At 63.5% G+C, this 54,984-nt stretch carries 57 protein-coding genes (1 of these 57 only partly in view); 22 read left to right on the top strand and 35 right to left on the bottom strand.

Features of this window, described 5'->3' with window-relative positions; translation table 11 throughout:
• Together CIT26_RS36400 and CIT26_RS02960 are read left to right on the top strand one after the other, a co-directional pair.
• The coding region (locus CIT26_RS36400) for a transposase family protein (RefSeq protein WP_483423507.1) at positions 1 to 450 on the top strand (450 nt) is incomplete at its 5' end.
• 142 nt (positions 451 to 592) lie between these two features.
• Positions 593 to 1,867 (top strand): DNA recombination protein RmuC, encoded by a 1,275-nt coding sequence (locus CIT26_RS02960; RefSeq protein WP_095491300.1) that lies wholly within the window; start codon positions 593 to 595, stop codon positions 1,865 to 1,867.
• Between the two features lie 4 nt (positions 1,868 to 1,871).
• Here CIT26_RS02960 and CIT26_RS02965 read toward each other — a convergent pair whose 3' ends face one another.
• A complete protein-coding gene (locus CIT26_RS02965; protein WP_095491174.1) occupies positions 1,872 to 2,276 on the bottom strand; it encodes a GFA family protein in 405 nt (134 codons plus the stop codon).
• Positions 2,277 to 2,375: 99 nt separating this feature from the next.
• A complete protein-coding gene (locus CIT26_RS02970; protein ID WP_095491175.1) occupies positions 2,376 to 3,206 on the bottom strand; it encodes a transglutaminase-like domain-containing protein in 831 nt (276 codons plus the stop codon).
• Between CIT26_RS02970 and CIT26_RS36405 the strand changes: the two genes are divergently transcribed.
• The 3 genes from CIT26_RS36405 to sugE all read left to right on the top strand — a co-directional run bounded on the left by CIT26_RS36405 (position 3,136) and on the right by sugE (position 4,050).
• The gene (locus CIT26_RS36405) at positions 3,136 to 3,438 is read left to right on the top strand and encodes a hypothetical protein (protein WP_167391261.1); all 303 of its coding nucleotides are present in this window, start codon (positions 3,136 to 3,138) and stop codon (positions 3,436 to 3,438) included. The two genes, CIT26_RS02970 and CIT26_RS36405, sit on opposite strands and share 71 nt — an antisense overlap.
• Positions 3,420 to 3,545, top strand: a complete 126-nt coding sequence (locus CIT26_RS38180; RefSeq protein WP_023801558.1) for a hypothetical protein — start codon at positions 3,420 to 3,422, stop codon at positions 3,543 to 3,545. The genes CIT26_RS36405 and CIT26_RS38180 overlap by 19 nt, the downstream gene beginning before the upstream one ends.
• A gap of 190 nt (positions 3,546 to 3,735) precedes the next feature.
• Positions 3,736 to 4,050 (top strand): quaternary ammonium compound efflux SMR transporter SugE, encoded by a 315-nt coding sequence (gene sugE / locus CIT26_RS02980; protein WP_095491176.1) that lies wholly within the window; start codon positions 3,736 to 3,738, stop codon positions 4,048 to 4,050.
• Between the two features lie 87 nt (positions 4,051 to 4,137).
• Here sugE and CIT26_RS02985 read toward each other — a convergent pair whose 3' ends face one another.
• Positions 4,138 to 4,566 (bottom strand): DUF6481 family protein, encoded by a 429-nt coding sequence (locus CIT26_RS02985; protein WP_095491177.1) that lies wholly within the window; start codon positions 4,564 to 4,566, stop codon positions 4,138 to 4,140.
• A gap of 231 nt (positions 4,567 to 4,797) precedes the next feature.
• Here CIT26_RS02985 and CIT26_RS02990 point away from each other — a divergent pair, with 231 nt between their 5' ends.
• The 4 genes from CIT26_RS02990 to CIT26_RS03005 all read left to right on the top strand — a co-directional run bounded on the left by CIT26_RS02990 (position 4,798) and on the right by CIT26_RS03005 (position 9,108).
• Positions 4,798 to 5,859, top strand: coding sequence for an LLM class flavin-dependent oxidoreductase (locus tag CIT26_RS02990; protein WP_095491301.1), 1,062 nt, complete (start codon positions 4,798 to 4,800; stop codon positions 5,857 to 5,859).
• A gap of 181 nt (positions 5,860 to 6,040) precedes the next feature.
• On the top strand, positions 6,041 to 7,234 hold the full coding sequence (locus CIT26_RS02995; RefSeq protein WP_095491178.1) for an AI-2E family transporter: 1,194 nt from the start codon (positions 6,041 to 6,043) through the stop codon (positions 7,232 to 7,234).
• Between the two features lie 38 nt (positions 7,235 to 7,272).
• A complete protein-coding gene (locus CIT26_RS03000) occupies positions 7,273 to 8,100 on the top strand; it encodes an arylamine N-acetyltransferase family protein (RefSeq protein ID WP_095491302.1) in 828 nt (275 codons plus the stop codon).
• A 6-nt stretch (positions 8,101 to 8,106) separates the two neighbouring features.
• Positions 8,107 to 9,108 carry an LLM class flavin-dependent oxidoreductase gene (locus tag CIT26_RS03005; RefSeq protein WP_095491179.1) on the top strand — a complete coding sequence of 334 codons (1,002 nt, stop codon included), beginning with the start codon at positions 8,107 to 8,109 and terminating at the stop codon, positions 9,106 to 9,108.
• 27 nt (positions 9,109 to 9,135) lie between these two features.
• Here CIT26_RS03005 and CIT26_RS03010 read toward each other — a convergent pair whose 3' ends face one another.
• Positions 9,136 to 10,167, bottom strand: a complete 1,032-nt coding sequence (locus CIT26_RS03010; RefSeq protein ID WP_095491180.1) for a LacI family DNA-binding transcriptional regulator — start codon at positions 10,165 to 10,167, stop codon at positions 9,136 to 9,138.
• A gap of 219 nt (positions 10,168 to 10,386) precedes the next feature.
• On the opposite strand from CIT26_RS03010, the gene CIT26_RS03015 reads away from it, so the two are divergent.
• From CIT26_RS03015 to CIT26_RS03025, 3 genes are read left to right on the top strand one after another with little or no spacing between them, the layout of a single operon-like run.
• Complete coding sequence (locus CIT26_RS03015) at positions 10,387 to 11,973, top strand: sugar ABC transporter ATP-binding protein (protein ID WP_095491303.1); 1,587 nt, start codon at positions 10,387 to 10,389, stop codon at positions 11,971 to 11,973.
• Positions 11,970 to 13,298, top strand: a complete 1,329-nt coding sequence (locus tag CIT26_RS03020) for an ABC transporter permease (protein WP_095491181.1) — start codon at positions 11,970 to 11,972, stop codon at positions 13,296 to 13,298. The genes CIT26_RS03015 and CIT26_RS03020 overlap by 4 nt, the downstream gene beginning before the upstream one ends.
• Complete coding sequence (locus CIT26_RS03025; RefSeq protein ID WP_095491182.1) at positions 13,295 to 14,263, top strand: substrate-binding domain-containing protein; 969 nt, start codon at positions 13,295 to 13,297, stop codon at positions 14,261 to 14,263. The genes CIT26_RS03020 and CIT26_RS03025 overlap by 4 nt, the downstream gene beginning before the upstream one ends.
• Positions 14,264 to 14,355: 92 nt before the next feature.
• Here CIT26_RS03025 and CIT26_RS03030 read toward each other — a convergent pair whose 3' ends face one another.
• From CIT26_RS03030 to CIT26_RS03055, 6 genes are read right to left on the bottom strand one after another with little or no spacing between them, the layout of a single operon-like run.
• A complete protein-coding gene (locus CIT26_RS03030) occupies positions 14,356 to 14,817 on the bottom strand; it encodes a MarR family winged helix-turn-helix transcriptional regulator (protein ID WP_095491183.1) in 462 nt (153 codons plus the stop codon).
• Positions 14,814 to 15,398 (bottom strand): amino acid synthesis family protein, encoded by a 585-nt coding sequence (locus tag CIT26_RS03035; protein ID WP_095491184.1) that lies wholly within the window; start codon positions 15,396 to 15,398, stop codon positions 14,814 to 14,816. Before CIT26_RS03035 ends, CIT26_RS03030 begins: the two co-directional genes overlap by 4 nt.
• Positions 15,391 to 16,272 (bottom strand): UPF0280 family protein, encoded by an 882-nt coding sequence (locus CIT26_RS03040; RefSeq protein ID WP_095491185.1) that lies wholly within the window; start codon positions 16,270 to 16,272, stop codon positions 15,391 to 15,393. Before CIT26_RS03040 ends, CIT26_RS03035 begins: the two co-directional genes overlap by 8 nt.
• Positions 16,272 to 17,813 (bottom strand): 6-hydroxynicotinate reductase, encoded by a 1,542-nt coding sequence (locus CIT26_RS03045; RefSeq protein ID WP_095491186.1) that lies wholly within the window; start codon positions 17,811 to 17,813, stop codon positions 16,272 to 16,274. The genes CIT26_RS03040 and CIT26_RS03045 overlap by 1 nt, the downstream gene beginning before the upstream one ends.
• Positions 17,810 to 20,752 carry a molybdopterin-dependent oxidoreductase gene (locus CIT26_RS03050; RefSeq protein WP_095491304.1) on the bottom strand — a complete coding sequence of 981 codons (2,943 nt, stop codon included), beginning with the start codon at positions 20,750 to 20,752 and terminating at the stop codon, positions 17,810 to 17,812. Before CIT26_RS03050 ends, CIT26_RS03045 begins: the two co-directional genes overlap by 4 nt.
• A 38-nt stretch (positions 20,753 to 20,790) precedes the next feature.
• Positions 20,791 to 21,654 (bottom strand): FAD binding domain-containing protein, encoded by an 864-nt coding sequence (locus tag CIT26_RS03055; protein ID WP_095491187.1) that lies wholly within the window; start codon positions 21,652 to 21,654, stop codon positions 20,791 to 20,793.
• A 327-nt stretch (positions 21,655 to 21,981) separates the two neighbouring features.
• Here CIT26_RS03055 and pncA point away from each other — a divergent pair, with 327 nt between their 5' ends.
• Positions 21,982 to 22,581, top strand: a complete 600-nt coding sequence (gene pncA / locus CIT26_RS03060; RefSeq protein WP_095491188.1) for a bifunctional nicotinamidase/pyrazinamidase — start codon at positions 21,982 to 21,984, stop codon at positions 22,579 to 22,581.
• Between the two features lie 41 nt (positions 22,582 to 22,622).
• Positions 22,623 to 24,053 (top strand): sodium:proton antiporter, encoded by a 1,431-nt coding sequence (locus tag CIT26_RS03065; RefSeq protein WP_095491189.1) that lies wholly within the window; start codon positions 22,623 to 22,625, stop codon positions 24,051 to 24,053.
• Here CIT26_RS03065 and CIT26_RS03070 read toward each other — a convergent pair whose 3' ends face one another.
• The 8 genes from CIT26_RS03070 to gcvA (CIT26_RS03110) form a co-directional block, all read right to left on the bottom strand.
• Positions 24,054 to 24,773, bottom strand: a complete 720-nt coding sequence (locus CIT26_RS03070) for an ABC transporter ATP-binding protein (protein WP_095491190.1) — start codon at positions 24,771 to 24,773, stop codon at positions 24,054 to 24,056.
• Positions 24,770 to 25,495 carry an ABC transporter ATP-binding protein gene (locus CIT26_RS03075; RefSeq protein WP_095491305.1) on the bottom strand — a complete coding sequence of 242 codons (726 nt, stop codon included), beginning with the start codon at positions 25,493 to 25,495 and terminating at the stop codon, positions 24,770 to 24,772. The genes CIT26_RS03070 and CIT26_RS03075 overlap by 4 nt, the downstream gene beginning before the upstream one ends.
• Positions 25,492 to 26,454 (bottom strand): branched-chain amino acid ABC transporter permease, encoded by a 963-nt coding sequence (locus tag CIT26_RS03080; RefSeq protein WP_095491191.1) that lies wholly within the window; start codon positions 26,452 to 26,454, stop codon positions 25,492 to 25,494. Before CIT26_RS03080 ends, CIT26_RS03075 begins: the two co-directional genes overlap by 4 nt.
• A complete protein-coding gene (locus tag CIT26_RS03085; protein ID WP_095491192.1) occupies positions 26,451 to 27,332 on the bottom strand; it encodes a branched-chain amino acid ABC transporter permease in 882 nt (293 codons plus the stop codon). Before CIT26_RS03085 ends, CIT26_RS03080 begins: the two co-directional genes overlap by 4 nt.
• 107 nt (positions 27,333 to 27,439) lie before the next feature.
• Positions 27,440 to 28,744 carry an ABC transporter substrate-binding protein gene (locus CIT26_RS03090; protein WP_095491193.1) on the bottom strand — a complete coding sequence of 435 codons (1,305 nt, stop codon included), beginning with the start codon at positions 28,742 to 28,744 and terminating at the stop codon, positions 27,440 to 27,442.
• A gap of 166 nt (positions 28,745 to 28,910) precedes the next feature.
• The gene (locus tag CIT26_RS03095; RefSeq protein WP_095491194.1) at positions 28,911 to 30,368 is read right to left on the bottom strand and encodes a hypothetical protein; all 1,458 of its coding nucleotides are present in this window, start codon (positions 30,366 to 30,368) and stop codon (positions 28,911 to 28,913) included.
• Between the two features lie 192 nt (positions 30,369 to 30,560).
• Positions 30,561 to 31,865: a nicotinate phosphoribosyltransferase gene (gene pncB, locus CIT26_RS03105; RefSeq protein ID WP_095491195.1), complete on the bottom strand. Its 1,305-nt coding sequence runs from the start codon at positions 31,863 to 31,865 to the stop codon at positions 30,561 to 30,563.
• A gap of 138 nt (positions 31,866 to 32,003) precedes the next feature.
• Complete coding sequence (gene gcvA / locus CIT26_RS03110; protein ID WP_095491196.1) at positions 32,004 to 32,978, bottom strand: transcriptional regulator GcvA; 975 nt, start codon at positions 32,976 to 32,978, stop codon at positions 32,004 to 32,006.
• A gap of 234 nt (positions 32,979 to 33,212) precedes the next feature.
• Between gcvA (CIT26_RS03110) and speB the strand changes: the two genes are divergently transcribed.
• The 5 genes from speB (at position 33,213) to CIT26_RS03135 (ending at position 37,047) form a co-directional block, all read left to right on the top strand.
• Positions 33,213 to 34,274 (top strand): agmatinase, encoded by a 1,062-nt coding sequence (gene speB, locus CIT26_RS03115; protein WP_095491197.1) that lies wholly within the window; start codon positions 33,213 to 33,215, stop codon positions 34,272 to 34,274.
• A gap of 77 nt (positions 34,275 to 34,351) precedes the next feature.
• Complete coding sequence (locus CIT26_RS03120; RefSeq protein WP_095491198.1) at positions 34,352 to 35,155, top strand: transporter substrate-binding domain-containing protein; 804 nt, start codon at positions 34,352 to 34,354, stop codon at positions 35,153 to 35,155.
• Positions 35,156 to 35,176: 21 nt separating this feature from the next.
• A complete protein-coding gene (locus CIT26_RS03125; RefSeq protein WP_095491199.1) occupies positions 35,177 to 35,845 on the top strand; it encodes an amino acid ABC transporter permease in 669 nt (222 codons plus the stop codon).
• Positions 35,842 to 36,489, top strand: coding sequence for an amino acid ABC transporter permease (locus tag CIT26_RS03130; RefSeq protein WP_095491200.1), 648 nt, complete (start codon positions 35,842 to 35,844; stop codon positions 36,487 to 36,489). The genes CIT26_RS03125 and CIT26_RS03130 overlap by 4 nt, the downstream gene beginning before the upstream one ends.
• 192 nt (positions 36,490 to 36,681) lie before the next feature.
• Positions 36,682 to 37,047, top strand: a complete 366-nt coding sequence (locus CIT26_RS03135) for a hypothetical protein (RefSeq protein WP_095491306.1) — start codon at positions 36,682 to 36,684, stop codon at positions 37,045 to 37,047.
• Between the two features lie 40 nt (positions 37,048 to 37,087).
• On the opposite strand, the gene CIT26_RS03140 is transcribed toward CIT26_RS03135, so the two are convergent.
• Positions 37,088 to 38,491 (bottom strand): MATE family efflux transporter, encoded by a 1,404-nt coding sequence (locus CIT26_RS03140; RefSeq protein WP_095491201.1) that lies wholly within the window; start codon positions 38,489 to 38,491, stop codon positions 37,088 to 37,090.
• 300 nt (positions 38,492 to 38,791) lie between these two features.
• Here CIT26_RS03140 and CIT26_RS03145 point away from each other — a divergent pair, with 300 nt between their 5' ends.
• Positions 38,792 to 39,370 carry a histidine phosphatase family protein gene (locus CIT26_RS03145; RefSeq protein WP_095491307.1) on the top strand — a complete coding sequence of 193 codons (579 nt, stop codon included), beginning with the start codon at positions 38,792 to 38,794 and terminating at the stop codon, positions 39,368 to 39,370.
• Positions 39,371 to 39,389: 19 nt separating this feature from the next.
• Here the strand turns inward: CIT26_RS03145 and CIT26_RS03150 are convergent, their stop codons facing one another.
• The 9 genes from CIT26_RS03150 to gcvA (CIT26_RS03190) form a co-directional block, all read right to left on the bottom strand.
• The gene (locus tag CIT26_RS03150) at positions 39,390 to 40,976 is read right to left on the bottom strand and encodes an FGGY-family carbohydrate kinase (RefSeq protein ID WP_095491202.1); all 1,587 of its coding nucleotides are present in this window, start codon (positions 40,974 to 40,976) and stop codon (positions 39,390 to 39,392) included.
• On the bottom strand, positions 40,973 to 41,656 hold the full coding sequence (locus CIT26_RS03155; RefSeq protein WP_095491203.1) for an HAD-IA family hydrolase: 684 nt from the start codon (positions 41,654 to 41,656) through the stop codon (positions 40,973 to 40,975). The genes CIT26_RS03150 and CIT26_RS03155 overlap by 4 nt, the downstream gene beginning before the upstream one ends.
• Positions 41,657 to 43,135, bottom strand: a complete 1,479-nt coding sequence (locus CIT26_RS03160) for a mannitol dehydrogenase family protein (protein ID WP_095491204.1) — start codon at positions 43,133 to 43,135, stop codon at positions 41,657 to 41,659.
• A 70-nt stretch (positions 43,136 to 43,205) separates the two neighbouring features.
• Complete coding sequence (locus CIT26_RS03165) at positions 43,206 to 43,976, bottom strand: L-iditol 2-dehydrogenase (RefSeq protein WP_095491205.1); 771 nt, start codon at positions 43,974 to 43,976, stop codon at positions 43,206 to 43,208.
• A complete protein-coding gene (locus CIT26_RS03170; RefSeq protein WP_095491206.1) occupies positions 43,973 to 44,977 on the bottom strand; it encodes an ABC transporter ATP-binding protein in 1,005 nt (334 codons plus the stop codon). Before CIT26_RS03170 ends, CIT26_RS03165 begins: the two co-directional genes overlap by 4 nt.
• A 51-nt stretch (positions 44,978 to 45,028) precedes the next feature.
• Positions 45,029 to 45,853 (bottom strand): carbohydrate ABC transporter permease, encoded by an 825-nt coding sequence (locus CIT26_RS03175; protein ID WP_023801521.1) that lies wholly within the window; start codon positions 45,851 to 45,853, stop codon positions 45,029 to 45,031.
• Positions 45,854 to 45,864: 11 nt separating this feature from the next.
• Entirely contained in the window at positions 45,865 to 46,737 is an 873-nt protein-coding gene (locus tag CIT26_RS03180; RefSeq protein WP_095491207.1) for a carbohydrate ABC transporter permease, read from the bottom strand.
• Between the two features lie 136 nt (positions 46,738 to 46,873).
• A complete protein-coding gene (locus CIT26_RS03185; RefSeq protein WP_095491208.1) occupies positions 46,874 to 48,184 on the bottom strand; it encodes an ABC transporter substrate-binding protein in 1,311 nt (436 codons plus the stop codon).
• A gap of 223 nt (positions 48,185 to 48,407) precedes the next feature.
• Complete coding sequence (gene gcvA, locus CIT26_RS03190; protein WP_095491209.1) at positions 48,408 to 49,316, bottom strand: transcriptional regulator GcvA; 909 nt, start codon at positions 49,314 to 49,316, stop codon at positions 48,408 to 48,410.
• 111 nt (positions 49,317 to 49,427) lie between these two features.
• On the opposite strand from gcvA (CIT26_RS03190), the gene CIT26_RS03195 reads away from it, so the two are divergent.
• Positions 49,428 to 49,613 (top strand): hypothetical protein, encoded by a 186-nt coding sequence (locus CIT26_RS03195; protein ID WP_095491210.1) that lies wholly within the window; start codon positions 49,428 to 49,430, stop codon positions 49,611 to 49,613.
• A 21-nt stretch (positions 49,614 to 49,634) separates the two neighbouring features.
• Here the strand turns inward: CIT26_RS03195 and CIT26_RS03200 are convergent, their stop codons facing one another.
• Positions 49,635 to 50,591 carry a sugar-binding transcriptional regulator gene (locus CIT26_RS03200; RefSeq protein WP_095491211.1) on the bottom strand — a complete coding sequence of 319 codons (957 nt, stop codon included), beginning with the start codon at positions 50,589 to 50,591 and terminating at the stop codon, positions 49,635 to 49,637.
• Between the two features lie 244 nt (positions 50,592 to 50,835).
• On the opposite strand from CIT26_RS03200, the gene CIT26_RS03205 reads away from it, so the two are divergent.
• Positions 50,836 to 51,468, top strand: coding sequence for an HAD family hydrolase (locus CIT26_RS03205; protein ID WP_095491212.1), 633 nt, complete (start codon positions 50,836 to 50,838; stop codon positions 51,466 to 51,468).
• A 3-nt stretch (positions 51,469 to 51,471) separates the two neighbouring features.
• Here the strand turns inward: CIT26_RS03205 and CIT26_RS03210 are convergent, their stop codons facing one another.
• The 6 genes from CIT26_RS03210 to CIT26_RS03235 form a co-directional block, all read right to left on the bottom strand.
• Positions 51,472 to 52,239: a class II aldolase and adducin N-terminal domain-containing protein gene (locus CIT26_RS03210; RefSeq protein WP_095491308.1), complete on the bottom strand. Its 768-nt coding sequence runs from the start codon at positions 52,237 to 52,239 to the stop codon at positions 51,472 to 51,474.
• Between the two features lie 84 nt (positions 52,240 to 52,323).
• Complete coding sequence (gene ureG / locus CIT26_RS03215) at positions 52,324 to 52,965, bottom strand: urease accessory protein UreG (RefSeq protein WP_095491213.1); 642 nt, start codon at positions 52,963 to 52,965, stop codon at positions 52,324 to 52,326.
• Entirely contained in the window at positions 52,962 to 53,402 is a 441-nt protein-coding gene (locus CIT26_RS03220; RefSeq protein ID WP_095491214.1) for a DUF3995 domain-containing protein, read from the bottom strand. The genes ureG and CIT26_RS03220 overlap by 4 nt, the downstream gene beginning before the upstream one ends.
• Positions 53,399 to 54,070, bottom strand: coding sequence for an urease accessory protein UreF (locus tag CIT26_RS03225; RefSeq protein WP_167391262.1), 672 nt, complete (start codon positions 54,068 to 54,070; stop codon positions 53,399 to 53,401). Before CIT26_RS03225 ends, CIT26_RS03220 begins: the two co-directional genes overlap by 4 nt.
• Positions 54,063 to 54,641: an urease accessory protein UreE gene (locus CIT26_RS03230; RefSeq protein ID WP_095491216.1), complete on the bottom strand. Its 579-nt coding sequence runs from the start codon at positions 54,639 to 54,641 to the stop codon at positions 54,063 to 54,065. Before CIT26_RS03230 ends, CIT26_RS03225 begins: the two co-directional genes overlap by 8 nt.
• Positions 54,642 to 54,697: 56 nt before the next feature.
• A protein-coding gene (locus tag CIT26_RS03235; protein ID WP_095491217.1) for a hypothetical protein crosses the window boundary here: on the bottom strand, positions 54,698 to 54,984 show its 3' portion. The gene runs 307 nt beyond the window's last position; the window shows 287 of its 594 coding nt (coding positions 308–594); its start codon lies off the right edge, out of view; its stop codon occupies positions 54,698 to 54,700.

Raw genomic sequence — 54,984 nt, forward strand, 5'->3', positions numbered from 1 at the left:
TCGCCCGAAGCCAGGGGCCGCTCCGAGCGGATGTTCTCCACTTTGCAGGATCGGCTGCCTAAGGAACTGGCGCTGGCCGGCATTGCTGATATCCAGGCCGCCAACCGCTTCATCGCACAGACCTATCTGCCGGCTCACAATACCCGCTTCGCCAGGCCGGCCGCGGTCGAAGACAGCGCCTTTGTCGCCGCCGACCCGCAACAATTGGCTCAGATCCTGTGCATCGAGGAGGAGCGCGTCGTTGCCCGCGACAACACGATCGCCTTCGCGCGGCTGCGATTGCAGCTGCCGCAGAGCCCGATCCGACATCACTTCGTCAAAGCCACGGTCAAGATCAGGCACTACCCAGATGGCACGCTCGCGGTCTTCCATGGCCCCCGCCGCATTGCTCGATACATGCCTGACGGCGCCGCAATCCAAGAGACCTGCCGCACAGGGCAGGCCGCGTGAACCGCTTCGACGCAAAACTGAAGCGGACAAATGATGTGCTACCAAAACCGGACAACTTGAAAAGCTACCGACACCGGGGCATTTGCAGCGCCGTTCACGTTTTGATCTGTGCCGTCAGGCCGAATCATCTATGCTGCCCAATATGAATGACCTGACCACCATCCTGTCCGAACCAATCGCCCGGCTCGGCGCCACCACGATCACGCTCGGTCACGCACTGGCATTCGGCGCGATCCTGTTTCTGGGCCTGTTCGTGGCGCTCGTCGTCGCGCTCTGGCGCTCGGCCAAGGCGCGTGCGGTGGCTGCCGCCGAAGCCGCCGACCACGCCCGTGACGCGGAGGCGCGGATGGCCGGCATTTTGCAAAGCCAGGCCGAGATGCAGGGCCGCATGGGCGCCATCGCCGAAGTGTTCGGGGCGCGGCAGGCCGAACTCACACAATCGATCGGTCAACGCCTCGACGCGATGACCGGCCGTCTCGGCCAGACCATGACCGAGCAGACGAAATCGACGCATGAGAGCCTCGCCAGACTGCAGGAGCGGCTGGCGGTCATCGATACGGCGCAGGGCAACATCCAGTCACTCGCCGGCCAGGTCGTTCAGCTTCAGGCGATCCTCTCCAACAAGCAGACGCGCGGCGCCTTCGGCCAGTCGCGCATGGAGGCGATCGTCGCCGACGGCCTGCCGCACGGTGCCTACGAATTCCAGGCGACCTTGTCGAATGGCAGCCGGCCCGACTGCCTGGTGAAGATGCCGAATGGCGCGCCCGCACTTGCCATCGACGCCAAGTTTCCGCTGGAAGCCTGGAACGCCATCCGTGCCGCCGAAGGCGTCGATTTGCAGAAGGTCGCAGCACAAGCGTTTCGGCGCGACATCGAGGTGCACGTCCGCGATATTTCAGAAAAATACCTGATCCAGGGCGAGACGCAGGACACCGCCTTCATGTTCGTGCCGTCGGAATCGGTGTTCGCGGAGATCCACGAGAATTTCGAGGGGGTTGTCCACAAGGCGCACCGTGCCCGAATCGTCATCGTCTCGCCGTCGCTGCTGATGCTGTCGATCCAGGTCATCCAGGCGATCCTCAAGGACGCCCGCATGCGCGAGCAGGCGCATCTGATCCAGGGCGAAGTCATCCGGCTGATGGAGGATGTCTCGCGCCTCGACGAGCGGGTGCGCAAGCTGCAGAGCCATTTCAGCCAGTCGGCCAAGGATATCGACGATATCCTCGTCTCGACGTCGAAGGTGACCAAGCGCGGCCAGAAGATCGAGGCGCTGGAGTTCGGCGCGCAGCCGACGGAAGGCGACGCCGGATCGGCCGAGACGACACATGGGGCCGGCGCGAAGGCCGAAGCGGGTGCGCGCGTCGCCGACTCCAAGACCGGTCAGCTGAGACTAAGGGTCGTCGAAGGCGACGAGTGAGAGGCTATTGCTCCTCGACGGTCGTCATGCCTTCGAACTCCGGCAGCCAGTGCAGCGCCGAGCGGTGCCAGATCTGTTTTCTCGGGATCAGTTGTTCGCGCTGCCGCGCCGTGCCGACCCTGATACCGTAGACTTTCGGCCCCTCGCCGACCGACGTGGCATAGAGATGCGAACCGCACTCGCCGCAAAAAGCCTGGGCGCGCCTGGCGCCGCTCGCGGCGGTCTTGATGTAGATCTTCGGCGTGCCCTTGGTGATCCGGTAGTGATCCTCCGGCGCCGGCACGGTCACCCGAAACGCCGTTCCGGTCAGCTGCTGACAATCGATGCAGTGACAAATACTGGTCTTGTCCGGATCGACCTGCGCCTCGTAAGTGATGGCGCCGCAATGGCACCCGCCGTCGATTTTCATCTTCGTTCCTCCCTTCAGCCGCGCCTCGACGCGTTCGAGCTTAACGGCGCAGCCGCCGCAGTTCCACAGGCATTCACAACGCGCGAAGCACCCGGCAGTTCAAGGCTGCTGCGTCGACGCCTGTTCGATGACCTCTTCCGTCCAGACCTTGAAGCCGGCCAGCGTGCCCGGTCCGAAAATATGGGTCAGCGGCACATCGGCCGCGTCGCGGCCGGAAGCGATCAGGATGCGGCCGATGCGCGGCGCATTGTTGCGCGGATCGAAGGCATGCCAGCGGCCGCCGAGATAGACCTCCATCCAGGCGGCGAAATCCATGTCCGACCACGGTTTCGGCAGGCCGATGTCGCTGATGTAGCCGGTGCAGTAGCGCGTCGGGATGTTCAAGGCGCGACAGAAGGCGACAGCGAGATGGGCGAAGTCGCGACAGACGCCGCTTTGCTCACGATAGGCCTCTGCCGCCGTGCGCGTCGGCCGCGCATTGCCGTAATTGAAAATAATGTGGTTGTGGACGAAATCGCAGACCGCCTGCACGCGTGGAATGCCGAGCGGTGTGTGGCCGAACAGCCGCCACGCCTCGCTCGCCAGCACGTCGCTCTCGCAATAGCGGCTGGGCAGCAGGAACAGCAGCGTGTCGGACGGCAACTCGCGCACCTCGTGCTGCCACGCCACCAGATCGCCGATCTCGAAGCTTCCGGGATCGCGGATCACCGCGTCCGTGCCGAAGGTAAAGCGCCCGGGCGGGGCGACAAGACGGTTGCACCAATTGCCGAAACTGTCGCGGTAGCTCTCGATCGGCACCGGTGGGTTCGAGGTCAGGAAATCCGGCCGATCGAGATCGGACGCGCGGGAATAGTGGACGTTGAGCATCGCGATCAACGGCGTTTCCTGCGGAAAATCGAAGCTCATCTCGCAGCCGATATGGATTCGCATTGTCGTCCTGACCGGCCTGCCGGATCATCACCCGGCGAAGGCACGGGCTGTTGCTGCAGTGCAAAAAAGATCATCGCACGGACCAGCGCGGTTTACGAGCGAATTAGAAACGGTTGACGGCCGCCGGCTGACGCAGGCGCGCCAGATTATGCCTCTTGCGGTCGGACGTTTCTCTTGGTTCATTTCGCTTGCCACAATCGGAGGAAACGAATCATGGCTAAAGGTGCGATGAAGGCGGGCAAAGAAGCCCGCAAGCCGAAGAAGGACGCAAAGAAACCCGCCGCTGCCCCGACCCTGAAAGCGCCGCCCGTCAAGGCGACCAAACTCAAGGACAAGTAAAGCCTCGGCGTTTCGGCGCAAGGTCATGACCGGCGGCATTTCAGGACCAATCGACATCCAGCGATTGGTCCTGAAATGCCGTCGGCGCTGCTGTTGATTGGGCACCCGAAATTTCTAAATCAATGCAGCGAAGACGACTTCGCGCTTTCCAAAAAGACCGGGACGACCCGCAATCCAATGGAGCGTTCCGATGTCGTGGATTCTTCTCTTCTTCGCTGGCCTGTTCGAGATCGGCTGGGCGATCGGCCTCAAATACACTGATGGCTTTTCGAAGCCGCTGCCGACTGTCCTGACGGTTGTCTCGATGGTCGTCAGTCTCGCCTTGCTCGGATTGGCACTGGAGACGCTGCCGGTCGGCACGGCCTATGCTGTGTGGACCGGCATCGGCACCGTCGGCACGGCGCTGCTTGGCATCTGGCTGCTCGGCGAGCCTGCGACCGCGATAAGGCTGGCCTGCATCGCGCTCATCGTCTGCGGCATCATGGGATTGAAACTCGCGGCCTAGTTTTGCAGCAAGGCCGCAGCACAAACGCCTTCAGGGCCGCTGCAAGGCGGCCCTGAATTTGATTGGTGAAATCGCGCTGTAAGAGCGCTAGCGAGCGGAAAAGCCCGGAGGCGTCCTGCCGGTGCGCTGCTTGCGCGCCGCATAGCGCGCGTCGCGCTTGGCCTTGCGCTCGGCCTCGTCGGCAAGCAAACGAGCGATGCGCTCGTTCTCTTCGGCTTCCCGGATCTTCGCTTCCGCCTGCGCCGCTTCTTCCGCAGCAATCCGCGCTGCTTCGGCAGCAGCTTCGCGCTCGGCCTTTTCGGCCGCTTCGCGCGCCAGCTTTTCCTGCTTCAGCTTGGCCTTTTCGGCCTCGCGTATCGCACGAGCTTCGAGGATTGCCTTGCGTTCGGCCTGTCGTGCCAGCACCGCTGGATCGTCTGCTGCCGGCTTTGCCTTGAAGCGCTCGAGAAGCGCCTTCTTTGCCTCGTTCGCGGCATTGCGCCGCTCGAAAACGTCTTTTTCCCTATAGATAGCCAAGTCCACTTCCCTGGAGTCAATTTGCGAGGCTTACATACGCGTGAAAACCCAGAGTTCAAGCGCCAAAACGGTATGCCAGCCATGAAATTCTGAGCTGTTGCAGCCGGGAGACGCCTTTTCGGCTGAATTCGGCTGAAACGGACATGCACTGTTCACCATCCGGCCCTCTGGCGGCGCGGCGGACTGGTCGCTACCTGTAGCGCGAAAAACAAAACGCCAGGATGACAGATGATGGAACTCGGTCTCTACACCTTCGCCGACGTCAGCCCGGAGCCGGGTCCCGGTGCCATCGGTGCGCATGAGCGGCTGCGCAACCTGATCGAGGAGATCGAGCTGGCCGACCAGGTCGGCCTCGACGTGTTTGGACTGGGCGAGCATCACCGTCCCGATTATGCGGCTTCAGCGCCGGTCGTGGCCCTGGCCGCAGCGGCCGAACGCACCAGGCGTATAAAGCTGACCAGCGCGGTCACCGTGCTTTCCTCCGACGATCCGGTTCGCGTCTTCCAGCAGTTCGCGACGCTCGACCTTCTATCCAGCGGCCGGGCCGAGATCATGGCTGGACGCGGCTCGTTCATCGAATCCTTTCCGCTGTTCGGCTACAATCTCGAAGACTATGACGAGCTCTTTGCCGAAAAGCTCGACCTGCTGCTTGCCATTCGCGATCATGTCAAGGTGACTTGGTCGGGCAGACTGCGCGCTCCGATCAACGATCGCGGCGTCTACCCCCGCCCGTTCCAGGATAGATTGCCGATCTGGATCGCGATTGGCGGCACGCCGCAGTCCGCCGCGCGGGCCGGCGCACTCGGCCTGCCGCTGGCGCTGGCTATCATCGGCGGCGAGCCGGCGCGGTTCGCGCCGCTGTTCGACATCTACAGGGAGGCGGCCAAACGGGCGGGCAACGATCCGGCTGATCTCGCCACCAGCCTCAATGTCCACGGGTTCATCGCCGAGACCACCGACCAGGCGGCTGACGATTTTTATGGGCCGCAGGCCGAGGTGATGAACCGCATCGGCCGCGAGCGCGGCTGGGGCCCGACGTCGAGAGCACATTTCGACCAGTCGCGCGGCCCGAACGGCGCGCTGTTCGTCGGCAATCCAGAACAGGTGGCCGAAAAGATCGTTGCCCAGCACAGGATATTCGGCAACGACCGCTTCCTGCTGCAAATGGCGATCGGCACCATGGCGCACGCCAAGGTCATGAAGGCGATCGAACTCTACGGCACCAAGGTGGCGCCAATCGTGCGCAAGGAAACGGCGAAGGCCATTCCCGCCGTGGCTGCGCCAGCCGCCTGATTCGCCGGCAAGATCGTATTAGGGCCAAGGCCGTCAACGCCGGCTGATGCGTAGATTCAAAAGTGTTAGAGCGTACTTTGTGCGTCCAAGTGGACGCACGTCGCTCTAACGGAACTTTGAAGCCGCAAAGGCGTTTCCGCCAACAGCGTACACCAATCGCAGTGTGCCGCCGAGGGCCAGAATGGAAGCCGAACCCGCCGCTTCGGGCGCCGCAGAGAGCCCGGATCCGCGCGTCGAGGCGCGTGCGGACATGCACCTGATGCGTTCGCTGCTCGTCGGCATCTTCATCCTTATGGCGATCTACGCGCTCTCCTTCGCCCGTGCCTTCTTCATGCCGGTCATCCTGGCTTTCCTGCTGGCGCTGACGCTGACGCCGATCGTCCGCTTCCTGCGCAAACACGGCATGCCCGATGTGATATCGGCGACACTGCTGGTGATGCTGTCGGTCAGCATCCTTGCCGTGGCCGGCTATCTGCTCAGCGGCCCGGTCATCGACCTCATCAATAACACCTCGGTGATTGGCCAGCAGCTGACCGAACGTCTCGCGCAACTGCGGCGTCCTTTCGAAAGGATCATGGAGATTTCGCGGCAGATAGAGGGACTGACGCAGACCTCCCAAGGGCCGGGCGTCCAGAGGGTAGCCATGGCGCAATCCGGCCTTCTCCCACAAGCCGCCAGCAATTTGCTGTCGGCGGGCACCAGCCTCATCATCGTCTTCGTCCTGTCGCTGTTCCTGCTCGCCTCCGGCACGATGTTCTATGAGAAGATCGTCGAATCCTTCCCCAGTCTCAGCGAAAAGAAGCGGGCACTGCGCGTCGTCTATGACGTCGAACGTGAAATCTCGCACTACCTGCTTACCGTCGCCGTCATCAATACATGCCTGGGCGTGGTCATCGGACTCGGCCTCTGGGCACTCGGCATGCCCAACCCGCAGGTCTGGGGCGCAGCAGCGGCTCTGCTCAATTTCCTGCCCTATATCGGGGCGCTGATTACGATCACGCTTGTTACGATCATCGCGCTGATCAGCTTCGACAGCATCTCCTACGCGCTGCTGGCGCCGGCCTTCGTGCTGTTGTGCGATACCGTCGAAGGCCAATTTGTGACGCCGACGGTGGTCGGCCGGCGCCTAGAGATCAACGCCGTGGCGATCCTCATCGCCATTGCCTTCTGGTCCTGGCTGTGGGGTTTCGTCGGCGCGCTGATGGCGGTGCCGCTGCTGGTCGTCATCAAGGTGTTCTGCGATCATTTCGGCGGCCTCAGCCACGTCGGCAATTTCCTGGCGGCGCAGCATGCGGCGGTTGAAGAAGAACTCATCGAGGAGATGGACAGCGCTGCAGCGCAAACCGGCGCGCGGCGTTTGCGGCGCCCGGATTGAATGCCTATATCGAGCCGGTCAAAGCCGGGCTCCCTTCCATGACCGAGATCTCCTTCGACATCGACGCCTATTTCGCCCGCATCGGATACACCGGCTTGAGGGACACTTCGCTGGAAACGCTGAAGTCGCTCCACCTCTTACACCCGCAGGCAATCCCGTTCGAAAATCTCGATCCGTTTCTAGGCCACCCGGTTCGTCTCGATCTCGCCTCGCTGCAGGAAAAGATCGTCGCTCGGGGTCGCGGCGGCTATTGCTTCGAGCACAATCTCATTTTCATGCATGTGCTGAAGGAGCTTGGCTTCGCCGTCAGCGGCCTTGCTGCACGCGTTCTTTGGGGCCAGCCCGATGATGCCATAACCGCACGGAGCCATATGTTGGTGCGCGTCGAACTCGACGGCCGAACCTATATCGCCGATGTCGGCTTCGGCGGGCTGACGCTGACAGCGCCGCTCCTGCTTCGACCGGGTCTTGAGCAAAAGACCCCACACGAGACATTCCGCATGGTTGCGACAGGCGATCATTTTCGGCTGCAGGCCAATGTCGGCGGCGACTGGCGGACAATTTACCGCTTCGACATGCAGCAGAACTATGAGGTCGACTATTCGGTCAGCAACCATTTCCTGTCGACCCACCCAACCTCGCACTTCCTTTCCTCCGTAATCGCGGCACGAGCCTTGCCGGGCCGCCGTTATGCGCTCCGCAACAACCGGCTGTCGACGCATCATCTCGGCGGCCGTACCGAGCAGATCGAGATAGGGACAGCCGCCGAACTCGCCGACGTGCTGGAAGGCCCGCTCGAAATCGCCATTCCCGACCGTGCAGCCTTCGAGGCCATAGCGCGACAGAAGAAAATCCTGGAGGCCTAAGACGCCATGACCGCTCTTTCCGTTCTCGACCTGTCGCCAATCGTCGAAGGCAGCAACGCTTCGCAATCACTCGCCAATTCGCTCGATCTCGCCCGCCATGCCGAGCGGCTGGGATACAAGCGCTACTGGCTGGCCGAGCATCACAATATGCCGGGCATCGCCAGCGCCGCCACCTCCGTCGTCATTGCCCATGTCGCCGGCGGCACCAGGACGATACGCGTCGGCGCCGGCGGCATCATGCTGCCCAACCATTCGCCGCTGGTCATCGCCGAGCAGTTCGGCACGCTGGCGGCATTGCATCCCGGCCGCATCGACCTCGGCCTCGGCCGGGCGCCGGGCACCGACATGGGCACGGCGCGCGCGCTGCGCCGCAACCTCGAGGCCGGCGCCGACAGTTTCCCGCAGGATGTCGTCGAACTGATGGGCTATTTCCAGCCGGCCGGAGACAGTCAGCGTATCCGCGCCGTGCCCGGCGAGGGCGAGCAGGTGCCGATCTGGATTTTGGGCTCAAGCCTCTATGGCGCACAGCTCGCAGCCATGCTCGGCCTGCCCTACGCCTTCGCCTCGCATTTCGCACCGGCCGAACTTGACCACGCGCTGGAAGTCTACCGCTCGCGCTTCCAGCCGTCGAAACAGCTCGACAAGCCCTATATCATGCTCGGCCTCAACGTCTTCGCTGCACCCTCCGACGCCGAGGCGCGGCTGTTGTTCACTTCGCTGCAGCAGGCCTTCGTCAATCTGCGCACCGGCCGGCCCGGCCGACTGCCGCCGCCGGTCGAAGGGTACGAGCGCGACCTCGACCCGATGGCCAAAACCATGCTTGGCCAGGCGCTGTCCTGCGCCGTCGTCGGCGCCCCGGAAACGGTCGGGCAAGGCATCGAGGCGTTCGTGCAGCGCACCGGCGCCGACGAGCTGATGGTCACCGCGCAGATTTTCGACCACGCAGCGCGGGTGCGGTCGTTCGAGATCCTGGCCGACGTCAACAAATCGCTGTCGGAAGCGGCCTGACATTCTTTCCGAGATTGCGAAGGCGCCTTAAGCGCTGACGCTTTGTGCGATCGCGCCCAAGGGCGCCCCAAGTGGCCGGCATGAATTGCGGATCATCAGGCGTCCCTTGAGCGCCAGCTTGCGCGGCGGCGCGTCCCTGTTTCCGGCGAGCCGGTCGAGCAGCAGATTGGCCGCCTGCTCGCCGATCGCCTTGACCGGTTGTGCGACCGTGGTCAGTTGCGGCTGGAACACGTCCGACCATGGAAAATCGTCGAAGCAGGCGACCGAAATATCCTCGGGGCAGGACAGTCCGATATCGCGGATCGCCTTCATGGTGCCGATCACCATCGGGTTGTTGGCCGAGAAGATCGCGCTCGGGCGGTCGTGCAGCGAAAGCAGCTGCATCGTCGCGTTGTAGCCGTCGACTTCATGGAAATTGCCGAAGCGGACGAGCTCATTCTCAACCGGCAGACCGGCGGCCTGGAGTGCCTCGCGATACCCTGTCATGCGGTCATGCATGGGCGAGATGTCGAACGAGCCGGAGATGTAGCCGATCCGCCGGTGGCCGAGATCGATCAGATAGCTGATGGCGTCGAACACTGCGCGCTGGTTGTCGAGAACGACGGTGTCGGTATCGACGCCTTCGCAAACGCGGTCGAGCAGCACCACCGGCACCTTGGCGTCGTCGACAATTCTCTTCAGGATCGCGCCGTCGCCAACGCGCGCGACGATCAGCCCGTCGACCATCCGGTCGAGCAGCAGCCTGATCTGGTCATCCTGCGTGTTCAGATCCTCGTCCGTGCAGCACAGCATAACCGCATAGCCGGCGCGGTCGAATGCCTGCTGGATAACCGAAACGACATCGGTGAAGAACGGATTGGTGATGTGGGGAACGGTAAGCCCGATGGTGCGGGTCGTACCCATCTTCAGGCTGCGGGCAATCGCGTTGCGCTTATAGCCGATGTCGCGGATCGCCTGTTCGATGCGCTGGCTGAGCTCGGGACTGACGGTCGCGGTGCCGTTGATCAGCGCCGAGACGGTGGCGACCGAAACACGCGCCGCTTCAGCCACGTGCAGCATGGTCGGGGCCGTGGACTTTCGCTGCTTTTTTCGCCCTGACGCCATCATTTTCGAAACGTTTCACCGCCCTCTGGCTGCAATACCTACGGAATCTCGCAGATTTGCGCAAGAATTGAAATGCATCAATCCCGCCTCATCAGATACCGGCTTGACATGATCGAAACGTTTAGATTAGCGTTTGGGACATTCGACGACGACGGAAGGGAGGCCGTTCTTGTCATGGAGCCTGGCAATTCCAGCACGTCCGGAGATGTTGCGGCTGACGCCGGCCCGGCCGTCGTTCTGAACGCCGAGCACATCTCCAAGACCTTCGGCGGCATCGCCGCACTTGTCGATGTCGGCTTCGACCTGCGGCGCGGCGAGGTTCATGCGCTGATGGGGGAAAACGGCGCCGGCAAGTCGACGCTGATGAAAATCCTCTCCGGCATCTATACGAATTACGACGGAACGGTGAACGTCGATGCCCATCCGGTCCGTTTCGCCGGGGTCCGCGACGCCGAGCATGCCGGCATCGCCATCATCCACCAGGAGCTCAATCTCGTCCCCGAGCTCAGCGTTGCGGATAATATCTTTCTGGGGCGCGAGAAGCTGATCGCCGGACTTATCGTCGACCGCAAGGCAAGCAGCCATGCCGCCGGCGCCCTGCTGCAGAGGCTCGGCATCGAGCTCAACCCGGAAGCGCGGGTCGGCAGCTTGCGCGTCGGCGAGCAGCAGCTGGTCGAGATCGCCAAGGCACTGTCGATGTCGGCGCGCATCCTGATCATGGACGAGCCTACTTCCGCGCTTTCGCCGGCCGAATGCCAAAGGCTGTTTCGGATCATCCGCCAACTCGCCGACAACGGGGTGGCGATCGTCTACATCTCGCACCGCATCGACGAGGTCATGCATCTGGCCGGCCGGGTCACCGTGTTTCGCGATGGACGCCACGTGCTGACCGAGGCGATGGCAAAGCTCGACGAAAACACCATCATTTCGGCGATGGTCGGGCGAAACCTGCTTGCCTCTTCCCAGGAAGAGCGTGGCGCCAGCGGCAAGGTCGTCCTCTCCGTAAGCGGCCTATCGCTGTCGAAACCAGACCGGCACGGCTGGCGCACCGCGCTCGACGGCGTCGGCTTCGATCTTGCCGCCGGGGAAATTCTGGGGATAGGCGGGCTGCTCGGCTCGGGACGCACCGAAATCCTGGAGACCATCTTCGGTTCCAGCGGCGGCCGTGCCGGCGGCGAAATCCGGCTCGACGGCGAGCCGGTGGAAATCCGTTCGCCGCGTGACGCCCGCCGGCTCGGCATCGCTCTGGTGACCGAGGACCGCAAGACGCAAGGCCTGCATCTTCAGGCCTCGATTACCGACAATGTCGCGCTGCCGCTGGTCGGCGCGCTGGCGCGGTTCGGGCTTCGCTCGCGGGCCGCCGAGCAAGGCCTGGCGCGGCACGCGGTCAAGGCGCTCGGCATTCGCTGCGGGACCATCGAGCAGCCGGCCGGCACACTGTCCGGCGGCAACCAGCAGAAGGTCGTCATCGGCAAATGGCTGGCGACGCGGCCGCGGGTGCTGTTGCTGGACGAGCCGACACGCGGCATCGATGTCGGCGCCAAGCGGGAGATCTACGATCTCATTTTCAAGCTGGCGCGAGACGGCCTCGCCATCGCCGTCATCAGCTCGGAATTGCCGGAACTGCTGCACCTTTCCGATCGCATCCTGGTCATGGCCGATGGTCGCCAGACAGGGATCCTCTCGCGCGCGCAAGCCAGTGAGGAGGCCATCATGCGGCTCGCGGCGCCGCGTCGGACCGTATCGAGACCTGCCGCATGAGCATCTTGAACATCCTGTCCCGAACGAAGCTTTATTGGGGCCTGATCGCCATCTTCCTGATCGGCGTGCTGGGCTCGCCGATCAGCTCCAAGGGCAACAACATCTTCCTGTCCTACGGCAATCTGCTCGATGTCCTGCGCCAGGTGTCGACCACCGGCCTGATCGCCACCGGCATGACAGCGGTGATCATCACCGGCGGCATCGATCTTTCCGTCGGCTCGCTGATGGCGATCTGCACCGTGGTCTGCGCCATGCTGCTGACGGTTCCGGGCGTCACGCCGGCGGTGGTGCTGGGGGTGCCGACGGTTGCGGTAGTCGCCCTTTGCCTCGGCATTCTGGTCACCCGCTTCATCTTCCTGAACATCGAAAAATCCCGCGCCGGCCCGCAGGCCACCCACGCCATCAGGCTGGATAGCGTTCGTGGGCTGGTCACGCCCGGCATTGTCGGGGTGATCCTCTGCAGTCTCGTGCTGTGGTACCTGCTGCCGCAGGTAGGCTCAAAATTCGGCGTGGTCGGCGTATTGCTGGTGGCGCCTTGCGTCGGCCTGCTGTTCGGCGCACTCAACGGCTTCATCATCGTTGCCGGGCGGCTGCAGCCTTTCATCGTCACGCTGGCGATGATGGTGACGGCGCTCGGCATCGCCCGGCTGACTGCCGGCCAGAACAATGCGGTGCTGCCGGTCTACACCGGGTCGAACGCCACCGCCGATTTCGAGATGCTGCGTTCGCTGGTGTTCGGCGTGGTCCCGATGCCGGGCCTGTTCTTCCTCGGAGCGATCCTGATCTACGGCGCGGTGCTGCGCTTCACCCCGTTCGGCCGCTACGTCTATGCAATCGGCGGCAATGAAGAGGCGGCACGGCTGTCCGGCATCGCCGCCGGCCGCGTCAAGATCGCCACCTACGCCATGTCCGGGCTGCTGGCCGGCGTGGCGGCGGTGCTCTATGTCGCGCAATACAGGCAAGGCAAGCCGGATGCCGGCGCCGGGCTGGAGCTCGATGCCATCGCCGCCGTGGTCATCGGCGGCACCAGCCTGATGGGCGGACGCGGCAGCCTCATCGGCACATTCTGCGGCGTGCTGATCTTCGGACTGCTCTCGAACATCCTGCAATTGCACAACATCAATTCGAACCTTCAGCTCGTACTGAAGGGGATGATCATCATCGGCACCGTGCTCGTCCAGGAGCGCAATGCCGTTGATCTTCTCTTCTATCTGCGCCTGGCATTTGCGCCTCTCTGGGGCGGGCAGGCGCACAAGGAAACGACCGCAGCAAAGCGGCCGTCAAAAGAGACCCCGTCTCTAAATCTTGGAGGAAACAAGAAATGAAACGACGTGAATTGCTGAAGCTCGCCGCTGTCACCGCGGCACTGCTGACCACGACCGCGCTTTTGGCCAGCGGCAACGCCTACGCGCAGGACAAGAAGTGGAAGATCGGCTTCTCGCAGGTGACGACCATCGAGCCCTGGCGCGCCCAGTTCAACAAGGACATCCTGGCTGAGGCCGCCAAGCATCCGGAAGTCGAGCTGATCGTAACCGACGGCGAGGACAAGACGGAAAAGCAGGTCGCCGATGTCGAAAACCTGATCCGCCAGGAGGTCGACGCGCTGCTGGTGTCACCGAAGGAATCCGCCGGCTTGACCGGCGTCGTGCAGCAGGCGATCGACGCCAAGATCCCGGTCTTCGTGCTCGACCGCAACGTCGAGACCAAGGACTACACGCAGTTCGTCGGCGGCGACAACAAGCTGATCGGCCGGGCTGCCGGTGAATACGCCGTCGAATTGCTCGGCGGCAAGGGCAAGGCCGCCGGCAATGTCGTCGAGATCTGGGGCGGAATGGGTACCCAGCCGGCACATGACCGCCATGACGGCTTCCATGAATTCACTGACAAGGAGCCGGGCATAAAATATTTGCTCGACCAGCAGTCGGGCGACTGGAAGCAGGACCAGGCTTACAACATCATGGCCACGGCACTGCGCAACAACGAGAAGATCGACCTCGTCTATGGTCACAACGATCCGATGGCCTACGGCGCCTATCTTGCCGCCAAGGATGTCGGCCGCGAGAAGGACATCAAGTTCATCGGCATCGACGGCCTGCCCAATGAAGGCGTGCAGCTTGTTGCCAATGGTGAGCTGACGGCGACGTTCACCTATGTGACACCAGGTGCCGAAGGGCTGCGGCAGGCGATCAAGTTTCTGAACGGCGAGAAGGTCGAAAAGACCATCACGCTGCCGACGCAGAAGATCACCATGGAAAATGCCGCCCAGATCCTGAAGGAGCACGGGCTCTGAGACGAAGTCGTCGATGACGGCGCCCCTCTCCCCGTTCTACGGGGAGAGGATGCCGGCAGGCAGGTGAGGGGCAGCGCTGACCAAGGCCGCGCTCACGCCAGCTTGGCCAAAAGCCTCATGAAAATCGCGGCCTCCTTGGCCGAAAGCGGCGCCAGCGTTTCCTCGGTGATCTCGCGGGCGATCGGGATCAGCCGCTCGACGGCATTGCGGCCTTCAGCGGTCAGATTGACCAGCAGGCGCCTTTTGTCGACCTCATGCTTGGAAAGCTCGACCAGGCCGCGCGCCTTGAGCCGGTCGATGACGCCTTTCACCGTCGCCGCGTCCATGGCGATCAGGCTGCCAAGCTGGTTCTGCGAGGTCTCGCCGACATCGTGCAATTTGGCCAGGGCGGCGAATTGCGGCGGTGTCAGGTCGGCAATGTGCGCGGCGAAGATCGAGACATGGCGCTGGTGCGCCTTGCGCAGGATGAAGCCGACCTGCTCCTGCAAGCGGTAATCGTTTTCGTCAGGCTCCTCTGCCTCGACCAGCTTGAGCTTGATGTCTTCGGCGCTCACCGCAGTCCGTCCCACGCCTTGATGTCTTTTGCCGCGAGGCCGCCCATGCGGTCGTGCACGCGCGGGCCACAGGTCATGGCGAGGCAGAACAGGATCTCGTCGGGACGAGGCCCGTCGCTGATGCCGACCTCCATGGCATCGAAATGACTGCGCACATAGGCGGCGTTGACATGGCCGAGCGGCACGTCGAGCCGCGAGCCGAAGGCGCCGACCTTCTTTGCCGATGGCACGATCGCCTTGGCGTCGCCGAGCCGCTCGCGCATCGCATAGCCGCCAGGCACATGCCACAGCGCGCCATGCTCCAGTTCGCCGGCGATACCGACGATGGCGCCCTTGCCGTAGCCATCGATCTGCTTCACGTCGCCACCCAATGCGGCGATCAGCTTGTCGGAGAGCAGCAACCCGAGCGGCTTCAGATCGTCCATGGCGCTCTGGAGGTCTTCCACGTAACGGCCGGCGAATGGGTTCTTCACCACCGCCATGGCGGCGGCGCGGCGGCGCGGCACCTTCGCCACCGGCCCGCCCTCATGAAATATCTCCTCCGTCAGCACCGCAATCTTGCGGATCGCAAACTCAGGCATGGGCAATTTCCTTCCTTGATTTCTCGTTGGGCGCAACGAGCGCCATGGGACCGGCGATCCGTGCCTGACCGGCAAGGAACAAGGCTGAAGCGGCAATCAGGCCACGTCGCCGAAAATCTTCGGCGACAGCGATCCCACTGTCGAGCGCGGCGGCTATTTCGCCCGATGAAAGCGCGCCGACGGCTTGGGTGACCAATCGATCGCCAAGGTCGCTGTCCGGCGCCAAATCGCGCGCCGGCATGCGCTCGATGGCGCGATGACCGGGCAGGTCGACGGCGTTGGCGATCAGGGTCGCGGCGGCATCGGCTTCAGCACCGGTCCGCGCCAGTACGGTAACAGCGTCGGCGATGCCGAGCGAAAAGGAACGGCCGCGCCAGCCGCTTGTCGCGACGCCGCGAATCCCGTCTTCGGCACGGATCGTGATCCGGTCTGCCAGTCCATGGCCCGTCCCGGCAATGGCGACGGTCATGGACCGGCCGTTGCCGAGATGGATCGCGCTGTCGCCGCCATTATTGACGTAGGCGCGATCGAGCCGGCGGCCGGCCAGCAGCGCACCAAGCATTTCGTCGGCTACCGAACCGGCGACCGCAGCCATCGGCGTGATGAATTGTTTCGCCAGCGGAACAATCGCTTCTTCCATACGTCGCGCCGTCGGGCCAGCGAAAGCACGTGGTCGCGACGAGGCCGGATGGCGCAGTTCTGGCAGTTCGTCGACGAGCTCCTGCAGGATCGTTTGAAACCGCGCCACCGCCTGGCCATAGGCGGCGCGGCATTCGTCCGCACCGCCAAATGCCTCGATGATCAAGTCGATCGGGCCATGATTGAGATGCAGCCGCCTGCCGTCCTCAAGCCAATGTACCTGCGGCCCGTTCATCACCCGACCCCGTTGCCCGCTGCACGCCGCAACTGCGCCAGCGGCGGCCATAGATTGCTGGCCGGCGCAGCCGTGCCGCGGCGCGGGTTGAGATACTCGCCGCCTTTGGCCAGAATGTCGTCAACGCTGCGGATCTCGGCTTCGTAGCCGCCGAGCCTGACATAATCGTCGCGGCGCAGGGTGAACTCGATCGGCGCCACCAGCGCCGGCGTCGGTACATAGCCGAAGGCGCCTTCTGGCACGCGGGTGACATCGACCATCAGCGTGATGCCGCCGCCCGGCCAGACATAGACCGGCGCGCCGCCGACCGTCACATAAGTCGTCAGGCCCTGCACCGAGCGGGTCAGATTGACCGGGTTCTCGGTGACGCCGGCGCGCAGCGAGCCGCCGGCACCGCCGACGAACAGCACGGTGCATAGCGCCGGCTCGCAATTCTCCTCGATCAGGCCGACGGATTTCTGCAGCCGCTCCGGGAATGGTTTCTGCACCGGCTTCAATGCGTCGTCGAGCTCGTAATAGGCGAACTGCTCGCCGGTGGTCGAGACCATCAGCAGCGACAGGCCGGGACGCGCGCCTTTCTTCGCGTTCCATTCGCCAAGGATCGACAGCGGGTCGGAAATGCTGGTGCCGCCCCAGCCGAGGCCGGGCTCCGACACCTTGAAATAGCGGCCCGGCGTCGAGCGGCGGCCGATGATTTTTATCCCCGTATCCTGCCAGCCGAGCACCTTGCCCGCCTGATGCTCGGAGACGACGCCGGTGATGTGGTCGTCGACCACCACCACCTCGTCGACCAGGCCGCGCCACTGGGTGGCGAACATGCCGATGGTGGCAGAGCCGCAGCCGACGCGCATCCGATGTTCAAGCTTGCCGTCGATGACCGGCGGCTTGCCGGCTTCGACGATGATCACAGCGCCGCCGTCGATGGTGAGTTCGACCGGCTTGCGGTTGCACAGATTAAGCAGCGCATCGCAGGTGGCGCGACCTTCGGCCTTGGAGCCGCCGGTCAGATGATGCACGCCGCCCAGCGACAGCATCTGCGAACCATATTCGCCTGTCGTGACATGGCCGATCGCCTCGCCCGCCGAACGGACCGTCGCCGTTTCGGGGCCGATATGACGGTCGGTATCGATCTTCACCTTGACGCCGCAGTAGGAGAAGATGCCCTCGGTGACGACGGTGACGAGATCGACGCCTTCGACCTCCTGGCTGACGATGAAAGGTGCCGGCTTGTAGTCGGGATAGGTGGTGCCGGCGCCGATCGCGGTGACGAAGCGGCGGCCGGTGTTGACCAGTTCGCCGTCCCATTCTTCGCCCTCGGCGACAAACGGCACGACCGCACCGCCGGCCTCGGTCGCGTGGTCGAGGATGGTTAGCGGATCCATCCGCACGATCCTGCCGCCGACGTTGCCGTAGCGATCACAGGCGCCGGTGCGGCCATCTGATATGTAGCACATGACCGGGCAGGCATCGCAGCGGATTTTTTCCGCCACCTGCTTCTCGCCGGGATCGTGCGTCTCGAAGCGTTCGGCAAGCTCGCTCATCGGCGTGCCTCCTTGTCGCGTATCGCGGCGCGGATGCGGCTCGGCGTCGCGGGGATTTTGGTGACCAGGACGCCGGTGGCATGGCGGATGGCATTGAGGATCGCCGGCGCCGTCGGGATCAGCACATGCTCGCCCAAGCCCTTGGCGCCAAAGGGTCCTTCCGGATCCGGAACTTCGATCAGGATGGTCTCGATCGGCGGCACGTCGCCGATCGTCGGGATCAGGTAATCGTGCAAATTCTCGGTGCGGCCGGGGATGTACTCCTCCATCAGCGCCATGCCGATGCCTTGTGCGATGCCGCCCTCGATCTGGCCTTCGGCGAGCAGCGGATTGATCGCCTTGCCGACATCATGCGCGGCGGTGATCTTGATCAGTTTCACCGTACCGAGCTTGAGGTCAACCTCCAGTTCGGCGATCTGTGCGCCGTAGCCATAGACAGCATAGGGCTTGCCCTGGCCCTTGGCGTCGAGCGGCAGGGTCGGCGGGTCATAGCTTTCCTCGGCGCGAAAGACCAAGCCGTCGGCATCGGCCTTCAGCGTGGACAAATCGATATGCCGTGTCGCTTCGCCCTCACGGATGACCAGGCTTGTGCCATCGAGAGCGATCGCCGCTTTCTCCGACACATTGGCGAAGCGCAGCATGGTCTCGCGCAAGGCGCGGCCGGCTTTTTCGGCGGCCTTGCCGGTCACAAAGGTCTGGCGCGAGGCGGACGTCTTGCCGGCGTCCGGCGTGATCGCCGTGTCGGCGCTTTTCAGCCGGAATTTTTCCAGCGGCAAGCCAAGCGCATCGGCGCAGATCTGGGTGATGACCGTGTTCGAGCCTTGCCCGATATCGACTGCGCCCTGATGCAGGACGACATCGCCAGAGGCGGAGATGCCTACCCTGATGGTCGACGGATTGGGCAGCGAGGTATTGCCGCAGCCATACCAGCAGGAGGCGACACCGACGCCGCGTTTCCTGCTGTCATTGGCACTATTGTTGAATGTATCGGCATCGACAAGCGCACGCATCCAATGCGGCCGCAGCGCTTCGAGGCACTCGGCGATGCCGACGCCCGATTCAAGCCTCTGGCCTGTAACTGTTTCGAAGCCGTTACGAAGGCAGTTTTTCACGCGAAAATCGAGCCGATCCAGCCCAAGCTTTTCGGCCAGCTCGTCATAGAGCGTCTCCTGCATGATCGTCGCCTGCGGCACGCCGAAACCGCGGAAGGCGCCGGAGATCGGGCCATTTGTATGGATGGCGCGGCCTTCGGCGCGATAGTTCGGCGTCGCATAGGGACCGGAGGCGTGCACCGGTACGCGGTTGGCGACGGTCGGTCCCCAGCTCGCATAGGCGCCGGTGTTGAAATCGCCGGCGAAGACCATGCCGGTGACGAGACCATCGGCATCGGCGCCGATCGTCGCCTTCATCTCGGCGGGATGACGCTTGGTGGTCGAGATCATCGATTCATTGCGGGTGTAGGCGAGTGCCGCCGGCCGCCCGGTTTTCATCGCGACCAGACCGATCAACGGCTGCAACGAGACATCGAGCTTGGAGCCGAAGCCGCCGCCGGTGGCGGTCGGCACGATACGCACCTTGTCGACGGCAAGGCCAAGCACCTTGGCCACGTCGTCGCGGTCCATGTAGGGCGCCTGCGTGCAGGCGACGACGACCAGCGTGTCGTCATCCATGTAGGCATAGCCGGCCTCAGGCTCGATATAGGCGTGCTCGACATAGGACGTGTCGATGGCGCCCGAAACCGTGAAAGCCGCGCCGGCGAGGGCGGCCTCCGGGTCACCGCGCTCGACAAAGCCGGTGGTGAGCAGGTTTTCCGGCCGGTTCTCGTGGATCAGCTGTACGCCGCCGGCCGGCGCCTCGCAAGGCTGCAGGACATGCGGCAACTCGGTCCAACGAACAGGAAAATCCGAAAGATCGAGATCGAGGATGGCCTCGCGCTCGCCGGCAACCAGCGCCACCGCCTCGCCACGAAAGCGCGAAAAACCTTCGGCCAGCGCCGGCTGGTCGGCAAAAGGCGCAATAACGCCGAAGCAGTTCTTTCCCGGAATGTCGGCAGCTGTGAAGACGCCGACGATGCCGGGATGGACTTTCACCCAGGCGTCGAGATCGCCGAAGGCGAAGCGGGCGTGATAATGCGGCGAGCGAACCACCAGCACCGCCAGCGCATCGGCCGGGAAGGAATCGCCGCCGAATTTTTCGCCGCCGGTAACTTTCGGCAGGCCGTCGAGCCTGATCGGAGAGGAACCGACGGCGTGGCCTGAGATTGGCATTCTGCGGTCAAGGTCGAGATCCAGCCGCTGAAGTTGGTGCTGCCCCTCACCCTTACCCTCTCCCCGTGAAAGACGTGGAGAGGGGGACGCCGGCGCTGGAGCTTGTCCCTTCTCCCCGTCACTATACGGCGAGAAGGTGCCGGCAGGCGGATGAGGGGCAGTGCCGTCGGTCGAGAGTTCGCTCGCGAACCGTCCAGCATTCATCACCGCGGCGATGATCTTGCGGTAGCCGGTGCAGCGGCAGAGGACGCCGCCCAGCGCATCCTGGGTTTCGGCCTCGGTTGGGTTGGGCGTCCTCTCCAGAAGTGCTGTCGCCGCGATTAGCAGGCCGGGGGTGCAGATGCCGCATTGCGCCGCGCCCTGGTCGAGGAACGAGGCTTGCAGCGCCGACAATCTGCCGTTGGCGAGACCCTCGACCGTGGTCACCATGGTGCCAGCGGCAGAAGCCGCTGACATGAGGCAGGCGCAAACGGGTTCGCCGTCGACGAGCACCGTGCAGGCGCCGCAGTCGCCGGCGTCGCAGCCGATCTTGGTGCCGGTCAGGTGCAATTCGTCGCGCAGCACCGAAGAGAGACGGCGAACCGGCGGTACGCAGACAGAAACGGCGACGCCGTTGACCTCGAAGATGATGTCGATGCGTTCCATGCTCATGCCAGGCTGAGCCATGCTCATGCCAGGCTGAGCTTTGGTCATGCCAGGCTGAGCTTTGCTCATGCGGCCACCGCCTTGTCATTCAACGCCTGACCCGCGGCACCGAGAACGGCGCGGGCGACGATCTCGCGCGCGGCGTCCAGCCGGTATTCGGCGCTGCCGCGCACATCGCCGATCGGCGAAAGCTCGTCCATCGGTGCGGACTGGATCGCAGTGGCGAGAGCGCGGTTGACCGGGAGGCCGCGCAAGGCTGCTTCGACGCCCGAGAGACGCTTGGCGACAACCGAACAGGAGCCGACGGCGACGGCAGCGTCGCCGACGATGCCATCCTCAATGGTCAAGCGGGCCGCCACCATGGCGATGGAGATGACGAGATAGCGACGCGCGCCGAGCTTCACGAAAGCCGACGTGCCGGTGGCCACGTTTTTCGGCACGCGGATGGCGGTGACCATTTCGCCCGGCTGCAGTTCCGTGCGGCGGTTTCCCAGGATAAATTTTTCCAGCGGCAGATGGCGGACCATCGCCACCGAGTGCAGTTCGACCTCGGCGTCGAGAACGAGCAGCGCCGGCACGCCGTCGGCGGCCGGAGAGGCATTGCAGAGATTGCCGGCGATGGAGGCGACGTTCTGGATCTGCACGGAGCCGACTTCCCGCGCCGCCTGCTTCAGTGCATCGAAAGCCGCCGGCAGCGGATGACGGATAAGATCTGTCCAGGTCGTGCGCGCGCCGAGGAGCCAATGGTCATCGGTTTCGGCTATACCGCGCAGCGTTGCGAGACCGTTGATGTCGAGGACATTTTCGCGGAAAGGCTTGGCTCCTTGCGCCGGATAGAAATCGGTGCCGCCGGCAAGGATGCGCCACGGAGCCTCGCCAAGCAAAGCGAGCGCCTCGTCGACCGTGGTGGGTTTCGCGTAACGGATCACGCTTTGCCTTCCCAAAAAGGGCCTCCTCGAGAGGGGCTTCCCGACGGAACCTTCCGGCGTCCAAACCGGTCAAATTCATTCGTATGCAAATGATATCAAGCCGGCAGGAATTGTCAAAGCCAGAGTTTCGAGCCGCTATCCGCATCGGCGCGGCGGCACGCATTTGTTTTGCTGTTGGAGTTGACGCAGCCGGCCATCTGGTCAAGTTTCTGCAATCGGTCGCGTCAGCGGCATTTTTTGGTGGAGCCCGGGTTCGAACACCGGATTCCACGCTTGGCAGACTTCCGGTTCGGGCCATGCCTCCGGGACAAACAAGAGGAGGCCTCCATGGCCGACGAAGCGCTTGTTGTCATCGACCTGCAGAACGATTTCTGCCCGGGCGGCGCGCTGCCGGTGGCCGGCGGCGACGAGATCGTGCCGCTGGTCAACGACCTGATCCGGCGAACCGAACATGTCATGCTGACGCAGGACTGGCACCCCGCCGGCCATTCGAGCTTTGCCTCGAGTCACCCCGGCAAGCAGCCGTTCGAAACGATTGATCTGCCTTACGGCCAGCAGACGCTGTGGCCGGACCACTGCATCCAGGGCAGCCTGGGTTCGGATTTCCATTCGGGCCTCGCCTGGACCAAGGCCGAACTGGTGATACGAAAGGGGTTCCACCCAGAGATCGACAGTTATTCGGCTTTCTACGAGAACGATCGGACGACGCCGACCGGCCTTGCCGGCTATCTCCGGGAGCGCGGCATCGACACGCTGACCCTGGTCGGCCTGGCGACCGACTTCTGCGTCGCTTTTTCGGCGCTCGATGCGGTCAAGCAGGGCTTCCACACAACAGTGCGGCTCGACGCCTGCCGCGGCATCAATCTCAATGGCTCACTCGAGACGATGCTGAACCGAATGCGCGATGCCGGCGTGACGCTGGCTTGAACATCACCAATTGCATTCGACACAATTCCAGAGGGGGCCTTATGCGGTTTGCGGCGGCTTTGACGGCGGGCGCTGTGGTGGCAGTCGCAACCCTGTTTCCGGGAATAGCGCTCGCAGCCGAGGCCCACGAACTGCCGGGCGAAACCATGTCGCTGTGGTGGGCGATGCCCTTTGCCGGCCTGCTTCTGTCGATCGCCACCGGGCCACTACTCTTCCACCGTGTCTGGGAACACCACTACGGCAAGATCACCCTCATCTGGGCGGCCCTCACGGTTGTGCCGCTGGCGGTTGCGTTCGGCATGCCATCGGCCACAGAGGCGGTGCTGCATGCGCTGCTCACCGAGTACATGTCGTTCATCATTCTTCTGTTTGCGCTGTTCACCATTTCGGGCGGCATCCTCGTCGCCGGCAACATCCACGGCACGCCGCTGGTGAATGCCGGACTGCTGCTGATCGGGGCGATGCTCGCCTCGGTCATCGGGACGACCGGCGCCTCGATGATCCTGATCCGGCCGATCCTGCGCGCCAACGACAATCGGCCGTTCAACGCCCATGTCGTCATCTTCTTCATTTTCCTGGTGTCCAACATCGGCGGCTCGCTGACGCCGCTCGGCGATCCGCCGCTGTTCGTCGGCTTCCTGCGCGGCATCGATTTCTTCTGGACCGCTGCGAATCTCTATCAGGAGACACTGTTCGTCGGCGGCCTGGTGCTGGCCGTCTTCCTGGCCATGGACATGATCCTGCATCGCCGCGAGGCCGGCGCGCCGAAGATCAAGGATCCGACACCGGACACGAAGGTACGCATCCGAGGCCTGCCCAACGTCCCGCTGCTGGCCGGGGTGATCGGCGCGATCCTGCTTTCCGCGACCTGGAAGCCGGGCGTGGCTTTCTCCATCCTGGGCGTGGGCCTCGAATTGCAGAACCTCGTGCGCGACGCCATCATCCTGGCGCTTGCCTTCCTTTCGCTCGGCGTTTCGCGCAAGAGCCACAGGCAGGCGAACAACTTCCACTGGGAGCCGATCGCCGAGGTGGCGAAACTGTTTGCCGGCATCTTCATCTGCATCGTACCGGTCATCGCCATTCTCAGGGCCGGTCCCGACGGCGCGCTGGCGCCGCTGGTCTCGCTTGTCAGCTCGCCTACGGGCGAGCCCAACGACCTCGCGTATTTCTGGATGACCGGAGCGCTGTCATCCTTCCTCGACAATGCGCCGACCTATCTGGTGTTCTTCGAGCTCGCCGGCGGCGATCCGCAGCATCTGATGACCACCTTCGCCTCGACGTTGGCGGCGATCTCGGCCGGCGCGGTGTTCATGGGCGCCAACACCTATATCGGCAATGCACCGAACTTTATGGTCTACGCCATTGCCAGACATCGCGGCGTGAAGATGCCGGGCTTCTTCGGTTACATGGCCTGGTCGGGCGCGGTGCTGATCCCGGCATTTTTGCTTGCCGGCTTTTTGTTCTTCGGGTGACTACCCTACTCCGACATAACGGCGCACCGCTGATGGGTCGGCGCGCAATTCCTCGACATCGACGGTCTCGCGGTTGCGGCCGTTCTCGATGAACGAGACCCGGTCGGCGACGGACAGCACCGCATCGACCCGCTGCTCGACCAGGATCGTCGAGACGCCAAGGTCGCGCAGCTTCGACACCGTCTCGCGTATCCTGGCGATCATCGACGGCATCAGCCCTTCGGTCGGCTCGTCGAGCAGAAGCACCTGCGGTTCGAGACACAGTGCCCGTGCCATGGCCAGCATCTGCTGCTCGCCGCCCGACAGCGTGCCGGAGCGCTGCCTGAGCCGCTGGCGCAGCAGCGGGAAGAGGTCGAGCACGTTTTCGCGCGTCGCCTTGCCCTTGCCGCGGGCCATCAGGCCGATCTCGATGTTTTCCGCCACCGTCATCTCGGCGAACAGCCGCCTGCCCTGCGGCACATAGGCGACGCCTGCCTTCGGCACGTCGTGCGCCGGCAGGCCGGTCAATTCCTTGCCGTCGAGCCTGATCGAGCCGGCGCGTGAGGGGATGAGGCCCATGATCGCCTTCAGCGTCGTCGTCTTGCCGGCGCCGTTGCGGCCGAACAGGCAAAGCACCTCGCCCTTGTTGAGCACGAGGTCGAGGCCATAGAGCACCTGGACCTCGCCGTAGAAGCAGTCGAGCCCGGAGATGGTCAGTGCTTCAGACCGTGTTTCAGTCATGGGGTCGTCCCCAGATAGGCGTCCTGCACCTCGGCGTTGGCGCGGACCTGCTCGGGCGTGCCTTCAGCCAAGATCTTTCCGGCGTTGAAGACGGTGATGCGATCGGCAAGCTGCATGACCACCGGCATGTTGTGTTCGATCAGAAGCACGGTGGCGCTTTTGGCGATCTCGCGCACCAGCCCGATGAAATTGTCGATCTCGCTGTCGGCCAGGCCCTGCGTCGGCTCGTCGAGGATCAGCAGGCGCGGCTTCAGCGCCAGCCCCATGGCCACTTCGAGCAGGCGCTGATGGCCATAGGATAATTGCCCGGCCGGCATGTGGGCGCGGTCGGCAAGGCCCGTGCGCTCCAGCGCCGCCATGGCGCTGGCATGCACGGCACCTTTCGAGCGGCCATCGGTCAGCGTGCGCTGTACCGGCAGCGCGACATTGTCGTAGGCGGTGAGATTGGCAAAGACGCTGGTGATCTGGAAGGTGTAGGCGATGCCAAGGCGAACCCTGGCGTAGGCCGGCAGGTTGGTGATGTCGGCGCCGTCGAAGACGATCATGCCCGACGATGGCTGGATGCGGCCGCTGACCAGGCTGACGAAGGTGGTCTTGCCGGCGCCATTCGGGCCGATAACGGCGCGAATCTCGCCCGGCATGAGCGCAAAGTCGACGCCGTCGACGGCGCGCAGGCCGCCGAAATTGCGGGACAGGCCTTTGGTCGTCAGCAGCGGCGTCATGGCAGCCATCCGAGCCAGCGCTGGCGGATGGTGCCCAGAATACCCTTGGGGAAAAACAGCACCAAAAGAATGAGCGCGATGCCGACGATCAGCAGATAGGCGGAGGTGTAGCCGCTGGTGATGTCGACGACATAGTACATGAACAGCGTGCCAATCAGGGGACCGAGCGTGGTCGCAGCACCGCCGAGCAGCACCCAGAGCAGCGGCAGGATGGAATATTGCACCGAGGCGAAAGTCGAGCCGACATAACCGAACAGCAACGCGTAGGCGGCGCCCGAAGCAGCACAGATGGTGCCGGAGACGACGACGGCGGCAAGCTTGTTGGAAAACGTGTCGTAGCCGAGCATTTTGGTCCGCTCCTCGTTTTCGCGGATGGCGACCAGCACACGGCCATACCTGGAGCGGACGACGGCGAGCGTCATCAGCAGCACGATCGAGAACAGGACGAGTGCGCTCATGTAGCGCACGGTCGGATTGGTGAGGCCGAGCGACGTGCTGCCCAAAACAAGCACACGCGCCGACTGTGGCACGACCAGGCCCTGATCGCCGCCGGTCCAGGCCGCGAGATAGAGGATTATGAGATAGAACACCTGCGCGAACATCATGGTGACGATCATGAAGGCAACGCCGGAAGTGCGTAGCGCCAGCAGACCGATCACCAGCGCAAGAAGCGCACCGCAGGCAAGCCCGGCGGCGAAGGCGGCCGGCACGCTCCAGCCGAGATGGATGACGGCAAGGCCTGCGCCATAGAGCCCGGCCGAAAAGAACATGGCGTGGCCGAGGCTGAGCAGCCCGACATAGCCAAACAGCATGTTGTAGCCCATGGCGAAGACCGCCAGCACCATGATGCGGGCGAGCAAACCGTGATGGTATTCCGGCAGGACGAAGCTTAGGGCGAACAGCAGGACGATGACGCCCACATGCAACGCATAGGCTTTTGCCGGTGAAGCCTCCTTCATCGCGATGCCGTCCCGAACAGACCTTGCGGCCGGAACACCAGCACCATGGCAACCAGCAGCGTGGCGATGATCTTGGCCAGCGTCGGCGAGAAGAACACCGAGATGATGCCATCCGACAGGCCGATGAGCACGGCGGCGACGACAGTGCCGCGCAGCGAGCCGAGCCCGCCGATTATGACGACGATGAAGGACAGCAGCAGCGGGTCCTGCCCCATCAGATAATGCGCCTGGCTGATCGGCACGATCAGCACCGCGGCCACCGCCGCCAGCATGGCGCCGAGCGCGAAGACGCCGGCATAGACGCGGTCGACCGGAATGCCGAAGGCCTGCGCCGTCTCGCTGTCATATTGCGTGGCGCGCATGACAAGGCCGATTTTCGTACGCGTCAGTACGAACCACGTCGCGACAAGCAGAAGCGCAGACGCGGCGATGATCGACAGCTTGTAACCGGAATAGCCGAACCACGGCAAAAGGATGCGGTAGCTGAAGGGCGCCTCAACCGGCCGTGCCTCCGGACCGTAGAAGGTCAGCGCCAGTTGCTGGATGATGTAGAGCATGCCGATGGTTGCGACGATGGTGGCTTCCGGATTGTAATTCAGCCGGCGCAACACCAGCCGTTCGGCGACCAGCGCGATCAGGCCGACGATCAACGGCGCCAGCACCAGCGCCGCCAGAAAACCGAGCGCCGGATGGCCCGATATCGCCGTGGAGATCGCCCAGGCAAGCACCGCGCCCAGCATGAAGAGCTCACCATGGGCGACATTGACGACACGCATGACGCCGAACACCAGCGACAGCCCAAGCGCCGTCAGCGCCAGCACCGCGGAGGTGACGAGGCCTTCGAGGGCGGCGAGGAGAAGATGAGGTCCGAAGTGCATCGGCTAAGCACCGGCGGATGCGCGAAGCACCCCCCTCTGTCCTGCCGGACTGTCCGGCAGGACAGAGGGGCGTCGCTCGAACCGCACTTTCTTCAAAACAGCTAAGCTCACAGCGGCTGGGTCGTGTAATCCCCTTCCGGCTCGTAGAGGCCGTCCTCGATCTTGGTCTTGTGGACCACATTCAGCCGGCCGCCTTCGACCTTGGAGATGTTCTGGATGCCAAAGCACTGATGGATCTTGCCGTTGAAGGTCTTCGGCCCTTGCGGATGCTCGGGGCCTTCGGCGAACTCGGTCAAGGCTTCGGTCGCCTCGACCAGCTTGGCGCGGTCTTCCGGACCCTTATAGCCGGCATCCTCCATCGCCTTCTTGACGACATAGAGCGTTTCCCAGCAACCGAACATGTGTGCGGCGGTGGAGACGTCCTTGGGATCGCCGACGGCAGCACCATTGTCGTCGATGCCGACGGCGGCGCGATAGGCCTTCTGCGCGGCGGAATCGTCAGGCTGCGCGTAGCGCGGCGAGCCTTCCCAGAAATGGCTGCCGTCGAGGAATTCGAGGCCGGGGCTGTTGATATCGGTGGCTTCGAGCGAATCGATGAAACCGAACAGCTGCGGCCGGTTGGAGCCATAGAACTCGCCGAGTTCCTTGACGAAGGTGAGCACCGCCGGGCCGACCATGACGTGATAGATCACTTCGGTCTCGGCCGGGATCTGCGGAAAATATTTGGTGAAGGACGATTCCGTCGGCGGAATGGCGATCTGGGCAATGACCTCAGCGCCTTGCGCCTTCAGCGCCGGCGGCAGGTAGTCGCGATGATCGTAGCCGAAGGCGAAATCGGGGAATATCTGCGTCACCTTCTTGCCGGCATTCGCCGCGATCCACGGCGCCATCGCCTGGATCTGGCTCTTCACGTCGGTGATGCCGGGCTGGAAGACGTAGCGATTGAGCTTGGTCGAGGCGACGTGGTGGCCTTCGCTGACAACGAAATAGGGCATCTTGGCCTCGCCGGCGGCGGGCGCCGAGCCGATGACGACATGCGAAAACAGCGTGCCGTAGACGATGTCGGTCTTGTGCTGGGTGGCGAATTTGCCGACCACTTCGGCGCCTCGGCCGGGATCGGTGCCGTCATCCTCGATGATCACCTCGACCGGCCGGCCGTTGATGCCGCCGGCTTCGTTGATCGCCTTGACCGCGGCGGCGGTGGTCCTCTCGTACCAGCGGCCATAAGCGGCGCCGATGCCGGTGCGGTGGCACTGGAAGCCGATCTTTATCGGCGCCGAGCTTTGCGCCTGACTGTAGCGCACGAACCCGGGCGCGACGGCGAGGCCGGCGCCCGCGGCCAACCCCTTCAGCGCCGTGCGGCGGGTGAGGCCGGTTTTGGAGAGATCGAAAAACCCATTCTTGTCAGTCACGGCAGTTCCCCTTGTTTTTTGAGTTTTGACCAATGGCTGTAGCGAGGCGGGCCACTCCGGTAAGAGCGCCAAAATTGCATGTGTACAAACTAAATCATCAAAGCCCTGATGTGGCAAGCGAGCTTTCCCTAAGGATCAATCGATGCCATCGAAGCGGGCTTTTGTCTCATCCGGCCGCCGGCGTGGCAAGCAACCACAGGCCGAAGACCGTATAGGCGATCATCAGCACGGTGAGCGGAAACTGGCTGAGCGCGGCGCGGGCGGGAACCGGATGCAATCGCCAGGCGAGGCCATGCGCGACGAGCACGGCGAGCATGTGACCGGCGATAATGACACCGGCCTGGACATTCCACAGCCACCATGCCGAGCCGGCGCCGGCGGCCACGCCGGTTTCGATCTGCATGGCCGCGGTGCCGAACAGGTTCCAGCCCAGCGCAAACGGGTCGGAAAGCGCAGCCACTGCATATTGGCCGTCGACGAGCAGCGCCGTCAGATAGTGCGCGACATGGTAGGCGAGCGCTATCGGCACGATCGACCAAACCAGCAGCCCGGCGGCCTGACCAAGGGGATGCGGGCTGCCGGCAAGACGCTGGCCAAGGACAATGGCAAAGATGAACGCGGCTGCAAGCAAGACGAACGTCAGCACCAGCCCGAAGGTGCCGATGCCGATCACCGCCGTGCGGCCCGGAAATTCCAGCGGATTGTGGCCGAACAGGCCGAGCCAAAAGAAGGTTTTCGACAGGCCGTCGAAGGAGACCGACGACAGCGCAAGCAACAGGAAAACAATGCCGCTGAGCGACAGCGGCGCGGCATTGCTGAGCTTGGCGCCCGGCCAGCACAGACTGAGCCGACCGCCTTCATTGCGCTCGACTTCATTACGCTCAAGGAGGGCGAAGCGCGCCACCATGGCGAGGAAGACGGTCAGGAACTCACCGCGCCGGCTCCAGTCGCGGTAGCCGAACATCAGCATGGCGGCAAAACTCAGCAGCCAATAGAGGCCGGCAGCCCAGGCGAGCCGCGCCGGGTCGTCGGGCGCCGGGTCGATCAGCTCGAACCAGGCGAAGGCGAAGAACAGCACGACGGCCGGCCAGCAGCCGAGCCACGGGGGCGGGCGCCATGTCGGCCGCTTGCCGAACAGGCTGGAAATGACACGCCAAGGCCCGTACCAGGGGTTCAGCCATGACCAGAGATTGCCGAGCAGCCCCTGCAGCAAAACCAGCCCGACCCAGAGCAACGTCCAGATGGCCAGGGGCAGCGGGTTGGAAAGCGGATCGCGGCTGCCGAACAGGCCAGCCACAACGAGAATTGCAAAGCCGGCAAAGGACATCAGGCTGACGGTTGTCCGTGCGCCGTCGCCGAATGCGAAGAGCGGCAGGCGCCGCCGCCAGAAGCGGGCAGGAAAGTCTGAGGGCAGCAGTGCCAGGACAAGGAAACTGGCGGCGACCGCGAGCGCACCGCCGGCGACGTAGTAGCCGGTGGGCAGAAGCAGGACGTGGCCGCGATCGGAGGCATGGGCGAAAGCGGGGGTGGGCGACAGTGTCAGGGCGTAGACGAAGGCTTTCTTTGGGAAGGAACATCCTTCGCCGCAGTGATCCTTCGCACCCCCCTCTGTCCTGCCGGACATCTCCCCCGCAAGGGGGGAGATTGGCTGGTATGCCGGCTTTCGCCAATCTTCGACGTTGCAAGAAGGGCGCCGTTCGAACGAACTGCCGATCTCCCCCCTTGCGGGGGAGATGTCCGGCAGGACAGAGGGGGGTGGGCGGGAACTCACGCTATCCGAGATTTCCCTTTTGGCGAGGCGAGATCATCATCACCCTCACACCTTGACCAGTTGCTCCACGCGGTCTTTCTCGCCAAATATGCGCAAATAGCGTTCGATCTCTTTCTCGTCGCCGGTGGCCTTGGCGGGATTGTCGGAGAGCTTGACCGCCGGCCGGCCATTGGCTTCGGTGACCTTGCAGACCAGCGAGATGGCGTCGAGCCGGTTGGTGTCAGTCGGCGCGCAGCCCTCGAAATCATTGGTCAGGTTGGTGCCCCAGCCGAAGGACATGCGCACCTTGCCGCGGAAGTGACGGTAGGTTTCCTCGATGGTCTCGACCTCGAGCCCGTCGGAGAAGATGAGCAGCTTCTGCCTGGGGTCCTTGCCCTTTGCACGCCACCAGGAAAGGATCTTCTCGCCGCCCTCGATCGGCGGCGCGCTGTCGGGGCGGAAACCGGTCCAGTCGGCGACCCAGTCCGGCACGTCACGCAGGAACGCCGAGGTGCCGAAGGTGTCCGGCAGCACGATCAGCAAATTGCCGCCATAGTAGCGCTGCCAGTCCTCCAGCACCTTGTAGGGCGACTGTTTCAATTCCTTTTCCGAATTGGCGAGCGCGGCGAACACCATCGGCAGTTCATGCGCGTTGGTGCCGAGCGCTTCGAGGTCGTTGTCCATGGCGAGCAGCACGTTGGACGTACCGGTGAAAGCCTCACCGATGCCTTCCTTGAGCGCTTCGACGCACCAGCGCTGCCACAGGAAGGAATGACGGCGGCGGGTGCCGAAGTCGGAAATGCGGATATCGGGCAGCGCTTTCAGCCGCTCGGTCTTGGCCCACATCTTGGCCTTGGCGCGGGCATAGAGCACGTCGAGCGCAAAGGGGCCGAACGCCCGCATGGCGGCGCGAGAGCGCAGTTCGTTGATGATGGCGAGCGCCGGGATCTCCCACAGCGTCGTGTACATCCACGGACCGCTGAAAGTGAGCTCGTACTGGCCATCGCGCTTGGAAAGCTCGTATTCCGGCAGCTGGAATCTTTCGAGCCAGGCGAGGAATTCCGGTTCAAAGATCTGCTTGCGGCCATAGAAGGTATTGCCGCCGAGCCAGATCATCTCCTTCTTGGAGAAGCGCAAGGTGCGAGCATGATCGAGCTGATCGCGCAGTTCCGCCTCGTCGATCTCCTCGGCAAGGCGAACCGAGGTGGTGCGGTTGATCAGCGAGAAGGTGGTGTCGATCTTGGGGTACATGCCCCAGATCATCTGCAGCATCAACAGCTTGTAAAAATCGGTGTCGAGCAGGCTGCGGACGATCGGGTCTAGCTTCCAGGTGTGGTTGTAGACGCGCCGCGCTATATCGGTCTTAGTCATGTCTCGATGCCGCCTTCGCTGCTCGCTCCCTGCGGAATGCCTCTTAGCATTGAATTTTTGAAAGCGCCTCCCGCTTTGCGAGCTGGCCCGACAAAAAGAAAACCCTGCGGCAAATGCAAGACTTCGGCAATCGCAGCCTCAGGACGCGGTCTTGGCGCCGATCACTCGCAGCGCCGGGCGCTTCCTGCGGATGCCGATGCGGCCCGCCACCGGCGCATCGGCGCGGCCGTCGGCCTGCTCTTTCTCGGCAAACAGCCAGTCGATGAACAGCTGCACGATCGGCGCCGACCTCATCTCGTTGCGGCAGACGACGTAGAAATCGTCGACCGCCGGCACCGACAGGCTGAACGGTGCGACAAGCAGTCCCCTGGCGAGCAGTCCGCTTGCGGTCACCGTGTCGCCAAGCGCCACACCGTGGCCATGAACCGCAGCCTCGCTCGCCATGCGCGCATCGCCGAGATGGTGGCGGCGGCCGCGCTCCAGATCCAGTGCGTCGGCGGCGGCCAGCCAGGTGTGCCACTCGCGGCCGTCGTCGCCATGCAGGAAGACATGATCGGCGAGATCGCGCACGGTGCGGATCGGACGGTTGTTGATCAGCGTCGGGCTGACCACCGGGAACAGTTCGAGACCCGACCATTTGCGCATCCAGCAATCGGTCCAGCTGCCGTCGCCATAGTGCACGCAGATATCGATATGCGGTGCGCGGATGTCCTTGGCGTCGTTGGACGGGATCAGCGTCAGCCTGATATCGGGGTATTGCGAGGTGAAGCTGCCGAGCCGCGGGATCATCCAGAGCAGCAGCAGCGCCGGCACGCAGGATACCGAGAGGGCACCGGTGCTCGCCGGCCTCGTCATGCGCTGCGTGGCGGCAGCGATGCCGTCGAAGGCGGTCGACACCGCCGGCAGCAATTCGGCGCCGTGCGGCGTCAGCTTCACCCGCTGACCGGCGCGCTCGAACAGCTTGACGCCCAGCGACTGTTCGAGCGCCTTGATCTGATGGCTGATGGCGCCATGGGTGACGTTCAGCTCAGCCGCCGCCTTGGTCAGCGAGGCGTGGCGCGCCGTCGCCTCGAAGGCCCGCAATGGATTCAGGGGAGGCAGTCGCTTGGCCATCGGAGCCTCAAAGGAGCACGATCCCCAGAAGTGGAACCCGGTTTTCGGACAAGATCGTGCTCAACATTAATGTGAGATTTTCTCACAGCAAACACCCTAACAATATCAATTGATTTTTCAATGCAGCTGCAAGACACTTTGGATCGAACAACATCAAGACGTGAAATCCGCAGGCAGCCGGCAGGATGGCGACCGTCATTGATGGCCGCTCCGCACCAGCCATGGAGGACCGACATGGGTTATGATCGCGGCAAGCTTGAAGCGTTGCGCCGCAAATATGGCGAAAGCCATGGCGGCGAGATGTTCGACCCGAAATTCCGGCGTGTCGCCGACAAGATCTTTTCCAAGAGCGGCACACGGCTGGCGCCCTATTCCGGCATCCCGACCTTCCTCGCTGCGCCCTACCGGGAAGTTGCCGCCGACAATCCGGATTTCGGCGATTTGCAGGTGGCGATGATCGGCGTGCCGATGGACCTCGGCGTGACCAACCGGCCGGGTGCCCGCTTCGGGCCAAGGGCGCTGCGCGCCATCGAGCGCATCGGCCCCTACAATCATGTGCTGGAATGCGCGCCGACACATGAGCTGAAGGTGGCCGACATCGGCGACGTGCCGTTCCAGAGCCGTTACCGGCTGGAGACCAGCCATGACGACATCGAGCGCCGCACCAACCAGATCGTCGACGCCGGCGTCATTCCGCTTTCGGTCGGCGGCGATCACTCGATCAGCCATCCGATCCTGAAAGCAGTCGGCAAGAAGGCGCCGGTCGGCATGATCCACATCGATGCCCATTGCGACACCAGCGGCCTGTTCGACATGACCAAGTTCCACCATGGCGGGCCGTTCCGCAATGCGGTGCTCGACGGCGTGCTCGACCCGACCCGCACCATCCAGATCGGCATCCGCGGCTCGGCCGAATATCTGTGGGAGTTCACCTACGAATCCGGCATGACCGTCGTGCATGCCGAAGAGGTGACCGGCCTCGGCATGCCCGCCATCATCGAGAAGGCGCGCCAGATCGTCGGCGATGGCCCGACCTATGTGTCTTTCGACATCGACAGCATCGATCCGGCCTTCGCGCCCGGCACCGGCACGCCTGAGGTCGGCGGGCTGACGACGCGGGAAGTGCTTGAACTTCTGCGCGGCCTGAAGGGCCTCAACATCGTCGGCGGCGACGTCGTCGAGGTGGCGCCGCAATATGACGCGACCACCAACACGGCCCATGCCGGCGCGCAGGTGCTGTTCGAAATACTGAGCCTGATGGTGTTCAGCCCGGCGATCTCAGGCAAGCGAGCCTGACGCACATCCAAGGCGACCGCCGCGCTGGAGCCGGTGGCCGCATTCAAACAAAACAAGCTTCCAGCAGGGGAACGACAATGACATTTCACATGAAGCTCAAATCATCCCTCGCCGCCGTGCTGATGCTCGGCGGCCTTGGCCTTGCCACCCAGGCCGCCAATGCCGACGCGGTCGACGACATCACCAAGGCCGGCGCCATCAATGTCGGCATTTTCTCCGACTTTCCGCCCTTCTCCTCGGCCAGTGCCGATATGAGCATCAAGGGTTATGACATCGACGTGGCGCAGTTCATCGCCGACCAGCTCAAGGTCAAGCTCAACCTGGTCAGCGTCACCGGCCAGAACCGCATCCCGTATCTTACCGACAAGCGCGTCGATATCCTGATGAGCGTCGGCTACTCCAAGGAACGCGAGCAGGTGATCGATTTCGCCGCCGCCTACGCGCCCTATTATATCGCCGTCATCGGCCCGGCCGCGCTCAAGGTCGAAGGCAAGGACGACCTCGCCGACAAGTCGATCGCCGTCAACCGCGGCACGCTGGAGGACACGTCGCTGACCGAGGCAGCACCCGCCTCGGCCGACATCCGCCGTTTCGACAACTACAACTCCGTCATCCAGGCCTTCATCTCGGGTCAGACCCAGCTGATGGTCGTCGGCAACGATGTCGGCGCCCAGGTGCTCGCCCGCCAGGAGGCACTGAAGCCGGAACAGAAGTTCCAGCTTCTCACCTCGCCCTCACATATCGGCCTCAACAAGAACGAGGACCGCCTGAAGCAAGCGGTCAACGACGCGGTCGCCAAGATGCTGGCCGACGGCAAGCTGGACGAAAGCTCGAAAGCCTGGCTCAAAACACCGCTCAATCCCGACAACCTCAAGGATTGATCTCCGGGGTAAGGACCTATCATGGGCTACAGCCTCGACTTCGGCTGGCTTGCCGATGCGACAGGTGCAATCGCGCGCGGGGCGGCCATGACGATCCTGTTGATCGCCGTGACCACGCTCGCGGGAACATTCCTCAGCATCCTCGGTGCGGCAGGGCGGCGAAACGGCCCCCTGCTGCTCAAGCGGGCGATCGGCGTCTATGTCGAGGTTATCAGGAACACGCCGTTCCTGGTGCAGCTGTTCTTCATCTTCTTCGGACTGCCCAGCATCGGCATAAGGCTCGATCCGCTGCTGGCCGCCATGTTGGCAATGACGCTCAACATGGCGGCCTACACGATCGAGATCGTCGGCGCCGGGCTCGATGCGGTGCCGCGCGGACAGACGGAAGCAGCACTGGCGCTTGGCCTCCGGCTGCGCCAGGTGTTCGTCAAGATCGTGCTGCCGCAGGCGCTCAAGGTGATCTTTCCGGCGCTGACCAGCCAGATCATCATCATGATGCTGGAGTCGGCCGTGGTGTCGCAGATCGCGGTGCGCGAACTGACCTACGAGGCCGACATGCTGCAGGCGCGCACCTTCCGTGCTTTCGAGACCTATTTCGTGGTGACGATCGTCTATCTCGTCCTGTCGATGGGGCTGCGCCGGCTGCTGGTCAGCGGCGGCCGCCGCGCGCTGGGAGCCGGCGTGTCATGATCGAATTCACCTTCTGGGATATCGTCCGCAACCTTCTGCTCGCCGCGCGCTGGACGGTGCTTCTGTCGCTGGCGGCCTTCGTCGGCGGCGGTGTGGTCGGCATGGTCGTGCTGTTCGTCAGGATCGCCAAGAATAAATGGGCGCGGCGCCTTGCGTCGGGCTACATCGCGCTTTTCCAGGGAACGCCGCTGCTCATGCAGCTCTTCCTGATGTTCTTCGGCCTGCCGATGCTGGGCTTGCGCATCGAGCCTTGGACCGCGGCTGCGCTCGGCCTCACCTTCTTCGCCAGTGCCTATCTGGCTGAAATCTGGCGCGGCGGCGTCGATGCGCTGCCACGTGGCCAGTGGGACGCCGGTGCCAGCCTCGGCCTCCACTACCTGCAGGAACTGAGGCTGATCATCCTGCCGCAAGCGTTTTCGATCACCCGCGCCCCGACCGTCGGTTTCCTGGTGCAGCTGATCAAGTCGACCGCGCTGACCTCGATCATCGGTTTCGAGGAACTGGTCAGGACATCGAACGCGATCAACAACGCGACCTTCGAGCCCTTCACCGTCTACGGGCTGGTGGCGCTGATCTTCTTCCTCATGTGCTTCCCGCTGACGCAATATGCACGCTCGCTTGAACGACGGGCGACTACAAACTAGCAAGCTGCCTCTGCGCTTAGCGTTCGAATGCCTTCTTTTGGGTCAAAAGCAGTCATTGGGGGATTATCCGGTTCCGCGTTGTGAAAAACGATTGGTGACGATAACCGTGTTTCCGTCTGCCTCTTCGGAGCTATCTCCTTGTTGGAAGAAGAGTTCTGTGTACTCTCACAATGCTTTATCAAGGGCTTGGGGATGAGAATTGCAATGTTCGTCGCGTTGGCCGCGACAGCGGCTGGATGCGCGACCTCTCCGGTCGACTATGGAGCGTCGCTTTCGAAGCAAGACCGGAAATGGGCGTCGCCGGAATGCCGGCAAGCCCGCATGGAGGCTTCGGACTACGACGCTCGCGAAAAAAAGCAGCCGGGCTGGGGAACCGGCGTCTTTCTTGGCCCGTACGGGTTGGGGCTCGCAGCAGCCATCAAGGAGCACCAGCAGAAGCAACGAAAATTGTTCGCCCGCGAGGTGCACCTGCGGTGCTCAAGTCTTCCACTGCCAAAGGAGTTGCAAAGCGATTTTAGCCCCCAGGCCGCGAGTGCAAATCGGACGAAATATCCATAGACGTAACTACCCTGCCCTCCTCGTGACGAAGCCGCTTTCATCAATGCCCAAAGGAAAGCGGCGGCGCGATCCTGTCGCGCCGCAGCCAGCGCCCCAGAAGCAGCGCCGCTACCACCGCCAGCCCCAATGACAGGCCGATCCAGATGCCGACGCCGTCGAGCCCGGAATAGAAGGCGAGCAGCACGCCGAGCGGCAGGCCGATGCCCCAATAGCCGATCGCCGCATAGATCATCGGCACCTTGGTGTCGTGCAGGCCGCGCAGCATGCCGGCCGCCACGGCCTGCGCGCCGTCGAAAATCTGGAACAGCGCGGCAAAGGCCAGGAACGACACCGCGAGCCCGATCACCCTGGCATTGGCCGGGTCACCGAGATTGATGAAGGCGCTGATCAGCAGCTGCGGCCACAGGATCATCACCAACCCCATCAGCGCCATGAACGACACGCCGATGACAAAGGCGGTCCAGCCGGCGCGGGAAACCCCTTCCGGGTTGCCGGCGCCATGAGCGAGCCCGACGCGCACCGTCGCCGCCTGGTTGAGGCCGAGCGGCACCATGAAGCTGACCGAGGCGATCTGGATGGCGATGGCATGCGCCGCGAGCGAGGCCGCGTCGATCAGGCCCATGAGAAGGGCTGCGGCGTTGAAGATCGTCACCTCGAAGGCGAGGAGGCCGGCGATCGGCAGGCCGAGCCGCAGCAGGCCCTTAAAGCGTGGCCAGTCGGCCCGCCAGAAGCGCCCGAACAGCTGATAACGGCGAAACTTCGGCTCAAGCATCACCACAGCCGCCATGCCGGCGAACATCAGCGTGCTGGACAGCGTGGTGGCGAGGCCCGAGCCGGCGATGCCCATCGAAGGGGCGCCGAGATTGCCGAACATGAACACCCAGTTAAAGAAAACGTTGCAGGCGACGGCAACGAAGACGATGACCAGCGCCCAACCCGGCCGCTCCAGCGCCGAGATGAACGAGCGCAGGACGATATAGCCGTAGAAGGGCAGCACCGCCCATTCGAGCCAGCGCAGGTAGATGCCGGCCTGATGCGCCAGCGCCGGCTCCTGGCCCATGGCCAGCAACACAGCCTCACCGTACCAGAGAAAAATCCAGATCGGGATTGAGATGAGGATCGCCAGCCACAGGCCCTGCCGCACGGTGCGGCGCAGATCGCGCACGGAGTGACGACGGCGGCCGAGTTCCGTGGCGATCATCGGCGAGGTCGCCAGCATCAGGCCAAGCCCGAAGATCAGCGGCATGAAATAGAGGTTGGCCCCGAGCGCGCCGCTGGCCAATGTGTCCGGACCCAGCCGCCCCATCATCATGACATCGGTGGCGGTCATCGCGGTCTGGCCGAGATTGGTGAGCACCATCGGCCAGGCGAGCGCCAGCGTCGCCCTGATTTCCTGACGCCAAAGGTTTTCCGGCGCGCGAGCGCCGGCTTCGATCGCAGACATTTTGTCGCCTATCCGATTGCGGCGCGTCGGCAAAAAGCCGGAAGCCGCGTCTCAGCGCGGAAAATGGCCGTGATCGGCCCGGATTCCGCATTAACCGCACGGCTTGTCTACGAAATGGGCAGCCATGGCAAGGGGCTGGCTCAAGGGAAGCGTTGAGCCAGCAAGGCGTACGGTCTCATCCGCCTATTTGCCCCTCCTGTTTGGCCCGCCTGTTTGGAGAGAGCGTAGAAGCCGCTATGGTTGCGTCATTCGCCGATCTGAAGAGCGGGCAGCATATCGAATCCATCGAAAGGCATGAGGATGAGCGCGTTTCCCGAAATCTACCTGGTTCGGCATGGCGAGACGGAATGGAGCGCATCCGGAAAGCATACCGGCCTGACCGACATACCGTTGACGCCGGCCGGCGAGGAGGCCGCCGGGCGGGTCGCTGAACGGTTCCAGGGCCTTTCGTTCCAGGCTGTCTGGTCGAGCCCGTCGCAGCGCGCCTTCAAGACTTGTACGCTGGCCGGCTTCGGTTCGGCCGGCGTGAAGAAGGCCGATCTGGCGGAATGGGATTACGGCGCTTACGAGGGCCTGACCACGAAGCAGATCCTTGTCCAGCGTCCCGGCTGGCGTCTGTTTCGCGACGGCTGCCCTGACGGCGAGGCGGCAGAGGATGTCGGCGCGAGGGCGGATCGGATTGTCAATGAACTGCGTGGCGTCAACGACAATGTCCTGGTGTTTTCAAGCTCGCATTTCCTGCGGGTCCTGGCCGCGCGATGGCTCGGCCTGCCGCCGCAAGATGGCGCCCTGTTCGTCCTGGATACCGCCAGCACAAGCGTGCTCGGCTATGAGCACGACCTTGGCGAACCAATTATCCGGCGATGGAACCAGAGATAGCAGCACAAGCCATTCGAGCTTATCTGATTTCGTCCAGCGCCTGCCTCTGCCGATGCATCTCTAAAAACACGCGGTAGTCGCGGTCGAACCGGCCGGCGGCCGCCGAATTGGGCTCTCGCGTCTTGCCGCCTTGCTGCATGGCGACGCAAGCGGCGTTCAAATCGGGAAAAAGCCCGGCCGCGGTGGCGGCGATCATGCCGGTGCCGAGCAGGACCGCCTCGTCGGCCAGCGGCTCGACCACCGTGCAGCCGGTGGCGTCGGCATAAAGCTCCATCAACAGCGCGTTCTTGGTGTGACCGCCGGTGACATGCAGCGTGTCGATCAGATAGCCGTTCTCGTTCAGGGCTTCCAGCACATGGCGTACGCCAAGCGCGATGGCGACGGCGGTGCGCCAATACAGCTTGCACAGGCTGTCGAAGGAGGACTCCAGCGTCAGTCCGCTGATGACGCCGACGGCATGCGGATCGGCGAGTGGCGAGCGGTTGCCGTGGAAATCCGGCAGCACATGCAGCCTTGCCGCAAGGTTCTCGCCCTCGACGGCGCGCAACTCGGCAACGCGCCGGGCGATCCTGGCGTGCATGGCGGCGTCCGGCTCCCCGCCGGCGCCATGCCAGCGGATGATATGGTCGAGCAGCGCGCCGGTGGCCGATTGGCCGCCTTCCGACAGCCAAAGCCGGGGAAGCGCCGCGCCATAATACGGGCCCCAGACGCCGGCAAAGGGTTGCGGGTCGGGCGACATCGCCATGACGCAGCTCGAGGTGCCGGCGATCAACGCCAGATGCCGGCCGATGTTGGTTTCGTCGCCGGCAAAACCGCCGAGCACGCCGAGCGCGCCGGCATAGGCGTCAATGACGCCGGCGCCGACCCGGCATTTTTCGGTAAGGCCAAGCTCACCCGCAGCTTCCGCACTCAGCCGGCCGATATCGGCGCCCACCGGGCTGGCCTTGTCAGGCAGATTGCCATGCTCGAAAAGATCGCCGAGCCCGACCGCGTCGAAGAAGTCGTGCCGCCAGCCGGTCTCTTCATGCGCCAGATAGGTCCATTTGGCGGTCAGCGTACATTGCGAGCGGGCGAGCGAACCGGTTGCCTTCCATGTCAGAAAGTCGGTGAGGTCGAATAGATAGCCGGCTTCGTTCCATGTTCCGGGCAGGTTGCGCTTCAGCCACATCAGCTTCGGCGTCTCCATTTCCGGCGACATGACGCCGCCGATATAGTCGAGCACGGCGTGGCGGCTTTCGGTGCATTCATCGGCCTCGGCAATGGCGCGGTGATCGAGCCAAACGACGGTGTCCCAGCGCCTTTCGCCTGACACCGAGACGCTGAGCTGGCCACCATCCTTGCCCCGCACCACCAGCGAGCAGGTGGCGTCGAAGGAGATGCCGACAATGTCCTCCGCTGCCACACCGGCCTTTTCGCGGGCGGCCCGCACCGCAATGCAGACCGCCGACCAGATATCCTGCGAATCGTGCTCGGCGTGGTCGGCCTTCGGCCGGTTCATGACGATCGGGTGCTCGGCGCGACCGAGCAAGGTGCCTCCGGTGTCGAGAATGCCCGCACGGGCGCTCCCGGTGCCGACATCGACCGCGCAAACGAAACTGTTCGTCAAGGTGTTCTTGCTCTCGCTCCCAGGCCTGCAATCAGATCGGGCAATTGCAGCATGTCAGCGAATATAAAGTCCGGTTCACTCGACGCAAGCCGCGCTTTCAGTGCCGGGTTGCCGGCGTGCGAGCCGCCGGTGAAAGCAAGGACGCGCATGCCCGCCGCCCGTGCCGCCGCGACGCCGGCGGGGCTGTCCTCGACGACGATACAATTTTGCGGGATCGCCCCCATGTTGGCGGCTGCGTGGAGAAAAAGGTCCGGCGCCGGCTTGCCTCGCGCCACCATGGCGGCGCTGAACAGATGCGGCTCGAGCAGCCCGAGCAGCCCGGTCACGTCGAGCGCACAACGGATGCGGTCCAGCGTGCCGGAGGAAGCAACGCAGCATGGCATGGCGAGCCTCGGCAGAACCTGCCCGATCCCGGGGATCGGTTTCAGCTCCTCGCGAAATTTGCGCATCAGCTCGACGCGCATCTCGCTCAGATGCTGGTCGGTGATATCAAGTCCGAAGTCGCGGCCGAGGATTTCGCGGACGCTTTTCATGCTCTTGCCGAGGAAATGCTCATAGGCGGCGTCCTCGCTGACACTGCCGCCGGCGAGCGTGATCATGCTAAGCAGCGCCGAAACCGACAGCCCCTCGCTATCAACCAGCACGCCGTCGCAGTCGAAAATGACCAGTTCAGGCGCCATTCAGAGATTGCCGGCGAGGTAGCGCGTCAGCGTCGTACGCGCGCCATCGGCCCAGAGCGCCTTGAGCGCATTGGCAAAGGCCTCGACGAACGGCGCCGAGCGGCCGACATCGCCATAGATGTCTTCCATGGCCAGCCAGGCGGCAGGCGCATCCTTTGCCGCCCTGGCGGTCGTCTGCAGCCGGTCCCAGCTCGGATCGTTGGGTTCGATGACGGCGCCGCTATCGGTCGTGCCGAAGCAGTAGCGGCACCAGAGTGCCGATTCCAGCGCCAGGCCGGCGACGCCCTTGCCGGCCTTCAGCCGGTCGGCGATGGTCGGGATGATGAATTTCGGCTGCCGGTTGGAGCCGTCGAGGCAAAGCCTGCGGATGGTGTCGCCAATCTTCGGATTGGAGAAGCGGTGCTCGATGAGCCGGTAATAATCCTCCAGCACGGTGTCCGGCACCGGCGGCACGGTCGGGATGATCTCTTCGTGCTCCAGTCTGTCGAGAAAGCCGCGCACCAGCGGCTCCTGCATCGCCTCGTGGACGAAATGGATGTCCATCAGCCCAGCGGGATAGGCGATGGTCGCATGACCGCCATTGAGGATGCGGATCTTCATCAGTTCATAGGGCGCGACATCGCTGACGAACTGTACGCCGACCTTTTCCAGCGGCGGCCGTCCGTCGGTGAAACGATCCTCCAGCACCCATTGCCTGAACGGCTCGCAGAACACCGGCCAGTTGTCGTCGAGACCGAATTCGCTCGAGAGAATGCCACGCTCGCGGTCGGTGGTGGCCGGCGTGATGCGGTCGACCATCCCGTTGGGAAAGGCGACTTCCTCGCTCACCCAGTTCGCCAGATCCTCGTCTATCAGCCGCGCGAGACCGATGACGCCATCGGAGGTGACATGGCCGTTGTGGGGGATGTTGTCGCAGGACATGATTGTGAAGGGCACAATGCCGTCGTCGCGGCGGCGCAACAGCCCGGCAAGAATGATGCCGAACACGGTTTTGGGCGTCGCCCCTGGCTCAGCATCGGCGACAATGTCGGGATGGGTTGGGTTGAACACGCCCGACGCCGGATCGATGAAGTAGCCGCCCTCGGTTATGGTCAGCGAAACGATCCTTATCGCGGGGTCGGCAAGCCGTTCTATGATCGCGGCCGCGGCGCCCGGCATCAGGAAGTCGATCATGACACCGGTGACGCGGGCGCTCATGTGGCCAGAATCCTGCTCGACCACGGTGGTCAGCCAGTCCTGTTCCTGCAACTTGCCGCGGCCGACCTTTTCGCCCTCGAAGACGCCGGCGCCGACAATTGCCCAGTCGTGGCCGAGGCCCGCATTGAACAGGTCATCTAGATAGACGGCCTGATGCGAGCGATGGAAGTTGCCGACGCCGAAATGGACGATACCGGCCTTGAGCGCCGCGCGATCATATTTCGGACCGGCGACCTCAGGCGGAAGCTTGGCGAGGATGGAAGAAGAGAGTTTCACGGTCATCTGCTTTACCCTTTAGCGGGACGGCTCTTCCCCCCGTGGAGGAGACGGGGAGAAGAGCGCCTTCGCCCCCTCAACTCATCCACTGGCCGCCATCGACATTGTAGGTCTGGGCGACGATGTATTCGGCGTCGTCGCTGGCCAGGAACACCGCCATGCCGGTGAGGTCTTGCGCCGTGCCCATCCGGCCATAGGGCACGGCCTCGCCGACCAGTCTCTTCTTTTCGCCCTTCGGCCGGTTTTCGTACTTGGCGAACAGGGCATCGACATGGTCCCAGTGCTCGCCGTCGACGACGCCCGGCGCGATGGCGTTGACGTTGATGCGGTGCTTGATCAGGTCGAGTCCCGCCGACTGGGTGAGTGAGATGACGGCAGCCTTGGTGGCACAATAGACGGCAACCAGGGCCTCGCCGCGGCGCCCGGCCTGGCTCGCCATGTTGATGATCTTGCCGCCCTTGCCGTGGGCGATCATCGAGCGGGCGGCGGCCTGCAGCATGAACAGCGTGCCGGCGACATTGACGGAAAACAGCCTGTCGTAGCTCGCCTTGCTGATCTCGACGATCGGCGCCAGGTCGAACAGAGCGGCGTTGTTGATCAGAATGTCCAGTCCGCCGGTGCTTGTCTCGACCGCCTTGACCGCCGCCTCGATCGAAGCGAGGTCGGTGACATCCAGTTTCACGGCATAAGCGTTGCCGCCGATCTCCGACGCGGTCTTTTCCGCAGCTTCGAGATTGATGTCACCGATGGCCACCGTGGCGCCCTCGCGGACATAGGCTTCGGCGAACGCCCTGCCGATGCCGCGCGCCGATCCGGTGATCAGCGCCGATTTACCCTCGAGCCTCATTGCATCATCGCCTTTCCGTCGGCGCCGAAGCGGTGCAGCTTGGTCTTGTCCGGCGTCAGATAGATCGTGTCACCGTGATGGGCGGCCAGTTCGCCGTCGGCGCGCACCGTCAGCGGTCCGACGCCGTCGGCTTGAACGTGCAAAAACGTGTCGGAGCCGAGATGCTCGGCGACGCCGACCGTGGCTTTCCATTCGCCTGAAGTCTTCGAGATGTTCATATGCTCGGGACGGATGCCGACGGTCTTGGCGCCATGTTTGGCCGCCGGCCCACCTTCGATCAGGTTCATCTTGGGCGAACCGATGAAGCCGGCGACGAACAGGTTCTTCGGCGTCTTGTAGAGCTCCATCGGCGAGCCGACCTGTTCGATGTTGCCGGCATTGAGCACGACGATCTTGTCGGCCATGGTCATCGCCTCGACCTGGTCGTGGGTGACGTAGATCATCGTCGTCTTGAGCTGATGATGTAGCTCGCTGATCTCCAGCCGCATGGTGCCGCGCAGTGCTGCGTCGAGGTTGGACAAAGGTTCGTCGAACAGGAAGGCCGATGGCTGGCGCACGATGGCGCGGCCGATGGCGACGCGCTGGCGCTGACCGCCGGAGAGCTGGCCGGGGCGGCGATCGAGATAGTTGGTGAGGTTCAGGATTCGCGCCGCGTCCTTGACCTTCCGATCGATGGTCGCCTGGTCCTCCCCCGCCATCTTCAGCGGGAAGGCGATGTTCTTGGCCACGGTCATGTGCGGGTAGAGCGCATAGGACTGAAACACCATGGCCAGTTTGCGCTTGGCCGGCGCCTCGCCGGTGACGTCGCGGCCGTCGATGTTGATGGTGCCGGCGGTGGTGTCCTCCAGCCCGGCGATCAGCCGCAACAGCGTGGACTTGCCGCAGCCCGACGGGCCGACGAAGACGACGAACTCGCCGTTCTCGATGACCAGGTCGATACCCGGAATGATGACCGTCGACCCGAACGACTTGGAGACGTGCTTGAGCGTGATGTTTCCCATGGTTTCCTCCCCCGAGGGGTTATTGTCCGTCGTACATCGCTTGCGTCGATGTTACTTCACGGCGCCAAATGTCAGGCCGCGCACCAGCTGCTTCTGGCTGAACCAACCCATGATCAGGATCGGCGCGATCGCCAGTGTCGAGGCGGCCGAAAGCTTGGCCCAGAACAACCCTTGAGGGCTTGAGAAGGAACTGATGAAAGCGGTGAGCGGGGCGGCCTCGGTGGTGGTCAGCCGGATCGTCCAGAACGCCTCGTTCCATGCCAGGATGATGTTGAGCAGCATCGTCGAGGCGATGCCCGGCACCGCCATCGGCGTCAGCACATAGACGATCTCGTTCCAGAGCGATGCGCCATCCATGCGCGCCGCTTCCAGGATTTCGCCCGGGATTTCGCGGAAGTAGGTGTAGAGCATCCACACCACGATCGGCAGGTTGATCAGCATCAGCATGATCATCAGGCCGATGCGGCTGTCGAGCAATCCTGTGTCGCGGAAGATCAGGTAGATCGGGAACAGCACGGCAACCGCCGGCATCATCTTGGTGGAAAGCATCCACATCAGGATGTCCTTGGTCCACTTGCCCGGCGAGAACGCCATCGACCATGCCGCCGGTATGGCGACGAGCAAAGCCAGGATGGTCGAGCCGACCGACAGGAACACCGAGTTGAGGAAGAACTTGAAGTAGCCGCTCTGCGCCTCGACTGCGGTATAGCTCTCCGTGGTTCCCGACGGAAACAGGTTGAAGCCTTGGATGGCCTCCTGCTCCGATTTGAACGACGTGATGATCGTATAGAGGATCGGGAAGAAGATCAGCAGGGCGACGATCCAGGCGGCCGCGGTCGCGATCGTCTTGTGCTGGGTGCTGACTGCACGTGCCATCGTTTCCTCCCTTATTTGTCCAGGTTCTTGCCGACCGCGCGCATGGCGAAGAAGGCGACGATGTTGGCGAGAATGACGGCGATGATACCGCCGGCGGATGCCTGGCCGATTTTGAACTCCAGCAGTGCCTTCTGGTACACGAGGAAGGGCAGGTTGGTGGAGGCGTAGCCCGGGCCGCCATTGGTGGTGACGAGGATCTCGGCATAGACCGACAGAAGGAAGATCGTCTGGATCAGGATAACGACGGTGATGGCGCGCGACATGTGCGGCAGCGTCAAATAGATGAAGCGGCTGATGAAGCCGGCGCCGTCCATCTCGGCGGCTTCCTTCTGCTCGCCATCGAGCGACTGCAGGGACGTCAAGAGGATCAATGTCGCAAACGGCAGCCACTGCCAGGCGACGATGATGATGATCGCCAGCATGGGATATTGGCCAAACCAGTCGATCGGCTGCCCGCCGAAGAAGCGCGCAATGTCGGCAAAGACGCCGTATTGCGGGTGCATGATCATGTTCTTCCAGACCAGTGCGGCCACCGGCGGCATGACGAAGAACGGCGAGATCACGAGGATGCGAACGATGCCCTGTCCCCACATCGGCTGATCGATCAGCAGCGCCAGCAGGATGCCGCCGATCACCGTGATCAAAAGCACGCTGGCCACGAGGATAAGCGTGTTGAGGATCGACTGCAGGAATGCCGGATTGGAATAAAAAAGGGCGTAATTCGAGAAGCCGACGAACCCGTCGCGGATCGGGTTGAGCGGGTTGTACTGCTGGAAGGAGAACCACAAGGTGAATGCCAGCGGCACGATCATCCAGACGAACAGCAGCACCACGGATGGCGCCATCATGAAGCGGGCAAGCGAACGGGTCTGCTGAGTAGCCATGACGGTCACCCTTCAAAGGTCAGCCAAATTTTCAGAGTTTGAAGGTGGCCGCCCGAACTGGGATTCGGGCGGCCCCCTGCTGGTCAAGGTGGGGGCCGGCCATGATGGGCAGCCGGCGTTCGCCACCGGGAGGAGCCTACTGGATATAACCACCCTCGGTCATCGTCGCGGTGGCAGCATCCTGGGCCTGCTTCAAGGCGTCGTCGACACTGGTCTGGCCGGCGAGTGCCGCCGAGAACAGCTGGCCGACGGTGGTGCCAAGACCCTGGAACTCAGGGATGGCGACGAACTGGACACCGACATAGGGCACCGGCTTGACGGTCGGATGCGTCGGGTCGGCGGCGTTGATCGAGTCCAGCGTCATCTTGGCGAAGGGCGCCGCCTTCTGGTATTCGGGGTTGGCGTAGAGCGAGGAGCGCGTTCCGGGCGGAACATTGGCCCAGCCTTCCTTCGATGCGACGAGCTCGAGATAGTCCTTGCTGGTTGCCCAGGATACGAACTTCTGAGCGGCGTCAGCCTTCTGCGTGCCGGCGGGAATGGCCAGCGACCACGCCCACAGCCAGTTGCCGCGCTTGCCCAAGCCATTGTCGGGCGCCAGCGCATAACCGACCTTGTCGGCGACCGTGGAGTTCTTCGGGTCTGAGACGAAGGAGGCAGCGACGGTGGCGTCTATCCACATGCCGCACTTGCCCTGCTGGAACAGCGCCAGGTTTTCGTTGAAGCCGTTCGAAGATGCGCCCTCCGGGCCATTGGCCTTCATCAGGTCGACATAGAACTGCAGCGTGTTCTTCCACTCGGGCTGGTCGAATTGCGGCTTCCAGTTCTCATCGAACCAGCGTGCGCCGAAGGAGTTCGACATGGCGGTCAGGAAGGCCATGTTCTCGCCCCAGCCGGCCTTGCCGCGCAGGCAGACGCCGTTCACGCCATTGGCGCGATCGGTCATCTTCTCGGCGGCCTGCTTGATGAAGTCCCAGGTCGGCGCGTCGGGCATGGTCAGCCCGGCCTTCTCCATCAGGTCCTTGCGGTACATGACGAAGGAGCTTTCGCCGTAGAACGGTGCCGCATAAAGCTTGCCATCGACCGAGAGGCCGTTAGCGATGGCCGGGATGATGTCCTTGACGTCATAGTCGTCGCCGAGCTTGTCGAGCGGCAGCAGCCAGCTCTGCTTGGCCCAGATCGGAACCTCGTAGGTGCCGATGGTCATCACGTCGTACTGGCCGCCCTTGGTGGCGATGTCAGTGGTGACGCGCTCGCGCAGCACGTTCTCCTCGAGCGTGACCCACTGGAGCTGGATATCGGGATTCTTGGCGGTGAAGTCGTCGGTCAGCGTCTGCATGCGGACCATATCGCCATTGTTGACGGTGGCGATGGTGATGGATTCGGCATGCGCGGCGAACGCAAGGGTGCTGGCCGACAACAGACCCAGGCTGAGCGTGCGAAGTTTCATCAAATTCCTCCCATAGACCAAGATGAGCATTTGCCTTGGTTGTGAGCAATTACTCACTTCGCGTGATTTATGTCAAGCCGGATTCGTTGCTGCAGCGCAGCACGAAAGCTCGTGCGGCATCCGGTTCCGGAGGCTTACGGGGATATTTCAAGCCGGCTAGGATGGGGTCTCGGCCCGCGAAATGTCGGATTTCGGCGCCCATTTGATTAGATAAATTGCCGACCTATTGGCCGGCAATCTCGGCCAGGATCCATTCGCGAAAAGCGCGGATCTTCGGCACATTGCGCCGCGCCTGGGGATAGACCAGCCAATAGGCGTGGCCGTCGTCGCCGACCAGATCGAAAGGCTGGATCAGGCGGCCATCGGCAAGCTCGGCCTTGAAGAGAGCGGCCGTCACGATCGCCACGCCTTGCCCGGCGATCGCGGCGTTTGCCTCATAGGCCTGCGCCCCCATGCTGGAGCCGGGGCGCTTGGCCAGTTCCTCGACCGGCAGGCCGGCGGCGATAAACCAGTCTCGCCACCAGATGTCGCCGGGATCGAGGATTGGCAGGCGCAACAGATCGGCCGGCTCCTTCACCCCGCCGATGGTCGCCGCGAGTTTCGGGCTCAGCATCGGCGTGAAGTCCGCATTGAAAAGCTTGTGCACCTCCACGCCCGGCCAGTTTCCGCCGCCCGAACGGATGGCGATGTCGATATCCTCGCGGGCAAAATCGACGAGGCGGTTCGATGTATCGAGGCGCACCGCCAGCGATGGATGCGCGACCTGGAACGAGCCGAGATGCTGCGCCAGCCAGTTCGAGGCAAAAGTCAGCAGCGTCGAGACACAGAGCACCCCATCGGCGCCGCTGCGCGCGGCGGCATAGGCTCCACCCAACAGGGCGAACGCCTCGCTGACCGCAGGCGCCATGCGTTGCCCCGCCTCGGTCAGCACGATCTGCCTTGGCCGGCGCAGGAACAAAGGCGCCCCGACGCGCTCCTCCAAAAGCTTGATCTGATAGCTCGCCGCCGCCTGCGTCATGCCAAGCTCGGCGGCGGCCTTGGTGAAGGAAAGATGCCGCGCCACCGCCTCGAACACCCGGATCGCCTGAAGCGGAGGGAGCTGGGAGACCTGCCGTGACTTGAGTTCAGGCATAAGCCCTCCTTATGGGCCGTGATCGACGTTTGATTGGCAGCAAGGCCCGATCCAGCCGATATTTGAGGTCGACGGATCACTCTCGTCTAGACATAACGAAGGCTGACGATCATGACCACGGTACAGGAAAAGCTATTTTTGACGCCAGGCCAAGGCTGGTTTTTGCGACTGGCGCGTAGATTGGCACGGCACGGAGCCAGGAGAAGGGCTTACCTCGACATCAGGGAATTGCCGCCGCAGCTGCAGCGCGACATGGGTTTTCTCGATGGCAACGATCCTTACGGCCGGCGCAAATAGCCTTGCTGGACTTATCCCTGATCAGCTGGCCGCCAGCAAAGCGGCGGCGGTCCGCTCGTCGGTGATGAGACCGTTGACCAGCCGCCGATTCACCGCCGCAAGGATGCCCGGCAGTTTCCGATCGCCCATGGCGAGCGCGATCACCAGCGATTTTTCACGCGACGGCAATGATGCCGACGACACCCTGTCATTGGTGATGCCCTCGATCATCCGGCCTTCGCGATCGAACACCCAGCCGACGATCTCGGCGACGCCGCCTGCCTTTTGCAGTGCTTTCAATTCACTCTCCGAAATGAAGCCGTCCTCGTAAAGCGGTGCCTTGGGGCCGAGATCGCCGATGCCGACGAAGGTGACGTCGGCTTCCGCGGCAAGCGCCAGCGTCGGTTGGATCATCGGCTGGCTGAGCAGCATCTCGCGCTCCTCCGGCGAGGAGGCGATGACTGGCAGCGGCATTGGGAAGGACCGCGCCTTGACCCTGTCGGCCATGGTGAAGATGACGTTGTAGAAGGCGGCCGAACCGTCGGGCGAGATGTTGCCGGTCAGCGACACCACCTTGTGCTGAGGGCATTCCATCGGCGGCAGCTGCTCGATTGCCGCCTTCAGGGTGCGACCGGTGCCGATCGCCATGACGATCGGCACCGGCGACCGCAGCCGTCTTTCGATTTCGGCAGCCGCCGCCACGGCGACGCCGATGGTGGAGGAGGAAGCGGGATCGCTCGGCACCACCTCGACCAGATCGAGCGCGAAGCGCGATTTCAGCCGGGCCGCGAGGTCGAGGCAATTGGCGATCGGGTGGTCGACACGCACCTTGATCAGCCCTTCGGACACCGCCAGCGACACCAGCCGCTGCGCCGTCTGCCGTGAGATGCCGAGCGTCGAGGCGATCTGGTCCTGCGTGTTGCCGGCGACATAATAGAGCCAGCCGGCGCGCGCCGCGTCGTCCAGCCTATTGCTGCCGCTGTCCTGCCGGGAATTCAAGTTGCTGCCTCCCTGCCCCCGAGCATCGAGGCGGGGGCGCTTTACTTTTAAGGCGGAATGCGCTTGTGCGCAATTGCCTATCGCCAGAGCAATTGCTTAGGTAAGCGCTCGATGTGCCTGTGTTGCTTCGAGTGCATAATTGTAGCCAAGCAATTTTTGAAGTCCCGCAATGTCGGTGCAGTCAGGCGCGGCGGTTTATCTCCCGACGCAAACCCTTTAAGGGATTCGGACAAAGGAGCCTTGCATGACGCCGAAAGCGGTTTTCTGGGACATGGACGGCACGCTGGTCGACAGCGAGCCATTGCACGAGGCGGCGCTGATTGCGGCGCTGCACAGCGTCGGCATCGCGGCGCCAACCAACCTGCATGATCGGGTGCTCGGCATTGCCGCATGGCCGGTCTACGAGATGCTGCGCGATGAGTTCGGCCTCGACCTGCCCTTCGACGACTGGATCGTGCGCAAATACGACCACTATCTGCCGATGGCAGAGACGCTGAAGCCGCGCCCCGGCGCGATCGAGATCTATAACGAGCTGCGCGCGCTTGGCGTGGCGCAAGCGGTGGTGTCCAATTCCGATCGGCTGGTCGTCGACGCCAATCTGCGCATGGTCGGTCTTTTCTATCCCGGCATGAAGACGATCAGCCGCAACGACGTGCGCGAAGGCAAGCCGCACGCCGAACCTTTTCTGCGCGCCGCATGGCTGGCCGGTGTCGATCCAGCCGATGCCGTGGCCGTCGACGACAGCGTGACCGGCGCCACGGCAGGGCTGGCGGCGGGAATGAGGACGATCTTCTGGCCGGAGGCGCCTATGGAAGGGCCGCCCCGTGCGATCATTATCAACAGCGCCGAGGAATTGCGGGCTGAGTTGGGGCTTTAGGCATCAGTTCCGGTAGACCGGCTCCTGCTCGTCGAGGATCGCCTTCAATTCGGAAAGGTGCCGCTCGGCCTGGCCGGGGTAATCTTCCTGCTCCGTTGCTGCCTTCTCGGCGATTTCGTCCGGCAGGACCCGCAGCGGTCGGCCGGTCCACAGCGCCTTGATGTAGGTCTCGGCGGCGCGTTCGAAATAGAACATGCGGTTGAAGGTGTCGGCAACGGTATCGCCGATGACCAGCACGCCATGGTTGCCCATGACCATCACCTTGACCTTCGGATCGGTGAGCAGCTGCGAGCAGCGTTCGCCCTCTTCCTCAAAGGCGAGCCCGCCATAATGGCCGTCGACGACGTGGCGGTTGAAGAAGATCGCCGAGTTCTGGTCGATCGGTGGCAGTGTCGAGTCGGCGAGCGAAGCGAGCACCGTGGCGTGGATCGAGTGCACATGCATGACGCAGCGCGCATGACGCACATTGCGATGGATGGCGCCATGCAGGCCCCATGCCGTCGGGTCGGGCGCATTCGGGCCGGAGAGCGTGTCGGGATCGTTGGCATCGATCAGCAGCAGGTCGCTCGCCTTGATGCGCGAGAAATGCACCTGGTTGGGATTCATCAGGAATTGCGAGCCGTCATCGTTGACGGCCAGCGAGAAATGATTGGCCACCGCCTCATGCATGTTGAGCCGCGCCGTCCAGCGGAATGCGCAAGCCAGGTCGACGCGCTCCTCGTAGAAGGGCAGGTTGGTCAGCATTTCCTTCTGCAGGCGGGCGATGCTCATCGAAACCTCCGTGAAAGAAGCAAGGATGCCGCGCGCCGCAGATGCGCGCAACCGGTTTCGTTTGGTGCAGGCGAGCGCTTTGCCTTACGCCGCAGTGCTTCTGGCGGCGTCGACCCGCAGCCCGCCGTGCTCGACGATGAAATCGATCACCTCCTGCAGACCCCTGCCGCGCGACAGATCGGTGAAGCCGAACGGCCGCTTGCCGCGCATGCGGGCGGCATCGCTCTCCATGACATCGAGGTCGACGTTCACATAGGGGGCGAGATCGCTCTTGTTGATGACCAGGAAATCGGACCGGGTGATCGCCGGCCCACCCTTCCTCGGGATCTCCTCGCCCTGGCAGACGGAGATGACATAAAGCGTCAGATCGGCGAGGTCGGGCGAGAAAGTAGCTGCGAGGTTGTCGCCGCCGGATTCGATGAAGACGATGTCTAGGTCCGGGAATTTCTTGTTCATCTCGGCGATCGCCTGCAGATTGATCGAGGCGTCCTCGCGGATGGCGGTGTGCGGGCAGCCGCCGGTCTCGACCCCGATGATGCGATCCTCGGGCAGCGCCTGAAGCCGGGCCAGCATCATGGCGTCTTCCTTGGTGTAGATGTCGTTGGTGACGACGGCGATGGAAAACTCGTCGCGCAGCGCCTTGCAGAGCTTCTCGGTGAGCGTCGTCTTGCCGGAGCCGACGGGGCCGCCGATGCCGATGCGAAGAGGACCGTTGGCTTGTGTCATGCGGAAAACTCCGTGATGGCAAGAATGGCGAAGCCGAGCCCTACAACCAGGCAGAGCGGCGAATAATAGCTGACATCGAACCGCGCGAAAGGCTGTTCGGGCGCCAGCCGGCGCCACCAGGGCGTGAAGCCGGCAATGCCGCGCCCGAGGAAGACCAGCGCGATGAGCAGCGCCGTGGCGGCGAGCCCGGCCTTGGGAAAGGGCGTGGCAAAGACCCCTTCGAGCGCCATTGGCCACAGCGTCGCCAGGCCGAGGCAGGCCGCAACAGCAAAAGAAGCGAAGGGCGCCGGCATTTCGTCGACGCCGCGAAAGCCGATGACGGCCCGGGCGCAGGACGCAGCGTCCCTGCCCGGCCAGATGCCGCCAATGCCCCAATAGACATGCAGCGTGGTGATCAGCAACAGGACGAGCGAGAGCGCGAAGGCGAGAATGATCATGAGCGGAACAGCCGCGAATATTGCGTCTCGTGCTTCATCGCCATGACGTCCGAGACGAACGCGCAGCCACCGAGATCGTCAAGCGTTGAACCGGCGGCGCGAGCGGCAGTTTCCAACGCCAGCGGTTCGAAGCCGGCGAGCAGCGCGGTCGCGCCGGTCTGGCCGACGACGCCGAGCCTGATCGCGGCCTGGACGAGATTGGAAAAGAAGGTCTGCAGGAAAGCGGAGAGCGCGTCCTGCAGGGCAATTGCGTTGCCGCCGGCAGTTGCGCCGACTGCGACGCAATAGGGGCACTCGGCCGGCAGACGGTCCAGCACCTGACACGGCCATGCCGATGCCGCCTTCAGGAAGGCGGCGCCCTGCAGCATGGTCTCGGCATGGCGCTCGCGCGAGCCGGCCAAAGCCTCGGCGAGTGCGGCGATTTCGGCGAAATCACTGGCTTGGCGGGCGCGCCGCCAGCTTTCGGCAAACAGCACGGCATCGTTCCAGCCCGAGCCCATCTCGACCAGCGTCTCCAGCCATGCGGCGAGGCTTTCGCTGTCGGCGACCAGCCCGGCATGCACGGTTTGTTCGAGACCATGGCTGTAGGAAAAGCCGCCGACCGGGAAGGCAGGCGACAGCCACGCCATCAGCCGCAACAAAGCGATGTTGGAAGGCTGGTCAGTCATGGTCGTGCGAATGGCTGTGGGAATGCGACTCGCTATGAGTATGGGAATGCGCCTCGGCATGGCTGTGCGCATGCGCCTCGGCATGAGCGTGGCCATGCCCGCCGTGGCCGGAATAGGCGCCGCGCACCGGCTTGAACGGCTCGGAAACGTCGCTCACGGTCGCACCCAGCCCTTCCAGCATCGCCTTGATGACGTGATCGCGCAGGATGAGGATGCGGTTAGCCTCGATGGCGGCAGCCAGATGGCGGTTGCCGATATGCCAGGCAAGCTCGGCCAGATGGACAGGGCCGCTGGCACGGATATCGTAGAGCGGTTCCTCGGCCGCAATGATCTCGATGTGGCGGCCATCCTCCAGCACCAGCCGGTCGCCATCGTTCAAGGCAACCGGCTCGGGCAGGTCGACCAGCACCTTGTCGCTACGGGCCGTTTCGATGGCGCGGCGGCGCAGATGCCGCTCGTCATGGGCAAGCACTGCGCTGTCATATGGCGTGACCGCTCCCGCTTCGCCGGCGGTGAGGACCGAGACGGCACGCGGGAATTTGGTGAAATCGGTGCGGATGTCTAGCTTCATGTAAATCTGCCTTTCCCAAGAAGCCTAGACCATCTTGCCCGTCGGCCCAACGCTGCTCAAACGATCGTGTCGAAGAGCCGCAGGATGAACGATATCTGGTAGACGAGGGCGGCGGCGACAAAGGCGATGTGGAAGCGGCGATCGCGGACAAGCATCGCAATGACGCATAAAGCGACGAACACCGGCGTGCGGAACAAATATTCAACACCGAAGCGGGCGAAATGCTCGGGCCCCTTCAGCAGCGTATCGATCACGTCGAGCAGATAGGTCGCCGCCAGCAAGCCGAAGAACCAGGCGCGCCGTGAATAGAAAAAATCCTCGTAGCTGGTGTAGTCCAGCATCG

The organism is Mesorhizobium temperatum, assembly GCF_002284575.1.
In the GTDB taxonomy this organism is placed as follows: Bacteria; Pseudomonadota; Alphaproteobacteria; order Rhizobiales; family Rhizobiaceae; genus Mesorhizobium; species Mesorhizobium temperatum.

What these genes read in the sequence shown, in the direction of transcription:
- CIT26_RS02960 (WP_095491300.1), top strand. Translation starts at nt 593, where the DNA reads ATGAATGACCTGACCACCATCCTGTCCGAACCAATCGCCCGGCTCGGC.
- CIT26_RS02965 (WP_095491174.1), bottom strand. Translation starts at nt 2,276, where the DNA reads ATGAAAATCGACGGCGGGTGCCATTGCGGCGCCATCACTTACGAGGCG.
- CIT26_RS02970 (WP_095491175.1), bottom strand. Translation starts at nt 3,206, where the DNA reads ATGCGAATCCATATCGGCTGCGAGATGAGCTTCGATTTTCCGCAGGAA.
- CIT26_RS38180 (WP_023801558.1), top strand. Translation starts at nt 3,420, where the DNA reads ATGGCTAAAGGTGCGATGAAGGCGGGCAAAGAAGCCCGCAAGCCGAAG.
- sugE (WP_095491176.1), top strand. Translation starts at nt 3,736, where the DNA reads ATGTCGTGGATTCTTCTCTTCTTCGCTGGCCTGTTCGAGATCGGCTGG.
- CIT26_RS02990 (WP_095491301.1), top strand. Translation starts at nt 4,798, where the DNA reads ATGGAACTCGGTCTCTACACCTTCGCCGACGTCAGCCCGGAGCCGGGT.
- CIT26_RS02995 (WP_095491178.1), top strand. Translation starts at nt 6,041, where the DNA reads ATGGAAGCCGAACCCGCCGCTTCGGGCGCCGCAGAGAGCCCGGATCCG.
- CIT26_RS03000 (WP_095491302.1), top strand. Translation starts at nt 7,273, where the DNA reads ATGACCGAGATCTCCTTCGACATCGACGCCTATTTCGCCCGCATCGGA.
- CIT26_RS03005 (WP_095491179.1), top strand. Translation starts at nt 8,107, where the DNA reads ATGACCGCTCTTTCCGTTCTCGACCTGTCGCCAATCGTCGAAGGCAGC.
- CIT26_RS03010 (WP_095491180.1), bottom strand. Translation starts at nt 10,167, where the DNA reads ATGCTGCACGTGGCTGAAGCGGCGCGTGTTTCGGTCGCCACCGTCTCG.
- CIT26_RS03015 (WP_095491303.1), top strand. Translation starts at nt 10,387, where the DNA reads ATGGAGCCTGGCAATTCCAGCACGTCCGGAGATGTTGCGGCTGACGCC.
- CIT26_RS03020 (WP_095491181.1), top strand. Translation starts at nt 11,970, where the DNA reads ATGAGCATCTTGAACATCCTGTCCCGAACGAAGCTTTATTGGGGCCTG.
- CIT26_RS03025 (WP_095491182.1), top strand. Translation starts at nt 13,295, where the DNA reads ATGAAACGACGTGAATTGCTGAAGCTCGCCGCTGTCACCGCGGCACTG.
- CIT26_RS03035 (WP_095491184.1), bottom strand. Translation starts at nt 15,398, where the DNA reads ATGCCTGAGTTTGCGATCCGCAAGATTGCGGTGCTGACGGAGGAGATA.
- CIT26_RS03040 (WP_095491185.1), bottom strand. Translation starts at nt 16,272, where the DNA reads ATGAACGGGCCGCAGGTACATTGGCTTGAGGACGGCAGGCGGCTGCAT.
- CIT26_RS03045 (WP_095491186.1), bottom strand. Translation starts at nt 17,813, where the DNA reads ATGAGCGAGCTTGCCGAACGCTTCGAGACGCACGATCCCGGCGAGAAG.
- CIT26_RS03050 (WP_095491304.1), bottom strand. Translation starts at nt 20,752, where the DNA reads ATGAGCATGGCTCAGCCTGGCATGAGCATGGAACGCATCGACATCATC.
- pncA (WP_095491188.1), top strand. Translation starts at nt 21,982, where the DNA reads ATGGCCGACGAAGCGCTTGTTGTCATCGACCTGCAGAACGATTTCTGC.
- CIT26_RS03065 (WP_095491189.1), top strand. Translation starts at nt 22,623, where the DNA reads ATGCGGTTTGCGGCGGCTTTGACGGCGGGCGCTGTGGTGGCAGTCGCA.
- CIT26_RS03070 (WP_095491190.1), bottom strand. Translation starts at nt 24,773, where the DNA reads ATGACTGAAACACGGTCTGAAGCACTGACCATCTCCGGGCTCGACTGC.
- CIT26_RS03075 (WP_095491305.1), bottom strand. Translation starts at nt 25,495, where the DNA reads ATGACGCCGCTGCTGACGACCAAAGGCCTGTCCCGCAATTTCGGCGGC.
- CIT26_RS03080 (WP_095491191.1), bottom strand. Translation starts at nt 26,454, where the DNA reads ATGAAGGAGGCTTCACCGGCAAAAGCCTATGCGTTGCATGTGGGCGTC.
- CIT26_RS03085 (WP_095491192.1), bottom strand. Translation starts at nt 27,332, where the DNA reads ATGCACTTCGGACCTCATCTTCTCCTCGCCGCCCTCGAAGGCCTCGTC.
- CIT26_RS03095 (WP_095491194.1), bottom strand. Translation starts at nt 30,368, where the DNA reads ATGTCCGGCAGGACAGAGGGGGGTGCGAAGGATCACTGCGGCGAAGGA.
- pncB (WP_095491195.1), bottom strand. Translation starts at nt 31,865, where the DNA reads ATGACTAAGACCGATATAGCGCGGCGCGTCTACAACCACACCTGGAAG.
- gcvA (WP_095491196.1), bottom strand. Translation starts at nt 32,978, where the DNA reads ATGGCCAAGCGACTGCCTCCCCTGAATCCATTGCGGGCCTTCGAGGCG.
- speB (WP_095491197.1), top strand. Translation starts at nt 33,213, where the DNA reads ATGGGTTATGATCGCGGCAAGCTTGAAGCGTTGCGCCGCAAATATGGC.
- CIT26_RS03120 (WP_095491198.1), top strand. Translation starts at nt 34,352, where the DNA reads ATGACATTTCACATGAAGCTCAAATCATCCCTCGCCGCCGTGCTGATG.
- CIT26_RS03125 (WP_095491199.1), top strand. Translation starts at nt 35,177, where the DNA reads ATGGGCTACAGCCTCGACTTCGGCTGGCTTGCCGATGCGACAGGTGCA.
- CIT26_RS03130 (WP_095491200.1), top strand. Translation starts at nt 35,842, where the DNA reads ATGATCGAATTCACCTTCTGGGATATCGTCCGCAACCTTCTGCTCGCC.
- CIT26_RS03135 (WP_095491306.1), top strand. Translation starts at nt 36,682, where the DNA reads ATGAGAATTGCAATGTTCGTCGCGTTGGCCGCGACAGCGGCTGGATGC.
- CIT26_RS03140 (WP_095491201.1), bottom strand. Translation starts at nt 38,491, where the DNA reads ATGTCTGCGATCGAAGCCGGCGCTCGCGCGCCGGAAAACCTTTGGCGT.
- CIT26_RS03145 (WP_095491307.1), top strand. Translation starts at nt 38,792, where the DNA reads ATGAGCGCGTTTCCCGAAATCTACCTGGTTCGGCATGGCGAGACGGAA.
- CIT26_RS03155 (WP_095491203.1), bottom strand. Translation starts at nt 41,656, where the DNA reads ATGGCGCCTGAACTGGTCATTTTCGACTGCGACGGCGTGCTGGTTGAT.
- CIT26_RS03160 (WP_095491204.1), bottom strand. Translation starts at nt 43,135, where the DNA reads ATGACCGTGAAACTCTCTTCTTCCATCCTCGCCAAGCTTCCGCCTGAG.
- CIT26_RS03165 (WP_095491205.1), bottom strand. Translation starts at nt 43,976, where the DNA reads ATGAGGCTCGAGGGTAAATCGGCGCTGATCACCGGATCGGCGCGCGGC.
- CIT26_RS03170 (WP_095491206.1), bottom strand. Translation starts at nt 44,977, where the DNA reads ATGGGAAACATCACGCTCAAGCACGTCTCCAAGTCGTTCGGGTCGACG.
- CIT26_RS03175 (WP_023801521.1), bottom strand. Translation starts at nt 45,853, where the DNA reads ATGGCACGTGCAGTCAGCACCCAGCACAAGACGATCGCGACCGCGGCC.
- CIT26_RS03180 (WP_095491207.1), bottom strand. Translation starts at nt 46,737, where the DNA reads ATGGCTACTCAGCAGACCCGTTCGCTTGCCCGCTTCATGATGGCGCCA.
- CIT26_RS03185 (WP_095491208.1), bottom strand. Translation starts at nt 48,184, where the DNA reads ATGAAACTTCGCACGCTCAGCCTGGGTCTGTTGTCGGCCAGCACCCTT.
- gcvA (WP_095491209.1), bottom strand. Translation starts at nt 49,316, where the DNA reads ATGCCTGAACTCAAGTCACGGCAGGTCTCCCAGCTCCCTCCGCTTCAG.
- CIT26_RS03195 (WP_095491210.1), top strand. Translation starts at nt 49,428, where the DNA reads ATGACCACGGTACAGGAAAAGCTATTTTTGACGCCAGGCCAAGGCTGG.
- CIT26_RS03205 (WP_095491212.1), top strand. Translation starts at nt 50,836, where the DNA reads ATGACGCCGAAAGCGGTTTTCTGGGACATGGACGGCACGCTGGTCGAC.
- CIT26_RS03210 (WP_095491308.1), bottom strand. Translation starts at nt 52,239, where the DNA reads ATGAGCATCGCCCGCCTGCAGAAGGAAATGCTGACCAACCTGCCCTTC.
- ureG (WP_095491213.1), bottom strand. Translation starts at nt 52,965, where the DNA reads ATGACACAAGCCAACGGTCCTCTTCGCATCGGCATCGGCGGCCCCGTC.
- CIT26_RS03220 (WP_095491214.1), bottom strand. Translation starts at nt 53,402, where the DNA reads ATGATCATTCTCGCCTTCGCGCTCTCGCTCGTCCTGTTGCTGATCACC.
- CIT26_RS03225 (WP_167391262.1), bottom strand. Translation starts at nt 54,070, where the DNA reads ATGACTGACCAGCCTTCCAACATCGCTTTGTTGCGGCTGATGGCGTGG.
- CIT26_RS03230 (WP_095491216.1), bottom strand. Translation starts at nt 54,641, where the DNA reads ATGAAGCTAGACATCCGCACCGATTTCACCAAATTCCCGCGTGCCGTC.